Origin of the sequence: Gordonia lacunae (assembly GCF_002149015.1) — a bacterium.
In the GTDB taxonomy this organism is placed as follows: domain Bacteria; phylum Actinomycetota; class Actinomycetes; order Mycobacteriales; family Mycobacteriaceae; genus Gordonia; species Gordonia lacunae.
Genome location: NZ_NGFO01000004.1, coordinates 1 through 56,252 on the forward strand (window position 1 = coordinate 1; position 56,252 = coordinate 56,252).

55 protein-coding genes and 1 pseudogene are annotated in these 56,252 nt (G+C 68.3%); 20 read left to right on the forward strand and 36 right to left on the reverse strand.

Going from position 1 to position 56,252, the window contains the following annotated elements; all coding sequences use genetic code 11:
• Positions 1–390 precede the first annotated feature (390 nt).
• Entirely contained in the window at positions 391–1,302 is a 912-nt protein-coding gene (locus CA982_RS04460; protein WP_004022360.1) for a LysR family transcriptional regulator, read from the reverse strand.
• Between the two features lie 451 nt (positions 1,303–1,753).
• Between CA982_RS04460 and CA982_RS04465 the strand changes: the two genes are divergently transcribed.
• Positions 1,754–2,941, forward strand: a complete 1,188-nt coding sequence (locus CA982_RS04465) for a GGDEF domain-containing protein (protein WP_086534337.1) — start codon at positions 1,754–1,756, stop codon at positions 2,939–2,941.
• Here the strand turns inward: CA982_RS04465 and CA982_RS04470 are convergent.
• A complete protein-coding gene (locus CA982_RS04470; RefSeq protein ID WP_086534158.1) occupies positions 2,889–4,253 on the reverse strand; it encodes an FAD-binding oxidoreductase in 1,365 nt (454 codons plus the stop codon). The genes CA982_RS04465 and CA982_RS04470 overlap by 53 nt on opposite strands.
• Positions 4,254–4,338: 85 nt before the next feature.
• Here CA982_RS04470 and CA982_RS04475 point away from each other — a divergent pair, with 85 nt between their 5' ends.
• Together CA982_RS04475 and CA982_RS04480 are read left to right on the forward strand one after the other, a co-directional pair.
• On the forward strand, positions 4,339–4,764 hold the full coding sequence (locus CA982_RS04475; RefSeq protein WP_086534338.1) for a nitroreductase/quinone reductase family protein: 426 nt from the start codon (positions 4,339–4,341) through the stop codon (positions 4,762–4,764).
• A 62-nt stretch (positions 4,765–4,826) separates the two neighbouring features.
• Positions 4,827–5,843 carry a serine/threonine-protein kinase gene (locus tag CA982_RS04480; RefSeq protein ID WP_086534159.1) on the forward strand — a complete coding sequence of 339 codons (1,017 nt, stop codon included), beginning with the start codon at positions 4,827–4,829 and terminating at the stop codon, positions 5,841–5,843.
• 4 nt (positions 5,844–5,847) lie between these two features.
• On the opposite strand, the gene CA982_RS04485 is transcribed toward CA982_RS04480, so the two are convergent.
• Positions 5,848–6,981, reverse strand: a complete 1,134-nt coding sequence (locus tag CA982_RS04485) for an amidohydrolase family protein (RefSeq protein ID WP_086534339.1) — start codon at positions 6,979–6,981, stop codon at positions 5,848–5,850.
• A gap of 123 nt (positions 6,982–7,104) precedes the next feature.
• Here CA982_RS04485 and CA982_RS04490 point away from each other — a divergent pair.
• Positions 7,105–8,268 (forward strand): annotated as a pseudogene (locus CA982_RS04490) (FAD-binding oxidoreductase); the annotation flags it as partial.
• A 51-nt stretch (positions 8,269–8,319) separates the two neighbouring features.
• Here the strand turns inward: CA982_RS04490 and CA982_RS04495 are convergent.
• From CA982_RS04495 to dnaK, 7 genes are all read right to left on the reverse strand, one after another.
• Positions 8,320–9,396, reverse strand: coding sequence for a hypothetical protein (locus CA982_RS04495; RefSeq protein ID WP_086534161.1), 1,077 nt, complete (start codon positions 9,394–9,396; stop codon positions 8,320–8,322).
• Between the two features lie 98 nt (positions 9,397–9,494).
• Positions 9,495–10,598: a hypothetical protein gene (locus CA982_RS04500; RefSeq protein WP_086534162.1), complete on the reverse strand. Its 1,104-nt coding sequence runs from the start codon at positions 10,596–10,598 to the stop codon at positions 9,495–9,497.
• Positions 10,599–10,613: 15 nt separating this feature from the next.
• A complete protein-coding gene (locus CA982_RS04505; protein WP_086534163.1) occupies positions 10,614–11,081 on the reverse strand; it encodes an SRPBCC family protein in 468 nt (155 codons plus the stop codon).
• A gap of 123 nt (positions 11,082–11,204) precedes the next feature.
• Entirely contained in the window at positions 11,205–11,600 is a 396-nt protein-coding gene (locus CA982_RS04510; RefSeq protein ID WP_086534340.1) for a heat shock protein transcriptional repressor HspR, read from the reverse strand.
• Between the two features lie 3 nt (positions 11,601–11,603).
• Complete coding sequence (gene dnaJ, locus CA982_RS04515) at positions 11,604–12,806, reverse strand: molecular chaperone DnaJ (RefSeq protein WP_086534164.1); 1,203 nt, start codon at positions 12,804–12,806, stop codon at positions 11,604–11,606.
• A 108-nt stretch (positions 12,807–12,914) separates the two neighbouring features.
• Positions 12,915–13,547: a nucleotide exchange factor GrpE gene (gene grpE, locus CA982_RS04520; RefSeq protein WP_086534165.1), complete on the reverse strand. Its 633-nt coding sequence runs from the start codon at positions 13,545–13,547 to the stop codon at positions 12,915–12,917.
• Positions 13,544–15,388 (reverse strand): molecular chaperone DnaK, encoded by a 1,845-nt coding sequence (dnaK, locus tag CA982_RS04525; protein ID WP_086534166.1) that lies wholly within the window; start codon positions 15,386–15,388, stop codon positions 13,544–13,546. Before dnaK ends, grpE begins: the two co-directional genes overlap by 4 nt.
• 397 nt (positions 15,389–15,785) lie before the next feature.
• On the opposite strand from dnaK, the gene CA982_RS04530 reads away from it, so the two are divergent.
• Both CA982_RS04530 and CA982_RS04535 read left to right on the forward strand, forming a co-directional pair.
• Positions 15,786–16,901 (forward strand): DUF1214 domain-containing protein, encoded by a 1,116-nt coding sequence (locus CA982_RS04530; RefSeq protein WP_086534167.1) that lies wholly within the window; start codon positions 15,786–15,788, stop codon positions 16,899–16,901.
• On the forward strand, positions 16,898–18,145 hold the full coding sequence (locus CA982_RS04535; protein ID WP_086534168.1) for a sulfotransferase family protein: 1,248 nt from the start codon (positions 16,898–16,900) through the stop codon (positions 18,143–18,145). The genes CA982_RS04530 and CA982_RS04535 overlap by 4 nt, the downstream gene beginning before the upstream one ends.
• A 10-nt stretch (positions 18,146–18,155) precedes the next feature.
• Here the strand turns inward: CA982_RS04535 and CA982_RS04540 are convergent, their stop codons facing one another.
• The 5 genes from CA982_RS04540 to CA982_RS04560 are packed head-to-tail and all read right to left on the reverse strand — an operon-like array spanning position 18,156 to position 22,378.
• Positions 18,156–18,944, reverse strand: a complete 789-nt coding sequence (locus CA982_RS04540) for an ABC transporter permease (protein ID WP_086534169.1) — start codon at positions 18,942–18,944, stop codon at positions 18,156–18,158.
• On the reverse strand, positions 18,941–20,104 hold the full coding sequence (locus CA982_RS04545; RefSeq protein ID WP_086534170.1) for an ABC transporter substrate-binding protein: 1,164 nt from the start codon (positions 20,102–20,104) through the stop codon (positions 18,941–18,943). The genes CA982_RS04540 and CA982_RS04545 overlap by 4 nt, the downstream gene beginning before the upstream one ends.
• Complete coding sequence (locus CA982_RS04550; RefSeq protein ID WP_167383328.1) at positions 20,101–20,835, reverse strand: ABC transporter ATP-binding protein; 735 nt, start codon at positions 20,833–20,835, stop codon at positions 20,101–20,103. Before CA982_RS04550 ends, CA982_RS04545 begins: the two co-directional genes overlap by 4 nt.
• Positions 20,811–21,845: an acyl-CoA dehydrogenase family protein gene (locus tag CA982_RS04555; RefSeq protein WP_086534172.1), complete on the reverse strand. Its 1,035-nt coding sequence runs from the start codon at positions 21,843–21,845 to the stop codon at positions 20,811–20,813. The genes CA982_RS04550 and CA982_RS04555 overlap by 25 nt, the downstream gene beginning before the upstream one ends.
• A gap of 5 nt (positions 21,846–21,850) precedes the next feature.
• Positions 21,851–22,378, reverse strand: coding sequence for a DUF4242 domain-containing protein (locus tag CA982_RS04560; RefSeq protein WP_086534173.1), 528 nt, complete (start codon positions 22,376–22,378; stop codon positions 21,851–21,853).
• 101 nt (positions 22,379–22,479) lie between these two features.
• Between CA982_RS04560 and CA982_RS04565 the strand changes: the two genes are divergently transcribed.
• From CA982_RS04565 to CA982_RS04575, 3 genes are all read left to right on the forward strand, one after another.
• On the forward strand, positions 22,480–23,079 hold the full coding sequence (locus tag CA982_RS04565; protein ID WP_086534174.1) for a TetR/AcrR family transcriptional regulator: 600 nt from the start codon (positions 22,480–22,482) through the stop codon (positions 23,077–23,079).
• Between the two features lie 72 nt (positions 23,080–23,151).
• Positions 23,152–23,970, forward strand: a complete 819-nt coding sequence (locus CA982_RS04570) for a DUF1353 domain-containing protein (protein ID WP_086534341.1) — start codon at positions 23,152–23,154, stop codon at positions 23,968–23,970.
• A gap of 101 nt (positions 23,971–24,071) precedes the next feature.
• Positions 24,072–25,775, forward strand: a complete 1,704-nt coding sequence (locus tag CA982_RS04575) for an HNH endonuclease signature motif containing protein (RefSeq protein ID WP_086534175.1) — start codon at positions 24,072–24,074, stop codon at positions 25,773–25,775.
• A 70-nt stretch (positions 25,776–25,845) separates the two neighbouring features.
• Here the strand turns inward: CA982_RS04575 and lon are convergent, their stop codons facing one another.
• The 3 genes from lon to CA982_RS04590 form a co-directional block, all read right to left on the reverse strand.
• On the reverse strand, positions 25,846–28,188 hold the full coding sequence (gene lon, locus CA982_RS04580; protein WP_086534176.1) for an endopeptidase La: 2,343 nt from the start codon (positions 28,186–28,188) through the stop codon (positions 25,846–25,848).
• A gap of 64 nt (positions 28,189–28,252) precedes the next feature.
• Entirely contained in the window at positions 28,253–28,897 is a 645-nt protein-coding gene (locus CA982_RS04585) for a VOC family protein (protein ID WP_086534177.1), read from the reverse strand.
• Between the two features lie 61 nt (positions 28,898–28,958).
• Positions 28,959–29,141, reverse strand: a complete 183-nt coding sequence (locus CA982_RS04590) for a hypothetical protein (protein WP_086534178.1) — start codon at positions 29,139–29,141, stop codon at positions 28,959–28,961.
• Between the two features lie 196 nt (positions 29,142–29,337).
• Here CA982_RS04590 and CA982_RS04595 point away from each other — a divergent pair, with 196 nt between their 5' ends.
• Positions 29,338–29,757 (forward strand): DoxX family protein, encoded by a 420-nt coding sequence (locus CA982_RS04595; RefSeq protein WP_086534179.1) that lies wholly within the window; start codon positions 29,338–29,340, stop codon positions 29,755–29,757.
• Here the strand turns inward: CA982_RS04595 and CA982_RS04600 are convergent.
• From CA982_RS04600 to CA982_RS04610, 3 genes are read right to left on the reverse strand one after another with little or no spacing between them, the layout of a single operon-like run.
• Positions 29,754–31,226, reverse strand: a complete 1,473-nt coding sequence (locus CA982_RS04600) for a DHA2 family efflux MFS transporter permease subunit (protein WP_086534180.1) — start codon at positions 31,224–31,226, stop codon at positions 29,754–29,756. The genes CA982_RS04595 and CA982_RS04600 overlap by 4 nt on opposite strands.
• Complete coding sequence (locus CA982_RS04605; RefSeq protein ID WP_086534181.1) at positions 31,219–31,902, reverse strand: alpha/beta hydrolase; 684 nt, start codon at positions 31,900–31,902, stop codon at positions 31,219–31,221. The genes CA982_RS04600 and CA982_RS04605 overlap by 8 nt, the downstream gene beginning before the upstream one ends.
• A gap of 57 nt (positions 31,903–31,959) precedes the next feature.
• Complete coding sequence (locus tag CA982_RS04610) at positions 31,960–32,565, reverse strand: TetR/AcrR family transcriptional regulator (protein ID WP_086534182.1); 606 nt, start codon at positions 32,563–32,565, stop codon at positions 31,960–31,962.
• A gap of 98 nt (positions 32,566–32,663) precedes the next feature.
• Between CA982_RS04610 and CA982_RS04615 the strand changes: the two genes are divergently transcribed.
• On the forward strand, positions 32,664–33,569 hold the full coding sequence (locus tag CA982_RS04615) for an alpha/beta hydrolase family protein (protein WP_086534183.1): 906 nt from the start codon (positions 32,664–32,666) through the stop codon (positions 33,567–33,569).
• A 27-nt stretch (positions 33,570–33,596) separates the two neighbouring features.
• On the opposite strand, the gene CA982_RS04620 is transcribed toward CA982_RS04615, so the two are convergent.
• From CA982_RS04620 to CA982_RS04630, 3 genes are all read right to left on the reverse strand, one after another.
• Positions 33,597–33,998, reverse strand: coding sequence for an SRPBCC family protein (locus tag CA982_RS04620; protein WP_208617886.1), 402 nt, complete (start codon positions 33,996–33,998; stop codon positions 33,597–33,599).
• 71 nt (positions 33,999–34,069) lie between these two features.
• A complete protein-coding gene (locus tag CA982_RS04625) occupies positions 34,070–34,879 on the reverse strand; it encodes a CPBP family intramembrane glutamic endopeptidase (RefSeq protein WP_244176129.1) in 810 nt (269 codons plus the stop codon).
• A gap of 38 nt (positions 34,880–34,917) precedes the next feature.
• Positions 34,918–35,649, reverse strand: coding sequence for a GAF and ANTAR domain-containing protein (locus tag CA982_RS04630; protein ID WP_244176130.1), 732 nt, complete (start codon positions 35,647–35,649; stop codon positions 34,918–34,920).
• 175 nt (positions 35,650–35,824) lie between these two features.
• Here CA982_RS04630 and CA982_RS04635 point away from each other — a divergent pair, with 175 nt between their 5' ends.
• Positions 35,825–36,547 (forward strand): cutinase family protein, encoded by a 723-nt coding sequence (locus CA982_RS04635; RefSeq protein ID WP_086534185.1) that lies wholly within the window; start codon positions 35,825–35,827, stop codon positions 36,545–36,547.
• A 10-nt stretch (positions 36,548–36,557) separates the two neighbouring features.
• Here CA982_RS04635 and CA982_RS04640 read toward each other — a convergent pair whose 3' ends face one another.
• From CA982_RS04640 to CA982_RS04665, 6 genes are all read right to left on the reverse strand, one after another.
• Positions 36,558–36,842, reverse strand: a complete 285-nt coding sequence (locus tag CA982_RS04640) for a hypothetical protein (protein WP_086534186.1) — start codon at positions 36,840–36,842, stop codon at positions 36,558–36,560.
• A 168-nt stretch (positions 36,843–37,010) separates the two neighbouring features.
• Positions 37,011–38,396, reverse strand: coding sequence for a cytochrome P450 (locus CA982_RS04645; protein WP_086534187.1), 1,386 nt, complete (start codon positions 38,394–38,396; stop codon positions 37,011–37,013).
• Positions 38,397–38,583: 187 nt separating this feature from the next.
• Positions 38,584–38,922 (reverse strand): PRC-barrel domain-containing protein, encoded by a 339-nt coding sequence (locus CA982_RS04650; RefSeq protein ID WP_086534188.1) that lies wholly within the window; start codon positions 38,920–38,922, stop codon positions 38,584–38,586.
• On the reverse strand, positions 38,919–39,287 hold the full coding sequence (locus CA982_RS04655) for a hypothetical protein (RefSeq protein ID WP_086534189.1): 369 nt from the start codon (positions 39,285–39,287) through the stop codon (positions 38,919–38,921). The genes CA982_RS04650 and CA982_RS04655 overlap by 4 nt, the downstream gene beginning before the upstream one ends.
• Positions 39,284–40,513 carry an Nramp family divalent metal transporter gene (locus CA982_RS04660; RefSeq protein ID WP_086534190.1) on the reverse strand — a complete coding sequence of 410 codons (1,230 nt, stop codon included), beginning with the start codon at positions 40,511–40,513 and terminating at the stop codon, positions 39,284–39,286. Before CA982_RS04660 ends, CA982_RS04655 begins: the two co-directional genes overlap by 4 nt.
• Positions 40,514–40,517: 4 nt before the next feature.
• Entirely contained in the window at positions 40,518–41,015 is a 498-nt protein-coding gene (locus CA982_RS04665) for a hypothetical protein (protein ID WP_143412523.1), read from the reverse strand.
• A gap of 238 nt (positions 41,016–41,253) precedes the next feature.
• Between CA982_RS04665 and CA982_RS04670 the strand changes: the two genes are divergently transcribed.
• The 3 genes from CA982_RS04670 to CA982_RS04680 all read left to right on the forward strand — a co-directional run bounded on the left by CA982_RS04670 (position 41,254) and on the right by CA982_RS04680 (position 44,471).
• Positions 41,254–41,688, forward strand: coding sequence for an STAS domain-containing protein (locus CA982_RS04670; protein WP_086534192.1), 435 nt, complete (start codon positions 41,254–41,256; stop codon positions 41,686–41,688).
• Positions 41,689–41,782: 94 nt separating this feature from the next.
• On the forward strand, positions 41,783–43,675 hold the full coding sequence (locus CA982_RS04675; protein ID WP_086534193.1) for a CheR family methyltransferase: 1,893 nt from the start codon (positions 41,783–41,785) through the stop codon (positions 43,673–43,675).
• Positions 43,676–43,688: 13 nt separating this feature from the next.
• Entirely contained in the window at positions 43,689–44,471 is a 783-nt protein-coding gene (locus tag CA982_RS04680; RefSeq protein WP_086534194.1) for a hypothetical protein, read from the forward strand.
• Here CA982_RS04680 and CA982_RS04685 read toward each other — a convergent pair.
• Positions 44,462–45,466 carry a chemotaxis protein CheB gene (locus CA982_RS04685; RefSeq protein WP_086534195.1) on the reverse strand — a complete coding sequence of 335 codons (1,005 nt, stop codon included), beginning with the start codon at positions 45,464–45,466 and terminating at the stop codon, positions 44,462–44,464. The two genes, CA982_RS04680 and CA982_RS04685, sit on opposite strands and share 10 nt — an antisense overlap.
• Before the next feature lie 152 nt (positions 45,467–45,618).
• On the opposite strand from CA982_RS04685, the gene CA982_RS26660 reads away from it, so the two are divergent.
• On the forward strand, positions 45,619–45,774 hold the full coding sequence (locus tag CA982_RS26660) for a hypothetical protein (RefSeq protein WP_167383329.1): 156 nt from the start codon (positions 45,619–45,621) through the stop codon (positions 45,772–45,774).
• Between the two features lie 31 nt (positions 45,775–45,805).
• On the opposite strand, the gene CA982_RS04695 is transcribed toward CA982_RS26660, so the two are convergent.
• Positions 45,806–46,468 (reverse strand): TetR/AcrR family transcriptional regulator, encoded by a 663-nt coding sequence (locus CA982_RS04695; protein ID WP_414961147.1) that lies wholly within the window; start codon positions 46,466–46,468, stop codon positions 45,806–45,808.
• Positions 46,469–46,744: 276 nt separating this feature from the next.
• Between CA982_RS04695 and CA982_RS04700 the strand changes: the two genes are divergently transcribed.
• The 3 genes from CA982_RS04700 to CA982_RS04710 all read left to right on the forward strand — a co-directional run bounded on the left by CA982_RS04700 (position 46,745) and on the right by CA982_RS04710 (position 50,045).
• Complete coding sequence (locus CA982_RS04700) at positions 46,745–47,770, forward strand: alpha/beta fold hydrolase (protein WP_086534197.1); 1,026 nt, start codon at positions 46,745–46,747, stop codon at positions 47,768–47,770.
• A 64-nt stretch (positions 47,771–47,834) separates the two neighbouring features.
• Entirely contained in the window at positions 47,835–48,929 is a 1,095-nt protein-coding gene (locus CA982_RS04705; protein WP_086534198.1) for a Rieske 2Fe-2S domain-containing protein, read from the forward strand.
• Between the two features lie 30 nt (positions 48,930–48,959).
• Positions 48,960–50,045, forward strand: a complete 1,086-nt coding sequence (locus CA982_RS04710; RefSeq protein ID WP_086534199.1) for an NAD(P)H-dependent amine dehydrogenase family protein — start codon at positions 48,960–48,962, stop codon at positions 50,043–50,045.
• A 7-nt stretch (positions 50,046–50,052) separates the two neighbouring features.
• Here CA982_RS04710 and CA982_RS04715 read toward each other — a convergent pair whose 3' ends face one another.
• The 3 genes from CA982_RS04715 to CA982_RS04725 form a co-directional block, all read right to left on the reverse strand.
• Positions 50,053–50,985 (reverse strand): oxidoreductase, encoded by a 933-nt coding sequence (locus CA982_RS04715; protein WP_086534200.1) that lies wholly within the window; start codon positions 50,983–50,985, stop codon positions 50,053–50,055.
• Positions 50,986–51,139: 154 nt separating this feature from the next.
• Positions 51,140–52,498, reverse strand: coding sequence for a styrene monooxygenase/indole monooxygenase family protein (locus tag CA982_RS04720; RefSeq protein WP_086534201.1), 1,359 nt, complete (start codon positions 52,496–52,498; stop codon positions 51,140–51,142).
• 125 nt (positions 52,499–52,623) lie between these two features.
• Positions 52,624–53,184, reverse strand: coding sequence for a dihydrofolate reductase family protein (locus CA982_RS04725; RefSeq protein ID WP_086534202.1), 561 nt, complete (start codon positions 53,182–53,184; stop codon positions 52,624–52,626).
• Between the two features lie 140 nt (positions 53,185–53,324).
• On the opposite strand from CA982_RS04725, the gene CA982_RS04730 reads away from it, so the two are divergent.
• Positions 53,325–55,541, forward strand: a complete 2,217-nt coding sequence (locus tag CA982_RS04730) for an acyltransferase family protein (protein ID WP_086534203.1) — start codon at positions 53,325–53,327, stop codon at positions 55,539–55,541.
• A gap of 3 nt (positions 55,542–55,544) precedes the next feature.
• Here the strand turns inward: CA982_RS04730 and CA982_RS04735 are convergent, their stop codons facing one another.
• Positions 55,545–56,117: a SanA/YdcF family protein gene (locus CA982_RS04735; protein WP_086534204.1), complete on the reverse strand. Its 573-nt coding sequence runs from the start codon at positions 56,115–56,117 to the stop codon at positions 55,545–55,547.
• Positions 56,118–56,252 lie beyond the last annotated feature (135 nt).

Below are 56,252 nucleotides of genomic sequence, written 5' to 3' on the forward strand. Positions count from 1 at the left end.
AGCTTGCAGAGCGTCTCACCCCGCCCCCCTGAGGAGCGAGCTTGCGCGCGTCACCCCCCTGAGGAGCGAGCTTGCGCGCGTCACCCCCCTGAGGAGCGAGATTGCGAGCGTCACGAAGGGTTTCGCAGCGTCTGTCGCCAACCCTTCGTGGCTCGTCGCTTGCGCTCCTCACACCTCAGGGAGCGGAGACACGTGCGTCGCTTGCGCTCCTCACACCTCAGGGAGCGGAGACACGTGCGTCGCTTGCGCTCCTCACACCTCAGGGAGCGGAGACAAGTGCGTCGCTTGCGCTCCTCACACCTCAGGGAGCGGAGAACAGGTGAGTCGCCTGCGGTCGTTGCAACCTCCCCAGGGAGCGCAACCGTTCCGCGAGAACGGCATCCGTCTGTCTCAGAGCGAGTTCTCGGCAGCGGCGAGGATCTGGCGCCGCAGGGTCGACGACGTGTTGGGCAGCCACATGGCGCGGACGGGCGCGAACGGCGGGTCGGTGAACTCGACGATGCGGATGCGGTTGACGTAGATCCAGCCGGGTTCGTTGGTGACGAAGGCACACGCGTCGGGGTGTGCGATCACCGCGGTGTGCGGGGGCGTGCCCAGCAGCGTCGAGAGGATGATCCGCGGTTCGAACCCGGCGCGCCGGCACATACCGACGAGGATGTCGGTGTACTCGTACTCGTGCTCGGGACCCCACACCACGATCTCGTATCCGGCCAGGTCGGCCATGTCGACCCGGTCGTGCGCGGCGAGCGGATGGTCGGCACGCACCGCCAGGCGCAGTTCGTGCTGCGTCGCGATGGTCGTCGCCATGTCCGGCGGCGCCGCGACACCACGACCGAGAGCCATGTCGATCGCCCCGGACAACAGCTCGTCGCGGATGAGTTCGGCGAAGACCGGCCGCACGGTGATCGGCACCGATGGGTCGGCGAGGACCACCGGTTCGATGATGCGGAAGACCTCGGAGGAGGCCAGGTCCGGTGCGTGGCCGATGACGAAGGGGGCCGGCGACCCGGCGTCGACGCGCCGCACCTGCGTCGCGAGTTGCTCGCCGCCGGCCAGCAACGGAACCGCGCCGCGGTAGAGCGCTTCCCCGGCGGGGGTCGGCGTGAGGCTTCGACGCGACCGCGAGAAGAGCTCGACACCGAGGTGGCGCTCCAGCTCGCGAATGGCCGAGGAGAGCGCCTGCTGGCTGATGAACAGGTCATCCGCGGCGACCCGAAGGCTCGGCGCCTCCATCACGACGACGAACATTCGCAGCCGCCGAAGGTCGATATCGCGTAGTCCAGGGTCCCCAGGACCGTTCATCAACCATCTCCTGTCAGTTATCCCGATTGATGTGATTGTAGGTTGACCATCGAGACCATATGCTGAATTCTGCGAGGCCGGGTTCGCGCCGGCCACATCGCATTCGGACTACCTGCTGGGGTCCCTCCCGCGGAGGGGACGGGAGGACCCCAGCAGGAAGCGGCTGATCGGGCCCGATTGGCACGACCGTCTCAGCGCGCATCAGATCGACGGCGATTCTGCGATTCTTACATCTTTCGCTCCGTCGGGTCATATCGCCGAATTCGAGACGAAACGATCTTTAATCGTCCTCTAAACTCCGTAACGAGTGTTCGGCGACTTTTCGTCGCTGCACACGGGCGCGTGTACGCGCATCACGACCGGGAAAGAGGACGTCGCCATCGGGTACCTGGAACGTGAGGGGAACGAGGCGCGGCCTTCCGCACGTTTCCGGGCGCTTCGCCACGGTCCGGTGTCCGACGAGAACTCCGGCCATCGCGACCTCTACGACGACGCCGATCACGTCCTCAAACAGGTGCGGATGCGCGAGTGGCATGTTCGCTTCACCATTGCCGTGCTGGTCGCGGTCTGCGGGATGCTCGGGACCATCGCACTCTTCACCCCGAGCGGCACGCAGGGTTCCGTCCCCCGCTCGATCGCGCTCGGCATCGTCGTCGTGTCCACGATCCCGATGGCATTCGTCGTCAGCCGGGTACATCTCGGCGTGATCTGGTGGACCAAACAGTCCTCGGTCCGGGGATTCAACACCGCATTCGTCCTGTGGGCCGACGCTGTTCTCACCATCGCCCTGCTTGCCATCAGTGATGTCATCCTGGCCCAGTTCTGCGCAGCGATCTTTGCGGTGATCGGCTCTTATGTGGCCCATTTCGTGCGTAGCGCGGTCGCGTACGCGCACATGATCTACTCGAGTATTGCCGTGGGCGCTCTGGGAATCCTCTCGTGGTCCGAGGGAACTCCGCTGACGAATGTCCTGTTCACGACGCTCGCGCTGTTGGTCGTGACCAATGGGACGACGGCTCTCCATCGCAGCTATACATCCGATTTCCAGCGTTCGCTGAAACATCAGCTCATCATGGCGAATACCGATTCACTCACCGGGCTGTTGAATCGCCGTGGCTTCGTGTACGCGGCCACCACGATGCTCCGCCGTAACCCCGCAGTCCCGTTCGCACTGGTCACCGCCGATGTCGATCGGTTCAAGGGCATCAACGACGAGCACGGCCACGCGACCGGCGACGACGTCCTGCAGCGGGTCGCCGAGATACTCCAGGGCGCCACGGACGAACGCGCCGTCGTCGCGCGGCTCGGCGGCGACGAGTTCGCGATCGCGACGCTCGCGGACGAGGCCTCGGTAAGCGCTCTCGCCGAATGCATCCGCACGCAGGGCATCACGACCCGCGCCGGTGCGACGGCCTCGATCAGTCTGGGCATCGCCGTCGGTGTCACCCCGGGCGGCCACATGTCGTCCGACGACGCCGATGCGTTCATCCGGCACGAGTTCGAGGTCGCCGACGAGGCGCTGTTCGACGCCAAGGCCGCAGGGCGCGGCCGATACGTGGTCGCGGGCCGCTCGGCGTTCGGACCGACTACAGGAGCACGCCCGGGTTCAGCAGACCGTCGGGGTCGAGAGCCTGCTTGATCCGCGCCGTCAGTTCCATGACGTCCGAGCCCACCTGGTCGGGCAGCCAGCCCTTCTTCAGGCGACCCACCCCGTGCTCACCGGTGATGGTCCCGCCCAGCTCGATCGCGAGATCCATGATCTGCCCGAACGCGACCTGCGCGTGCTCCGCCTCGTCGGGGTCGGCGGGGTCGAAGACGATCAGCGGATGGGTGTTGCCGTCGCCGGCGTGGGCGATCACCGAGATCATGACCCGATTGCCGGCCGCGATCTCCGCGACGCCGTCGATGAGGGCGGGCAGGGACGGCAGGGGAACACCGACGTCCTCGAGCAACAACGACCCCAGCTTCTCCACGGCCGGGATCGCCGCGCGACGGGCCGCGGTGAACGCCTCGCCCTCGGTGGGGTCGTCGGTCGCGAAGACCTCCCCCGCCCCGTTGCTCTCGAATGCCTTCTGGATGAACTCGACCTCAGCCGCACCGGCGGCGCCCGGGGCGTCGGACTGGGCGACGAGAAGGGCACCGGCCTCCCGGTCGAGGCCCATCCGCATCAGGTCCTCGACAGCGTTGATGGCGACCGAGTCCATGAACTCCAGCATCGCCGGACGGATCTCGGCGGTGACCGCCAGGACGGCCCGACTGGCCTCGTGCACCGAACCGAACACCCCGACGACGGTGCTGGCCGGCCCCTGCGGCGGCAGCAGTCGGAGCGTCACCTCGGTGATGATCCCCAGGAGCCCCTCGCTGCCGACGAACAGTTTGGTCAGTGGCAGGCCCGCGGAGTCCTTGAGCTGCTTGCCGCCGACCCGGACCGCACGACCATCGGCGAGCACCACCTCCAGACCCAGGACGTAGTCCGTGGTGACGCCGTACTTCACGCAGCACAGCCCGCCGGCGTTGGTGGCGACGTTCCCGCCGATCGAGCAGATCTCGAACGACGACGGATCCGGCGGATACCAGAGCCCGTGCGCCGAGGCCGCCGCCTTCACCTCCGCGTTGAACAGGCCGGGCTGGACGACCGCGGTCCGCGTCGCCGGGTCGACCGCGATGTCGCGCATCTTCTCGGTGGAGAGCATGATCGCGCCGTCCACCGCCGTCGATCCACCGGACAGGCTGGTGCCGGCACCCCGCGTGATGATCGGGACACCGTTCGCCGCGCACCAGCGGACGGTGTTCTGCACCTGCTCGGTGGTCGTCGGCCGCACCAATGCCAGCGGAGTGCCCGCCGTCGGGTCGGCGGCGCGGTCCTGCCGGTATCCGGCGAGGATGTCGGCGTCGGTGACCACCATGCCGTCGGGGAGGGAATCGGCCAGCGAACTCGGGTCGGCACTCATCTGTTCAGAGTATTCGCCGGGCCGACGACCACGGTTTCAGTTTGATACATGGCCGGACGCGACCCCTACCGGGACAATGGGCGTCGTGAACGATTTCAATGCGACCGTCATCAACGAGTTCCGATCCAACAACGGGCATGTCGAAACCGCCGGCTTCGGCAAGAATCTCGTGCTGTTGCACACGCTGGGCGCCAAGTCCGCCGAGCCGCGGATCAGTCCGCTGTTCGCCCTTCCCGACGGGGACAGCTGGCTGGTCATCGGGTCCTTCGCGGGCTCACCGAAAGCCCCGGCCTGGGTGCACAATCTCCGTGCCCATCCCGACTCGGTCGCCGTGGAGGCACCGTCGGAGGACGGCGTCGAGCGTCTCGACGCCGCCGTGAGCGAAGTCGAGGGTGACGACTGGGAACCGGCGTGGCAGAAGTTCATCGAGGCCTCCGAGCAGTTCCTGAAGTACACCGAGACCGCGCAGGGACGACGGTTCCCGATCTTCCGCCTGACACCGAGTCGCTGACACCGGCTGGGTGACGGCGCCGGTTCCCGTCGTCGGTTCGTCGACGCATCTACGCTGACAGGGTGTTCGAGGTTGGCGAGAGCGTGGCCGGCTTCACCATCGACGACTTACTCGGTGGCGGGGCGAGCGCGGATGTGTTCCGGGTCCATCGCACCCGTGGCGACGACGACGCGCCTCCGTCGCCGGTGCCACCCGGGGACCGCGACCGGTGCGATGGGCCGGTCGCCCTGAAGGTCCTGCACCCGAACGCGTCCGATCACGCGCGGGTCCGCGAGCGCTTCGAGCGAGAGTTCGGAATCGCGTCGCTGTTGGACCACCCGCACATCGTGCGCATGCTCTCGCACGGCGAGATCACCTCACCGCGCGGCTCGCTCGGTCCGCGACACCTGCCGTCGATGTGGCTCACCATGCAGTACATCGGCGGACCCGCCGCGACCGCACTCGTCCCGGAGCGCGGCGACGAGCCGGACATGGGCACCATCCTGCGCGTGGCGACACAGATCGCCGACGCCCTCGATTACGCGCACGCCCAGGACATCCTGCACCGCGACGTCAAACCCGCGAACATCCTGCTCTCCCGCACCCCGCGTCCGGCGGGCATCGAGTCTCCCGGCGCCGATTCCGCCGGCACCAGCCCCGTCGACGCCTACCTCTCGGACTTCGGGATCGCCCAATTCCTCGACGACACGCGGCCGCTCGCCCGCAACGGTCGCGTCCAGGGCTCCATCGGTTATGCCTCGCCGGAACTCCTGCAGGCTCAAAAACTCACGCCGGCAACCGATTTCTACGCATTCGCCTGCACCCTCGTCGAACTCATCACCGGCACACCGCCGTATCCACGCAACACCGCCTTCGCGATCACTTACGCGCACCTCAACGACGACCCGCCGAAACTCACCCGGCGCCGCCCCTGGCTGCCGTCGGCGACGAACTCGATCTTCGCCAAGGCGCTGGCGAAGGATCCCGCGGACCGGTACCCCTCGTGCACGGCGCTGGTGGAGATCCTGACCCGCCTCATGCGCGACGTGCCCGTGCCGGAGCCGTCGCGGCGTTCGACGTGGTGGACTCGGACCCGCTGAGCGCTCAGCGCGTCGGACCGTCGATGGCGTACACGCGAACCGCTGTGTCGCGGAGCACCTTTCGCAAGGCCTCCGAGCCCCACTGGGAGACGCAGTCGACGAGCGCGCCCACGAGGACGTCGACGGCGGCGTTGGGCCGGTCGATCGGGTAGTTGGACCCGAACATGATGCGGTCGGACCCGAAGTGGGTGATGACATGCTCGACGAAGGGACCGATCATCTCGGCGAGGGTGGCCTGGCCGCCGATGTTGCCCCAGCGTTCGTGGCCGTAACCGAGAATCGGCATTGCCAGGCCGGATAGCTTGACCACCACGTTGCGGTAGGTCGCGAGGGTCGTCATCCGCTCCCGCCACAGCCGCCAGATGTCCGCGCGCGCAGCGGCTGTCGCGCCGGTGCGGACACCCACGGGACCGAAGACCCCGGCCGGTATGCCGAAGTGGTCGAGGATGATCGTCGTGTCGGGATACTCCCTGGCCAGCAGGATGACGTCGTAGAGCTGGTGTGAGTAGACCGAGGCCTCGAAGACGAGCTCGCGGCTCGCGAGTTCGGCGAACCCCTCCAGGAACGCCGTCGAGGACAGCAGATTGTCGGTGTCCCCGCCGTCGCGGACGCGCGGATCGGGATGCCGCGATGCGACGATGCGGATACCGCGGAACCGCGGGGAGGCCGCGAACTGCTCGTCGAGCATGTCCGCGAACGTGCGGGTGCGCGGGTCGCCGTGCGAGATGACGGCACCGAGACGTGGGGTACCGGCCTGGCCGAACGGCAGACTCTCCAGATAGCGCGTCTCCTCCACCGCGGTGCTGTCCACCGGGGGGCCGGTGGCGTCGGTGACCTCGCGGCGCCAATGCGACTCGACGTGGACCACGGTGTCGATCGGCACCCCCACGACGGTCGGGACCAGCGCCGCGTCGGTGGCGTACTGCCGCGGCTCGTAGGCCCGGGCAACGGTGCGCGGAGTCAGGATGTACTCCCGGTCGGCGCGCGACACCACGAGGGGGAACACCCGGTCGCCCAGGGTGGGGACGAACCCGTACAACCTCGACGCCCGCGTGGCCGCCCACGGGGTACGCCGCGGGTTCCAGTGCTGCACATGGGCATCAACGATGCCCGTGAGGACCCCTTCGAGGGACGTCATCCCCGTACCTTGCCACACCTCGTCACTGCCCGACATGGGATGCCGGATCCTGAATTGTGCCGTGTCGAAGGACTAGTGTGGGTCTCTTGAACCGGGTGGGGACACGAGTCGCGACGGAGGTGTGATCTTTTCGATATGGCGACACATTCGCGCCATGCGCTGCATCAGCTGCGGACGGCTGTCAATCGAGACCCCGACCGGTTCGTCACCAACGTCTACACCCGCATGTTCGCGATCGACCCCGACCTGCGCGACCTGTTCGGTGTGTCGATGGCCGCCCAGCGGGTCGCCTTCCATCGCGTCATCGATCATGTCCTCGAAGCGATCCCGGCCGAGTCCGGCCACGCCGAACTCGTGGAGTTCCTCGCGCAGCTCGGTCGCGACCATCGCAAGTTCGGGGTCGAACCCGAGCACTATCACGTGATGTACGCGGCGCTGATGGGCGAGTTCAGCAGCCTCATGGCCGGCTACTGGGACGCCGAGACCGAGCAGACCATCTCGCAGGCGATGATGCTGGTGACCGGGGTGATGCGAGGCGCGGCCGAGAGCGCGACCCACCCTGCGCGCTGGACCGCCGAAGTCGTCGAGAAGTACCGCATCACCCGCGACCTGGCGGTCGTCCGGCTTCTCGCGCATTCGCCGCTCACGTTCAACGCAGGCCAGTACCTCGAGGTGCACACCCCGCAGTGGCCCAAGCAGTGGCGCAATCTCTCGCCGGCCATCCCGCCCAACCCGGCGGGTGAGCTGGAGTTCCACGTCCGCGCGGTCCCCCGGGGCACGGTGAGCACCGCGATCGTGAGCGAGACCAGCGTCGGCGACGTGTGGACCCTCGCCCAGGGCCACGGCACGTTGCATGTCGACCGCGGCAGCAAGGTCCTGATGGTCGCCGGCGGCACCGGGCTCGCGCCGCTGCGGGCACTGCTGATCGAGATGTCCGCCCGCGTGGATTCGCCGGAGACGCACATCTTCTATGGGATGCGCTATCCGGGCGAACTGTATGACCTGACGGTGCTGCGCCGCATCGCGTCGACCAATCCGTGGCTGCGCGTCACCGCCGTGTCCCAGGAGCAGACCGATCCGTGGTGGATCAACGCGGTGGCGACGCCCGCCGAACTCGGTGTCGACCACGAGATCGGCACGCTGGCCGACGTGGTGGTCCGGTCGGGCGACTGGGAGGACCACCAGGTGCTGATCGCGGGCTCACCGCAGATGATCGAGAACACCCGGCGCACCCTCATCATCGCCGGCGTGCGGGCCAGCCGAATCCAGCACGACCCCGTGTTCTAGACCGCATCGGTCCAGGCCGGGGCCACCCGGATCGCTTCGAACGGTTGCGGCTCAGGGGACTTCGAGGCTCGGCTCACCGGCGGCCGGAGCCGTGACCGTTTCCGTCTCGGTCACGGTGTACGTCTCGGGAGCCGACTCGGTGACCGTCTCCGTCCGCGTGACGGGGCGGGGAGTTCGCGTGACCGTCGTCGTACGGACGCTGGTCTCGGTCTCGGTCTCGGTGACCGTCGCCTGCTCGGTCGAGGTGACCGCCGCCGGCGTCTCGGTCACCGTGACGGGCGCGGGCTCGGCGATGGTCGACTCGGCGGTGAGGATCAACGTGATCCCGACGGCGCCGAGGAAGACGGCGGCACCGATCGCAGCGCCGACGAACCACCATCGGCGACCGGTCGACGTCCGGGCGGCGACCGCGGGGCCGGCCGGCGCGACCACCGCGGCGTCGGCCGCGCCGAGCGCGGAGGCGAGCGACGGATTGTCCGCAACCGTCACCGGGCGCTGCGACGCGTACTCGAACGCCGGCGCGATCCCGGGGAGCTGGGCACCGGGCCCGACCACGATCACCGAGGTGACGTCGCGACCACGAGGCAGCCTGGTGACGGCCGTCGCGAGCTGCGACGCCGCGTCGGGGTCGGTCACCGAGGCGACCTGGCCCGGCGTGAAGTCCGCGGTGCCGAGGACCGCGCCGGACGCGGTGTCGACGGTGGCGAGGGTGGTGCCGGCCGCGGGCGCGGCGTTGCGGTCGAGGTCGACGACGGCCACCACCCCACCGCGCGGCGAATGGGTGCACGCGATCTCGGCGAGAGCAGCGGCGTACCCGGTGACGACGACCTTGCCCGACCAGGACGGCCCGGTGCCCGCGCCCGGCGCGAAGACGCGGGCCAGGTGGTCGCGGACGTCGGCGCGCGACGCCGAGATGCCGATCCGGTCGACCTCGACGGGGACCGAATCGACGAGTTCGACGATTGCGGCCTCGGCACCGGCGGCCGATGCATCGGGGAGATCTACGAGGTTGCTCGCCAGGATGTGTCCGTCCGCGTCCCGGACCACCGAACTGATCTGGTCGTCGACGACGGAGATACCCAGGACCACGAACCCTGGCATCGGACCGTTCCCCGGTACCTCGGACATGGTTCACCTCCCGTCGCCGACCTGCTGTGGCGTTCTGACCCGCAAGCCTAGCGGCTGGGGGGCGGACACCGTACACCCGGCTGTGCCCGGCGGACCGCTCAGATCGGTTCGGCGGGATGCTGGGTGTAGGCCGCGTCGCGGACCGCCTCGTCGGTTTCCAGGCCCGCGCCCAGTGCTCCGCCGACGGTGGCGAGTGAACAGGTCAGCCAGGCGACCTCCAGGTAATCGGTGAAGCCGGCCGGGTGGTCGAGCGTCGCACCGAAGACCTGCGGCACCACCAGGCAGAGCGCGCCGATCGCGGACAGGACGAACAGCGCCGCGTAGAAGGCGGCGACGCCGAGCACCACCGTGATCACGGTGACGATGTTGAACAGCGCCACCTGTTCTCGCGTCTGACGGGAACTCCCCCGTTCCCAGAGGTCGGCCCCGATGATCAGCGTCGCGGTGATGGCGATGATCGAGCCGAGCGCGACCCCGGTCAACCGGATCCCGCCGAAAGTGTCTGCGAGCAACCAGATGTCGGCGGTCACCAGCGCGAAGACCCCGGCCGCGATCGCCCCGGTGAGTGCGCGGCTGAGGCCGAGCGCCAGCCGCCACGGGCGGTTGGCGCGCACCATGCCGGTGAGCAGACGCAGGTTCCCGGTCAGCACACGTGCGGTGAAGGCGGTGCCCGCCTCGTCGACGTCGGTCCCGAGCTGCCGGACGCGATGGCGGAGCGCCGACCGCGCCGGCGACTTCTGGTGTTCGCGGAGGTCGTCGGCGTCGGCGCCGAGGAGTTGCCCGACGAGTCCGGTGATGATCCCGCGTGCCCGTTGCCGTACTCCGGTCGCGCCGAGTGCCGGCACCGAGAGGACCGCGACGCCGTGCACCGCGTTGGCATGCGCCACGACCGGGCGTTTGCCGACGTGCAGCGGCAGGTCGGTCAGACAGAGCACCAGATCCCATTCGTGTTCGAGCAGAAGGTCTCTGGTGGCGTCGACGATCTCGGCGTCACCGGCCGGTGGTTGGACGACGCCGGCCTCGAGGAGCTCGAGCTGCCAGCGGGCGCCGGGAAAGGTCGTCTGGATGTGGTCGGTCAGATCGGCCTCGACCAGCTTGCGGGCGAGACCGATGGCCTGGCCCGGCGCGGCGACGACACCGAGGACGACGACGGGTTCATCCGGGGAACCGGGCTCGGGTGTGTGACCGGCGGAGGAGTCCATCGGCGGTCGGCGCGTTCAGGCGAACCGGGCCGCGAGCGCCCGGAGGGTGCCTTCTATCCCCTTGCCGTTCTTCTTGTCGTAGCCGATGAGTTCCATGATCTTCGGTACCCGGAGCGTCGAGTAGTCGAAGGTCTCGGTGACGGCCGTGGTGGTCGGCGAGGTCGACTCGAGCTCCCATCGCCAGCGGTGGCCCATCGGATGCTGCCACTCGACGACCCGCCCGGGTTCGAAGTCGGTGACGGTCGAGGTGATCTTGTAGGGCACGCCGTACTGCTTCATCCCGACACTGAAACGCGCCCCGCGGGTCAGCGTCTCGGGACCGCTCACCGGGGTGTCGCGCACCGTGCCGGAGCCGTCGAGCTCGGGATGCCGATGGGGGTTCGACACGAGCGCGAAGACATCGGCGGCCGGGGCGTTCACGACGACCCGACGGGAGACCTTGTGCGGCCCGGAGTCGACGGTGGTGACGGGTTCAGAAGCCATGCGGTCAACGTTACGCACGTCCGCGGGCTCGCGTCGAAACCGCGTCCGGACACCACGACGCCGGGCCTGATCATGTGTCGGGCCCGGCGGCTGGTGGTGTGTGTCGGAGATATGGGTGGGTGGTCAGTCGGTGGTGCGCTTGCGTCGCGGCTGCCACACGACGAGGGCGTTGGTACGCGGCACGGGCACGAGTTCGCCGCCTCGCCGGGTCCGCGACGCCTGCACCTCGTCGGTGAGTTCGCGGACACGATGCTGGAGCGCCTCGACCTGATTGCTCAGGTCGATGATGCGCTTGATGCCCGCGAGGTTGACGCCCTCCTCCTGCGAGAGACGCTGGATCTCCCGCAGCAGTTCGACGTCGCGGGACGAGTAGCGGCGACCGCCGCCACTCGTCCGCTGTGGGGTGACCAGCCCCAGCCGGTCATAGGTCCGCAGGGTCTGCGCGTGCATTCCGGCGAGTTCGGCGGCCACCGAGATCAGAAACGTCGCGCCGTCGGCCTCGAAGTTCGCACCGGCCATCACTCATCGCCCCCAGTCCGCCCGCGGATCGAAACCGCTTGCCCGCTCGGCCTGGTCGTAGGCGCGCATCGCCTCGACCGCGGCCTCGTCGAGCTTGTTCGGAACCGCGACCTTCACGGTGACGAGCAGGTCGCCCGCTCCGCCGGAGCGCTTGGGCACCCCGCGACCGCGCACGCGCAGCGTGCGGCCGTCGGTGGTGTTCGGCGGGATCTTCACCCCGACCGATCCCTCCAATGTCGGAACCGAGACCGTCGCTCCGAGAACGAGTTCGGAGATCCGCACCGGCAGCTGCACCCGAAGGTCGTTGCCGCTGCGGGTGAAGTGCTTGTGCGGGGTCACGTGCACGACGACGTAGAGGTCGCCCGACGGGGCGCCACGTCGGCCGGCCTCGCCCTGTCCGGCGAGCCGGATGCGTTGTCCGTCCTCGACGCCGGCGGGTATCCGCACGTTGATGGTGCGCGCGCGGACCTTCACGCCGCTGCCGTCGCAGTCGGTGCACGGATCGTCGATCCGCGAACCGGTGCCCTGGCAGTCCTGGCAGGGCTCACTGAAACCGAATGCGCCCTGATTGCGGCTCACGAACCCGGAGCCGTTGCAGTTCGCACACACCCGCGGGCTCGTTCCGGGCTTGGCGCCCGAACCGTGGCAGGTGGTGCAGGGCGACGGGCTGGTCACCCGGAGAGGGACGGTCGTGCCGAGCGCGGCGTCGGAGAACGAGAGCGTCGTCTCGGTCTCGAGGTCCTTGCCACGACGCGGCCTGCTTGCCGTCGAAGTACGTTGCGTTCCGCCGCCGCGGTTGAACAGTCCGTCGAAGATGTCGCCGAAACCGCCTCCGCCGCCGCCGGTCTGCGCCCCGCCGAACAGGTCGCCGAGGTCGAAGTCGTTACCGCCGCCGGTGGTGTAGGTGTTTCCCCCACCGGGGAAGCCGCCCGGGAAGCCGTTGCCGCCGCCGCGGAATCGTCCGCCGGCGAACATGGCGCGCGTCTCGTCGTATTCCTTGCGCTTCTCGGCGTCGCCGAGCACGCTGTGGGCTTCGGACACCCGCTTGAAGCGCTCCTCGGCCGCGGTGTCACCCGGATTGGCATCCGGATGCAGCTCGCGCGCGAGCTTGCGATAGGCCTTCTTGATCTCTTCAGCCGAAGCGTCAGAAGCAACGCCCAGGTCCTTGTAGAAGTCGTGTTCTAACCACTCACGTTGTGGTGCCACCAGACGTCACCTCCTTTGAGTTCTGTTGTCTGGATGAATGTCTTGGGAAGAACCTGAGGTGCGAGGCTCGCGGTTCGCGCTCCTCGCACCTCAGGGTCGGCGGTCGTTCTATTGTGCACCGGGTGCGTCGCCCGCGGGAGCGGGATCGGTGACCGTCACCATCGCGGTGCGGATCACCTTCTCGCCCAGGCGGTAGCCGCATCGGTACACCGATCCGATCACCGGATGTGCCCCGGTGCCGTCGTGCTGCACGGCTTCGTGGAGTTCGGGATCGAACTCGTCACCCGCCGCACCGAAGGCCACGAGACCTTCGGCGGCCAGCACACCGGTCAGCTTGTCGGCGACCGAACGCAGCGGACCGCTGTCGAGGTCGCCGTGCTCGCGGGCACGGTCGAGGTCGTCGATGATCGGGAGCAGCTTGTCGATCAGGATCTGCTTGCCGTAGGCGACCGAGCCCTGCTTCTCCTCGGCGGCACGCCGCCGGAAGTTGGCGAACTGGGCTCGTTCGCGCTGCAGGTCGGCGGTCAGTTCGGCGACCCGGGCATCCGGTTCGCCGGCTGCCCCGTCCGCCTGCTGCTCGTCACTGGTCTGCTCGTCGACGACCGGTCCGGCATCGGCCGGGCCGGGGCCGGCGGCCGGCTCGTCGCGCACCTCACCCGTCTCCGGGTCGATGCGACGACGGTCGGTCACCGTCACCGGCTCCTCGCCGGACCCATTCGCCGAATGGGCTCCTGCGGTCACTTGTTCTCCTTCGAGTCGGCTTCGTCGACGACCTCGGCGTCGACGACGTCGGGATCGCTGTCGGCCGCGGCGGACTCACCGTTGGGGGACTCGGCAGCGGCGTTGGCGTAGATCGCCTGGCCGAGGGCCTGCGACTCCTCCGACAGCTTCTCGATCGCGGACTTGATCGCCGCGGTGTCGTTGCCCTTGAGCGCTTCCTGCGCTCCGGCGACGGCCGCTTCGACCTTCTCCTTCAGCTCCGCCGGAACCTTGTCCTCGTTCTCCTTGAGGAACTTCTCGGTCTGGTGGACCAGCGACTCCGCCTGGTTGCGGGTCTCGGCCTCCTCGCGGCGCTTGCGGTCCTCGTCGGCGTGAGCCTCCGCGTCCTTGATCATGCGGTCGATCTCGTCCTTGCTCAGGCCGGAACCGTCCTGGATGCGGATCGAGTTCTCCTTGCCGGTGCCCTTGTCCTTCGCGGTGACGTGCACGATGCCGTTGGCGTCGATGTCGAAGGTCACCTCGATCTGCGGGACACCCTGCGGTGCGGGAGCGATGCCGCCGAGCTCGAAGCTGCCGAGCAGCTTGTTGTGCGAGGCGATCTCACGCTCACCCTGATAGACCTGGATCTGCACCGACGGCTGGTTGTCCTCGGCCGTCGTGTAGGTCTCCGAACGCTTGGTCGGGATGGTGGTGTTGCGCTCGATCAGCTTGTGCATCACGCCACCCTTGGTCTCGATACCGAGGGAGAGCGGGGTGACGTCGAGCAGCAGCACGTCCTTGACCTCACCGCGGAGCACACCGGCCTGCAGTGCGGCGCCGACGGCGACGACCTCGTCCGGGTTGACGCCCTTGTTGGGCTCGCGTCCACCGGTCAGTTCCTTCACCAGGTCGGTGACGGCCGGCATACGGGTCGAACCACCGACGAGCACGACGTGGTCGATGTCGCCGACGGAGATGCCCGCATCCTTGATGACCGCCTGGAACGGTGCGCGGGTGCGCTCCAGCAGATCAGAGGTGATCTTCTGGAACTCGCTGCGCGAGAGCTGCTCGTCGAGGAACAGCGGGTTCTTGTCGGCGTCGACGGTGATGTAGGGCAGGTTGATCGAGGTGCTCTGCGAGCTCGAGAGTTCGATCTTGGCCTTCTCGGCGGCCTCACGGAGACGCTGCAGGGCCATCTTGTCCTTGGTCAGGTCGATGCCGTTCTGGCTCTTGAACTTCTCGACGAGCCAGTCGACGACGCGCTGATCCCAGTCGTCACCACCGAGGTGGTTGTCACCGGAGGTCGCACGGACCTCGACCACGCCGTCGCCGATCTCGAGCAGCGAGACGTCGAAGGTACCGCCACCGAGGTCGAAGACCAGGATGGTCTGTTCCTTCTCGCCCTTGTCGAGTCCGTAGGCCAGGGCGGCCGCGGTCGGCTCGTTGACGATCCGGAGCACGTTGAGGCCGGCGATCTGACCGGCTTCCTTGGTGGCCTGACGCTGCGCGTCGTTGAAGTACGCCGGGACGGTGATGACCGCGTCGGTCACGTCCTCACCCAGGTACGACTCGGCGTCGCGCTTGAGCTTCATGAGCGTGCGCGCGCTGATCTCCTGCGGGGTGTACTTCTTGTCGTCGATCTCGACGGTCCAGTCGCCTTCGCCCATGTGGCGCTTGACGGAGCGGATGGTGCGGTCGACGTTGGTGACCGCCTGGTTCTTTGCGGGCTGGCCGACCAGCACCTCGCCGTTACGCGCGAACGCGACCACCGAGGGGGTGGTCCGTGCGCCTTCGGCGTTGGCGATGACGGCGGCCTCGCCGCCTTCGAGCACGGCCACCACCGAGTTGGTGGTACCGAGGTCGATTCCAACAGCACGAGACATGTTTGGCTTCCTCCTAGTTTGTGGGTGTGCACCCGAGTCCTTGTCCCGAGGTCTCGAGACCGCGGGGATGTCGTGGTGAAACTCTGCGGGACCGGACTTCAGTGCGTCCGACTCATGTCCTACTGAAAAAGCGGGTCCGAGTCAAACCTACTTGAGTCTGGATCACTCAGGTTTCTCGAAGTGTGTAACGGGCCCCGTCGGCGGATTGTTCCCGGATCGTCGAAAAAACTTGAGCAGGGTTCACTCAGGTCCGACGGTGCAGGTAGACGGCCGGCGGTCCGCGGTGTACGCGGCCCGACTCTTGACACCGAGGGGAGCGCACGGCAGATTTCAACGGGAAGCATATGATTCCACTTGGGAGCCGGCGAACGGCGCCCGCCACATCCGAGGACAGCCGATGACGTCAGGGGATCCTCAGCGCGGCTCGAACGAACCGGCGAGACCGGAGGTCACGGCCTGGAACGCTGTCGTCGACGCCCTGCGCGCGGCCGGAGCCGAGCTCGAAGCCGACACCGCCGGTCTCGATCCGACCGAACAGGCCGACGGGTTCCGTGCCCTTCTCCGTGGGGTGGCGAATCAGTTGTCGCGCCTCGAGGTCGACCGCGAACGACCCGAACTCGTGCCCTTCAACGGCTGGCGTCACAAGTTCCTGATGGACAATCCCGATTTCGGGTACTGGGTCACCGAGGTGCGAGGTGACCGCGAGTACCGCATCCGCGGATCGCGCGGCGACGCATCCTATGTCTCGATCACCGTGTATCGCCGCACCGGCGGCCTCGCCTCGGAGGCGACGGCACGCATCGACAGTGAGTCGATCACCTTCGACGACGCAGGTGACTTCGAGATCGACCTCGGCGGAACGGATGCGGGAACCGGCAACCGGCTCGATCTCCCGGACGGATCCGCCGTCGTCTGGGTCCGGTTCTTCTACGACGATGTCGCACACGACGAACCGGGGTCATGCCGGATCGAACCGGTCGGGAGACCGGACGTACCCCCGCTGATCGACGCCGCGCGGTTCTGTTCGCAACTCGGGACGCTCGCCGCGACCACGTCCCTGCTCCCGACGATCTTCGAGATGTCCACCGCCGAGGACCGCGATCCACCGAACACGCTGCGCCACTGGTCGGAGATGGCCGGTGGCGCGGTGTTCACCGAACCGGGGATCCACTATGTCCGCGGCGGGTGGCGCCTCGGGCCGGACGAGGCCCTGGTCATCGAGGGCGAGGTCGTCGACTGCCGATACTGGAACATCCTGGCCTACAGCCGATTCCTCAACTCCCTGGACCACCGGTACCGGCCGGTGTCGTACACCGGAACGACCGCGAACGTCGTCGACGGCCGATACCGATTCGTCGTCGCCGCCGCGGACCCGGGCGGCGGGGCGAACTGGATCGACACCGAGGGACGAGATTTCGGGGTCGTCGTGATGCGCTTTGTCCAACCGACGACGACCCCGACGCTGCCGTCGGCACGCGTGATACGACTCGACCGACTGCGAGGCACTCGATGACCCGATGGGCACCCCCGCCCAGATCCGAGACGGCACAGGCCATCTACGCGGCCGCCGAAGCCGACCGCGTCGAGAATCCCGAGTCGTATCGTCTCGGGGCGGGCGAGGCCGACCGGATCGTCGAACGGGCCACTGCGAAACACGGAACCGACGGCCTGGGCGATCCCGCGAACTGGCGACCTGGGCTCGAACAGTTCCTCGACTCCGCGGCCGCCGACGGCCGGCTCAACGCCGTCGGCATCCGCAACGCGCAGGACGCCGTGACCGGCAAGTTGCGCGCGCGATCGATCGTCGCCGCGAAGCTTCGGACCGAACCCACCATCGCCGGCCGGGACCTCACGCCGCCGATCGTGATCATCGGTGGGTGGCGCACCGGGACGACGTTCTTGTTCCGTCTCCTGGCCCGAGATCCGCGGCTCCGCGCGCCTCGGCCGCTCGAGCTCTACGCACCATGGCGCGCCGCAAGTCTCGATCCCGCCGAGCGCGAGCGGGTCATCGAGGCCCAGGCCGCCGAACCGAATCCCCTGCACGTGCTCAACCCGTCGATGGCGGCGGTGCACGACTCCGGTCCGGCCCTCCCCGAGGAGTGCGTGCTCGGCATGGGAACGACCATGCGCAATTGGGGATTCGCCTCGACCATGCGCCTCGACGGCTACGCGGCGTGGCTCGCGACCCAGGACTTCGCCGCCGAGTACGACGCACATCGGACGATGTTGCAGATCCTCGACGACGGGTCGGCCCGTCGCTGGCTGCTCAAAGCGCCTGCCCACACACCCGAGCTCGCGCATCTGGCGTCGACGTATCCCGGTGTCTGCATCGTGCACCTGCACCGCGACATCGTGGAGACGGTGGCGTCCGGGGCGAGCCTGTTCGCGACCTATCGGTCGACCTACAGCGACGAGGTGGACGGCCACGATGTCGGACGATTCCAGGTCGAGCAATCCGAACTGTGGTTTCGGCGTGCACTGGACTTCCGGTCCTCGCCCGCGGCCGCGTCGGCGACCATCCTGGACCTGGACTACCGGGACCTGGTGGCGAGCCCCGCGACGACGATCGGCCGGGTCTACGCCGCGGCCGGGATCGATCCACCGGACGTCACCGCGCTGATCGCCGAGCACGACGCGGCGCAACCCCGCCATGGCAAGGGTCGACACCGGTACACCCCCGAGGAGTTCGGCATCGATCCCGACGCGCTCCGTGAACGGATGGCGTTCTACACCGACGCCGTGCCCGTCCAGCGATGACGACCCCGGCTCAGCGTCGTCGGGTGAGCACCAGCCGGGCACCGGCATCGAGGAGGAAGCCGAGGATGCCGATCACCACGATCAGGGCGGCCACCTGGTCGTAGGCGAGCTGATCGCGGGCGTTGAGGATCTGGTAGCCGAGACCGGAACGTACGCCGAGCATCTCGGCGGGCACCAGAACCACCCAGGCGATGCCGAGGGCCACGCGGATGCCGGTCTGCACGTTGCCGCGGATCGCCGGGACCACCACGGCCGTGAGGACTTCGGTCCGGGTGGCATGGAACGATCGCGCGACCTCGACGAGGCCGGGGTCGATCGACTTCACGCCGGCCGCCGTGTTGATGACGATCGGCCAGATCGCCGCGATGGCGATCAGGAAGATGACCGGTTCGTTGCCGATGCCGAACACCATCACCGCGACCGGAGCCCAGGACAGCGGCGAGATCATCCGCAGGAAGGCGACGATGGGGTTCGCGGCGCGCTCCGCGGTGAGGCTCAGGCCGATCAGCAGGCCGAGCGGAAAGCCGAGGACGACCGCGATCAGCAGGCCGATCAGCAAGCGCCACAGGCTCAATCCGATGTCGGGCAGGAGCACACCGCGGTCGAGGAGTTCCAGCATCGCCGGAAACACCTGTTGCGGGGCGAACTGGCGGGCGAGGGAGTCGGCTGCGGGGAGGACGGTCGTCGTGGCCCACCAGAGGGCGACCAGCACCGCGATGGCGATCAGCGGCGGGGCGATGACGGAACCGGATCGCCGGCGCGGGGCCGCCGCGGTCTCGTCCTGGGTCAGCAGCGTCATGGCGTCACCTGTTCGGTTCTCGTGAGTTCGGGCGGTAGTCCGAGAGCGGCCGCGCCACCGCGAGATCCGATGGCGTTGCGGATGAATCGGTCGTCGACGAGGTCGGCATGGACTGTCGCCGGGTCGAGGCGCCCGAGGAAGCGGCGATCGCCGTCGACGAGGGTGTTGTCCATCTCGGTGACGAGCCGCTCGGTGAAGCTCGCGAACGGGAAGGGCTGGAATCCGAGTCGCTGTGGTTGCCAGTCGACGTTGCGCACGGCGAAGTCGGCCGGGTCGTAGGTCAGCGCCTTGGCGATGGCCGGTTTCGGTTGTGGGAGATACCCGCCGGCGAGTTCCGTTGCGGCCCGCGGCCGGTCGAGGTCGATGTGGTGCTGGGCCGCGACCACGGAGTCGGCGAGGGATTGCACCGCGGCGGGGCGCTCGTCGATGGCCGACTGATGGACGAGGAGTGCGCAGCAGGCGTGCTGGCGCCACACGTCGCCGAGGAAGGTGTGGATGCGGCCGATGCCGCGCACCTGGGCCATCGCGTTGAACGGATCGGCCACGACATAACCGGCGATCGAACCGTTGGCCAGCGCCGGCACCATGTCCGAGGGGCTCATCACGATCAGTTCGACGGTCTTGTCACCTCGGGACGCCCCGGTACGGATGACCGGTCGCAGTCCGTGGGTCCGCAACATCCGCTGCAGGATGATGTTGTGGATCGACCACCACGCCGGGATCGCGACCTGCGCGCCGGCGAGCTGCTCGAGGTCGACGATGTCGGGCGCCACGGTCAGCGCCGACCCGTTGGTGTGATTCCAGCCCAACACCTGCACAGGGCTTTTCATCGCGTAGCGGAGTGCCACCGCCATCGGCATCAGGAGATGGACGACGTCGACCTTGCGTGTCACGAAGGCCTCGGCCAGGGAGGACCAGCTCCGGAACAGCACGGGCTTCGTCGAACTCACCGCGGCCGGTTCGTAGAGCCCGGCGGCGTGTGCGACGAGGAGCGGCGCCGCATCGGTGATCGGTAGATACCCAACGCGCAGCGCATCGGAGGCACCCGGTGGCGCTGCCGTGGCGGCCCGGCCCAGCCCGACGACACCGCCGATGCCGCCCGCGACCGTGAGCCCGCCGACCCCGGCCAGGAGGAGCCGGCGTGAGATGGGCGCGTTCACACCTGCTGCCCCACCTGGTGACCGAAGTGCGTCAGGATCTCGGCGCGCCGGTCGGGGTCGGCGCCGCCGAGACCGGAGTCGAGCTGCCACTCCCCGCCGATCCGACCCGCTGCGGACAGCAGGACGATCCGGTCGGCCAGTTCCAGCGCCTCGTCGACGTCGTGTGTCACGAGGACGACGGTGATCCCCAGTTCGGCGGCCAACTCGGCCAGCCAGTTCCGCAGTTCGCCGCGCACCGCGGGATCGAGTGCGCTGAAGGGTTCGTCGAGCAAGAGCAGCCGGGGCCGGATTGCGGCCGCCCGGATGATCGCCACCCGTTGCGCCTGCCCGCCCGACAACTGGTCAGGGTAGCGGCCGGTGAGGCCGTCGAGCCCGAACCGGCGCAACAGGCCCAGCGCGTGATCGTTCTCGAACGACGAACGGTGCGCGGCGAATCGGCGCCCGAACCGGATGTTCTCCTCGACGGTCAGCCACGGCATCAGCAGTGCACGTTGGAAGACGACCCCCGTGTTTGGTCGCTCCCCGCCGGACTCATCCCGCCACTCCAGGCTGCCGGCATCGAGGGTCTCGAGACCGGCGAGCACCCGCAACAGCGTGGTCTTTCCGCTGCCGCTACGCCCGAGGACGGCCACGAACTCTCCGTCGTCGACGGTGAGGTCGATGCCCGACAACACGGATGTGCCGCGAAAAGACTTGCGGCCACCGACTATTCGAACTGCGCGAGTTCCCACCGCAGTTGTCCTTCCGAGGGTGATTGGATGGGGATGAAAGCTGTTTCCCGGAACCGCCTGTTGGTGGCGCTCGCGGTCGCATAACCCGCACCGCCGCGGACGGTCGCCTCGAGCCGCGAGGCCGCGACCGCGGTTCGGGCGGCGTCGAGGCGCAGCCGGATCAGATCGGCCGGCGACGGTGTCGTCGGATCGGCGGCGAACATCGCGAGACGTGCACGTATCGAATCGAATTCGGCCGTCTGTTCGTCCAACTCGGGACGGAACACCTCGTTGACCCCGGTCAGCGACTCGACGGCACCGTCAAGTGCGGCACCGATGGCTCCGCTGCAGAATGCGGACTGCAACAGCAGGAACACCGGCCGTATCCCCCGGACGAACGCGGTCAGGTCATCGGAGATCACGCTGTCCGCGCCGATCGTCACGTCGACGAGCTCGAGGGACGTCGAGGCGGTGGATCCCAAACCGACCAGCTCTGGCGCGGAACGGATCTCGACGCCGGGCGCGTCCGCGTCGACGACCGCGACGAGGGTCCTGTCGCCGGTGCGCACCGGGAGAACGATCAGCGATTCGTCGTAGACGTTCGACGCCCAGCGAATCGGTCCGGTCGCCACCACACCCGCCCGGCCGCGACGCCCCGTGATGGGCACCTCGCCGAGACCGGCCACCTGTTTCAGACCCGCCGCCATGGCCGTGACACCGATCCGCTCGCCACTGAGAAGTGACGCCAGGTGCCTCTCCCGCAATGGCTCCGGCGATCGGGTGACGTACTCGATCGTCATCCGCTGCGCCCACAACGAGAATCCGGCCGACAGGCTCACCGCCGACACACGTTCGAGGACGTCGATCATCGACGCCAGCGAGCCGTCGACGACTCCCCGGCCCAGGAGGCCGGCCGCACCGGCCGCGGCGATGTCGAGTCGGGTGTCGGTGTGCCCGGCGTCGAGATCGCGGGCACGATCGGCCACGGACGCGACGACCTCGCCGAGCTCATCGGTCAGTGTCGGCGCCATACCGGTCAGCCCTGCAGACGGTGGAGGCGGTCCACCGGGGTCGACACGACCTCACGAGCGTGACGGACGGCCGCCTCGTCCGGGGCATCGTAGAAGCACAGGCACTTGTCGGTGTCCTCGCGGACATAGGTCCGCAGGAAGCTGACCTCGGGGACGTCGGCGTACTTCGGCGAGTTCGCCTTCTTGCGCGCCAGGTAGGTCTCCATGTCGATGGCTTCGGGGATGTCCCACTCGACGAGGTAGCCGGCGGTCGGGCGCGCCTTCTTCAGCTCGTCCAGGTCTGCGCCGACGAGCCGGACCTCGTCCGGGCCGGCGGCGACGATCCCCCGGAGGGCCTCGACCCCGTCGAGCCCCGCGGCCCGGCAGCCCTCGAACTCGGCGATCACGAACAACCGGGCAGCGCCCTCGGTCACCTGCGTCTCGATCAGTTCGCCGCCGGCGGTACGCAGGTGCGCGTCGAGTCCTTTGATGAGTTCCTCGACCTTGCCCGCATCGCTGTCGGCAGGTTCGAGTTCGTAGAGGAAGAGCGCCATGGGTGAGCCTTTCTGCGTCGGTGTGCCCGCTGGTGACCGCACCGACCCTGGCATAGACAGACCGGTCTGTCTATGGGCTCTCGTGGTCTACTCTTGGCGCTGTGAGCAACCCCGCACAGGCGAGCACCGGCCGCGCGACCTCCGCTGCCGGGCCCGGCAGCCCGGCCGATCGACTGCTCGCCACCGCCACCGAACTGTTTGCCGCACAGGGCATACGGTCGGTCGGCATCGATCTGATCCTGCGTGAGTCCGGCGTCGCCAAGGCGAGTCTGTACAACGCCTACGGTTCGAAAGACGGATTGGTCGTGGCCTACCTCGAGCGTTTGGATCAGGCTGATCAAAACCGGTGGTTCGAGGCGACGAAGGCCCTCTCCGATCCGCGTGAGCGCATCCTGACCTTCTTCGACCTCGCCATCGCCGGGGCCCCGACCCGCAACTTCCGCGGCTGTCAGTACGCCAATGCCGCCACCGAGTTCCCCGACACCGACCTGCCTCCCATCACGGCGCACCGCGCGTGGCTCCTCGACACCCTCGGTGACAACCTGCGCGCACTCGGCGTCTCGGAGCCCGACGCGACCGCGCGACAGATCCAGGTGGTCTACGACGGCGCGCTCTCGGGGTCGAAGATGGCCCGCTCCACCGCCCCCATCGAGACCGGCAAGCAGCTGGTGGAGGCCTTGCTCGACCGCACCACCGGGTGAGCCCGGCGTTCCGCACCCGTCCGGTGGACATCGAGGCTACGGTCGAGACATCCCGTCGACGCGGAGGTGGTGATGAGCTCACCGACACCGAACGATGCGCGATGGGTGCCATGGCGGGTGGCGCCGGCGTCGGGCTTCGTCGTCGACGACCCGACCGGACGCGGCGAGGTCGACATCGCGCAGATCGATGAACGACAGTTCGTCGTGCGCAACGCGTTCCGGTTCTCCCACCCTGACATCGAGGAGTACCTCGTCGAACAGCTGATCGATCGGGGCACGCCGGAGCCGCAGGCGCGCCGGGCCGTCGACGCCGCCCGCACGTTCGTCCCGCGCGAGGACAACCCGACCGACCTCGCCTCGATCCCCCGGTTCCTGCGCTGGTTCGAAAACCCCTACGGCAGACACTCACTGGCAGCGCTCATCCACGACGAGCTCATCACGGGCACCGCCAACTCCGGTGCGCTCGGGAGTGACACCCTGTCCGATCGCTTCTTTCGCGAGATGATGCGGACGTCCGGGGTCCCCTGGCTCAAACGGTGGATCATGTGGTCGGCGGTGGCGCTCCGCACACGCTGGGTCGCAGGCGGATGGCGGCGACTCAGTGTGGCGGTGTGGCTATTGCTGAGCGTCGCCGGAATCTCTGCGGCGATCGGTTCGACCGGAGCGTTGCTGTTCGGCTGGCCGTGGCCGACGTCGTCGCCTGCGGTCTCGCTTGTCTTCTCGCTCCTGATGATCTTTGTCGCCGCACCACTGTGGGGACGGCAGTGGGCCGCGAGTCTCGTTGCGGCCGTTGCCGCCTTGTGGCTCCTACCCGCGGCCATCGTGGCGTACTTCGCCTATGCGCTGTATCTGTTGTCAGAGAAGGTCGCCCGCATCGTCGGGCTCACGTAGCGCATCGGCGGAGCATTCTTGTCGGTGGTGTGGTTTAGCTTGGTGAGTATCAGTTGGACCGGTCAACCAGATCGGGCCGCATCGACTTCGGGGGAGTCACTGTGGGGGCATGGACCGATCTGCCGGGCGAGTTCCTCGCCGGGGTCGATCCTGCCCGCCCGGCCGACGCCGACACCGCCGCCCACATGCATCGTCTGGGGTCGATCCGGGCCGGGGAGTCGTATCTGGCGTGGTGCCGGTATCAGACGATCCTGGTGCTGTGCGACCGGTTCCTGACCCCGGTCGGCAACAGCTACGTGTCCGACGGCTTCGGGGACGTCGTCGCCCGGGTGGCCCGCGAAGCGGGCATCAGCCGTCACCGCGCGGCGACGCTGGTTGACGACGCCCTGTGTCTTCGTGGTCGGCTGCCGCGGGTGCTGGAGACATTGCGCGACGGCATCATCGCCCCGCACCAGATCCGCGAGATCATCGGCCGCACCCACCTGGTGTCCGATGATCACCTTCTCGATCCCGAGGACCTCGACAGCCGCCGGATCATCGAGGTGCTCGACGCATCCATCGCCGCCTTGCTGCGGAATCGGGTCGGGTCGTGGTCGACGTCAGGCTTGCGTGACATGATCGACCGGCTGGTCTTCGGCCACGACGCCGACGCGGTCCGCGAACGACGCCGCGAAGCGCTCGACACACGAGGCGTGTGGACCGAAAACCACGGCGACGGGACCGGTGAGATCACCGCGGTCATGGCCGCCGAGAACATTCGGGCCTGCGACGCCTCGGTGCGCGCGCTCGCGGCGTCGGTGTGCGACCGGGACGGACGCACCCGCAGCCAACGCAACTCTGATGCCATGTGCGCGTTGCTCACCCGAACAGCGTTCACGTGCGCGTGCGGACAATCCGACTGCACCGCACCACCCGTCGATCCTGCCAGTGCGGCGGCGACTGCCGAGATCGTGATCCACGTCGTGACCGACGCCGACACGTTGGCCGGTGGGTCGGGGCCCGGGTGGGTTGACGGACACGGGGTGATCTGCGATGAGCATGTGCGCGACCTCGCCGCACGGCACAATGCCACCCTGAGCCCGGTCACCCCGGTGCGCACACCACCCACGCATATCGTCGCCGGCGGTTCAGCCGTGACCGGCGAGGGCGGATACGACGACGACACCACCCGGACCGCGAACATCGCCGCGCCACAGCCGGGTACGGCCACCGTGGTGGTCTTTCCGGGCGCGCTGCCCGGTGATCCGTATCGGCCGAGCGCCGCATGTGCGGAGTTCGTGCGGGTTCGCGACGGTTACTGCACCGAACCGGGTTGCACGCGTTCGGCGTTCACCGCCGATGTCGACCATGTCGCCGAGTACGACCACGCCCGGCCGGCGCGCGGGGGTGCGACGTCGAGTGAGAACCTCAACGCCAAATGCCGTGCCGGTCATCTGCACAAGACGCACAGCGACTGGACCGATGTGCAGTACCGCGATGACGACGGCCGACTGGTCACCGAGTTTGCGACGCCGGAGGGGTTTGTCATCCCCGGCGAGGCCGAAACCCTCGAAGATCTGTTCCCCAACCTGCGTCGTATCCGATTCGAGCAAGCCGCGAAAGCCCCACCGAGTCCGAGAGTCATCGTGCCGGAGCGGCAAGGCCGACTACCACGCACGATCACCGAACGAACCGCCGCGAAACACGCGAAGCGGCGAGAAGAACGTGCCCGCAACAAGACACAGCGCGAAGCGGATCGACGCGCCCGGAGCGAGGCAGCCCACCATCAGCCGACAACCCACGACGACGACCCGCCGCCATTCTGACAACGCCAACACCCCGGCGGAACGTGGTCTTCCACGTACCCACCGGGGTGTTGGGGTCACAGAGCGCGGGTCAGGCCGCGCTCACCTGCGCGTCGACGGCGACTTCCAGCGCCTGCGCGACGATCTCGGCGACGTCGGTCATCGGCCGCACGTCGAGGGCGTCGAGCACCTCGGCCGGCACGTCGTCGAGGTCGGGCTCGTTGCGCTGCGGGATGAAGATGGTCTTCAACCCGTTGCGTTGCGCCGCAAGCAGTTTCTGCTTGACCCCGCCGATCGGCAGGACACGCCCGTTGAGCGTGACCTCGCCGGTCATCCCGACATCGCTGCGCACCTGACGTCCCGTCGCCATCGACACCAGCGCGGTGACCATGGTGACGCCGGCACTCGGACCGTCCTTTGGCACAGCTCCGGCCGGAACGTGCACGTGGATGGTCTTGTCGAGCGCCTTCGGGTCGACGCCGAGTTGCTCGGCATGCGCCCGCACGTACGACAGTGCGATCTGTGCCGACTCCTTCATCACGTCGCCGAGCTGCCCGGTCAGCTTCAGACCCGGCTCGCCCTCGGTGGCGTTCACCTCGATGAACAGGACATCGCCGCCCATGCCCGTGACCGCGAGACCTGTTGCGACACCGGGGACCGCCGTCCGCTCCGCCGATTCCGGCGTGAAGCGCGGACGCCCCAGGTAGTCCCGCAGGTCGGGCTCGTCGATGGTGACGGGCACCGTCGGGGTTTCCTCTTCTCCCGATTCGATCGCGAGGTTGGTCGCGGCCTTGCGCAGCGCCTTGGCGAGCAGCCGTTCGAACTGTCGCACACCGGGTTCGCGGGTGTAGTTGGCCGCGATCTCCCGCAGTGCCGCATCGGTGACGGTCACCTCGTCGGGGGTCAGCGCCGCACGCTCGGCCTGCCGGGGCAGCAGGTAGTCGCGGGCGATGGCGACCTTGTCGTCCTCGGTGTACCCGTCGAGCGTGACCAGCTCCATGCGGTCGAGCAGGGCCGACGGGATGTTCTCGATGACGTTGGCGGTCGCGAGGAACAGCACATCGGACAGGTCGAGGTCGAGATCGAGGTAGTGATCGCGGAAGGTGTGGTTCTGCGCGGGGTCGAGGACCTCGAGCAGCGCGGCGGCCGGGTCGCCCCGGTAGTCCGAGCCCACCTTGTCGATCTCGTCCAGCAGCACAACGGGATTCATCGATCCCGCCTCGCCGATGGCCCGTACGATCCGGCCGGGCAGCGCGCCGACGTAGGTACGCCGGTGACCGCGGATCTCCGACTCGTCCCGCACGCCGCCGAGAGCGACGCGCACGAACTTGCGGCCCAGCGCACGGGCGACGCTCTCACCGAGCGATGTCTTGCCGACACCGGGCGGACCGGCGAGCACCATCACGGCACCCGACCCGCGTCCGCCGACGACCTGCAGGCCGCGTTCGGCGCGACGGGCGCGCACCGCCAGGTATTCGACGATGCGGTCCTTCACGTCGTCGAGGCCGTGGTGATCGGCGTCGAGGATCTCGCGTGCGCCCTTGACGTCCGTGGAGTCCTCGGTGCTGGTGTTCCACGGCAGGTCGAGGACGGTGTCGAGCCAGGTGCGGATCCATCCGGTCTCCGGCGACTGGTCGCTGGCACGTTCGAGCTTGCCCACCTCGCGGAGCGCGGCCTCGCGCACCTTCTCGGGCAGGTCGGCTGCCTCGACGCGGCCGCGATAGTCGTCGGCGCCCTCGGGCTCGTCCTCGCCGAGCTCCTTGCGGATGGCGGCGAGCTGCTGACGCAGCAGGAATTCCTTCTGCTGCTTGTCCATGCCCGCGCGGACGTCCTCGGCGATCTTCTCGGTCACCTCGGACTCGGCCAGATGATCGCCCGTCCACTCGATGAGCAGGCGCAACCGCGCCGCAGTCACCGGCGTCTCGAGCAACTCACGCTTCTGCTCGTCGGACAGCCACGACGCATAGCCCGAGGTGTCCGCGAGATCCGACGGATCGGACATCTTGTTGACGGCGTCGATGAGCTGCCATGCCTCGCGGCGCTGCAGCATCGCCAGCACGAGCTTCTTGTACTCGCCGGCGAGTTCACGGTCGTCGTCGGTGACCTCGACGGCGTCGACCTCGGTCACCTCGACCCACAGCGCCGCACCGTGACCAGGCGTCCCGGTCCCGATCTGCGCGCGCTGCTCACCCTTGACGACGGCAGCGATGCCGCCGCCCGGGATACGGCCGACCTGCACGATCGACGCGATGACACCGTAGGTGGGATACCGGTCGTCCAGACGCGGCGCGACCAGCAGTTTTCCGGTCTCGCTCGCCCGGGCGGCGTCGACCGTGGCCTGCGCGGCATCGTCGAGCGGGATGGGCACGACCATGCCGGGCAGAACGACGACGTCGGGAACGAAGAGAACCGGCAGTGAATATGTCTGCGACATGAAACCTCCAGAGTTAAGTCTGACCGACTCAACCCAGGTGGCAGGAATCTTGTTCCCGAGCGATTTATGCCAGGAGCGAACGGGGTGTTGTGGCCGCCCACGCGAACCCGTCCGGATCGGTCAGCTCGCCGGCATCGCCGCCGATCACCAACCGATGGGAACCCGACCCGTCCGGCTGGACACCCGCATCCTTGGCCGCGCCCTTGCGGCCGTAGAGCGCCAGCTTGATCGAGTCGGCGTTGATCGAATCCGGGTCACTCTCGAACTCGACATACTTCCGGCCGAAGCTCTTGGCCACGGTGAATCCGCGACTCACATAGAACTCCTTGGTCGCCGCGACGTCGTCGACGCCGAGCAGCAGGACCAGATCGTCGACCTCCCGCGCCGGCGCGCCCGTCGGCTTCTTCGACGAACTGGCGACCTTCCAGATCGCGCCGTCGGGCGCCTGGACCACGCCGCCGTACCCCCAGAAGGACTTCTTGGCGGGTTTGAGCACCGTGGCGCCGGCCTCGATCGCCGGTTGCAGGAAGGAGTCGGCGACCGTCGGATCGGCGACCACGAGAGAGATCACGAAACCGCGGAAACCCGAGGTCGGCGAGTCTCCCGCGCGGAAGCGCAGTCGGTCGCCGAGCCCGAAGGCCTTGTCGTAGAACGCCTGTGCCGTAGCGATGTCCGGAACTTCGAGTGTGAGTGCGTTGATGTTCGTCATGCTTCGACGCTAGGACGCCGACCCGGCCGCACGCTTCTCGATTCCTGACCGGTCGCGAACCTCAGGTCAGATCGACCGCGGCGCGGGTGGCGAAGACGATGATCTGGGCGAGAACCAGGACGGTCACCGCGACGAGGAAGGCCGCGGTGGTGAGCACGACACCCGCCGCGCCGCGCAACGCACTCGGCACAGCCTGCGACCAGGACGGGGAGAGTCGGTGTGCGGGTGTGACATCGGGGGTCATGGGCGGTCCTCTGCATACAACGCTCGACCACACCGTTGTGGTCGCAATCACAACACTCAATCATAAGTAAGTACTTCTGTGCCAGAAAACGACGCCAAGACTCACGCCGGCGCGAACCCGGCGCCGTCGGCCGTCCGAATCCCCGCCCGCCACGAAGTGCGGTACAACCGAAGCCACGTCCATCCGAGGAGCCCGCATGTCGATCATCTCGCCGATCACCACTCGCCAGCCGCTGGGCCGGGCCATCGCCCGGATCGCGCTGGGAGCCGTCCTCGCGGTCGCCGGCGTCGGCCACCTCACCGTCCAGCGCGAGGAGTTCCAGGCGCAGGTCCCCGACTGGGTGCCGTTCAGCAAGGACTTCGTGGTGCTGGCCTCCGGCGGTGTCGAGATCGCACTGGGCGCCGCGCTGATCGCGCTGCCCCGCCACCGCAAGGTGGTGTCGTGGGTCGTGGCCGCGTTCTTCGTCGTCATCTTCCCCGGCAACATCAACCAGTACGTCGAGCACATCGACGCCTTCGGCCTCGACACCGACGAGAAGCGGCTCACGCGACTGTTCTTCCAGCCCGTCCTGGTGCTGTGGGCCATCGCCGCCGGCACCGGCGAACGCCGGGCCTAACCTGCGCGCGTCGCCGCATCCTGGCAGGCCGCGTCCATGCCGGCGCGCACCTGCGGCCGCACATCGGCGCTCGATCGGATCGTGCACGCCGCCACGATGCCGCCGACCGCGCAGCACGCCGCGCAGATGTACATCGCCGTCCGGAAGCCGTCGCCGAGCGGATCGCCCGGGCCGGCGTCGATCCCCGCCACGGCGGGCAGCACCGCCACCGCGAGCAACCCCGCAAGGCGAGCCACCGCATTGTTCACCCCCGACGCGGTGCCGGCGAGCGCGTCGTCGACGGCGGCGAGCGCCGCCGAGGTGAGCGGCGCGACGGTCACCGTCATCCCGAGTCCGAACAGCAGCACACCGGGCAGCACGGAGTCGACGTAGCCCGATCCGGGCTCCACCCGGGACATCAGCGCGAAACCGCCGGCCGCGATGAGCGGGCCGACCGTCATCGGCAGCCGTGGCCCGGTGCGCTGCGCCAGCTTGCCGACCACGGGCGACCCGAACAGCATGATGAACGTGCTCGGGAACATCGCCGCGCCGGCCTCGAACGCCGAGTAACCGAGACTCTGCTGCAGTTGCAGGGCCAGCAGAAACAGCGCGCCACCGAGCGCCGCGTAGACCAGGAGCGTCGTCAGGTTGGCGCCGGAGAACTGCGACGAGCGGAACAGTCCGAGCGGCAGCAGCGGCGCGGCAACCCGTGACTCGATCACCACGAAACCCGCGAGCGACACCACACCGACGATCCCGGCGGCGACCGTCTCGCCACTCCACCCGTTCGACGGCCCCTCGATCAGGGCGTAGATCACGCCCGCGAGGCCGACGGTCATCGCCAGCGCACCCGCCACATCCAGTCGGGCACCCGACGGCGCGCCCCGCGATTCGGGCACGTGCCGGATCGCGATCCACAGCGCGCCCAGCGCGAGCGGCACACTGAGCAGGAACGTCCACCGCCACGACGCCGCGTCGACGAGCCAGCCGCCGAGAAACGGTCCGAGGGCGGTGGTCGCGCCGGACATCCCGGCCCACAGTCCGACCGCGGCACCCCGATCGGATGGCCGGATCTCGGCGTTGATCAGCGCCAGGCTGCCCGGAACCACCGCGGCCGCGGCGACCCCCTGCACGATCCGCGCGGCGACGAGGAGTTCGACGGTCGGGGCCAGCCCGCACGCGACAGTCGCCACCGCGAACACCGCCAGACCACCGGCGAACACCAATCGACGGCCGTACCGGTCACCGGCGACGCCGCCGATCAGCAGGAGCGCACTCAGGGTCAGCAGGTACCCGTCGAGCACCCACTGCTGGCCGCGCAGCCCCGTGTCGAGGTCGAGCGCGATGGCGGGCAGCGCGACGTTGACGACGGTGCCGTCGATGAAGGCGACACCCGAACCGAGGACCGCGGCGACGATCAGCCACCGGCCCGCCGGTGACGCGGCCGGCACCCCGCGGGACTCGGTGTCGGCCGAGCTGGGGTCACTCATCGGTCGTCGTCCATCTGGGCCCTCCGTCTCGGGTCGTGTTCCTACCCAGAGTCGGGGCGCCTCGCTCGCGCGCAAGCACATCGGTGGCCAGGACCCCGGCGAGCCCGTCGAACTGGTGCCCGCCCGCCAGGTGACGATGCACCGTCGCCGACGGCAGGACCGCCGCGTTCAGGTCCAGGTGCTCGACGGGCACCACGTCATCGTCGACGCAGTGGTGGAGGGCGACGCCCTTCGAGGCTCGTCGCTCCGCTCCTCGCACCTCAGGGAGCGGGGTATCGGCGTCGGTGTCGGCGTCGGCGTCGGCGTCGGTGGCGGCGTCGGCGTCGGTGTCGGTGTCGGTGTCGGTGAACACGTACTGCGGAACATCCCAACCGCCGGGACCCCAATTCGGCATGGCCAGCAGCACAACATGTTCCGGCGCCGTCTGGTCGGCTCCGGCGAGGACATGCACCAGCACCGTCGCGCCGAAGGAGTGTGCGACGACGAGGTCGTCCGCCTCCATCCCGGCGAGATGCTCCCGGATCGGCGCCGCCCACGCCTCGAGCGACATGTCGTCGCCGGAGAACTCGGGCATGTCGAGCGTCGCGCCGAGCGCCGCGGACAGCGCGTCCGCGAGCGGTCCGTCCTCGACGTAGCCGCCGGCACCGTGGATGAAGAAGAGTCGGCGCTGCGTCATGGGCTCTCCTCGAAGTCGCGTTCCGTCATCACGGCTGACCTCGACGCGGGCCCGTTCTCATCGCCCCGCGTGCTCGTGCTCGTGCTCGTGCTCTGCCGACGATGCGCCCGAGCCGATCAGCAACAGACCGACCATCGCCCTGGCGTCGGCGTCGGTGTACCCGGGTCCGACGATGCACAGGTTGCCGATCGCGCGTAGGAAGGTCAGCGCGCAGATGTCCTCGCTGACCTCTCCCGTCGCCTGGGCCGGCTCGAGCAGCGAGGCGAATGCCGGCACGAGGGTGTCGAAGATGAGCGCGTGCAGATCGACCAGGCTCGGATCGTCGGAGCTGAGCGCGTCGCTCAAGCCGTGCTTGGTGACGAGGAAGTCGGTGAACGCCGACGTCCACCGGCACAGCGCCGCGCGCGGCGGGACCTGTTCGGCCAGCAGCTGTTCCGCCAGTGCCGCACACTCGTCGACCTGATGCCGGTACACCGCGGTGACCAGTTCCGCCCGGGTCGGGAAGTGCCGGTACACAGTGCCGACGCCGACCCTGGCGCGCGCGGCGATGTCGCGCACCGGGGCCTGCACGCCCGCGTCGACGAAGGCCGCGGCCGCCGCCTCGAGAAGGGCCACGCGACTCCGTTCGGCCTGCACTTGACGTGCGGTTCGTCCTGCGGACACCGTTCACCCCTTGCTCGCGGAACATTGTTCCGCTAGTTTGGCGGAACATCGTTCCGTCCAGGTTATCGCGTCCCGCTACCCGTCCCGAAGGAACTCTCATGTCCACGGAATCGCTCGCCCGTCAGATCGTCGCCGTCAAGCCCATCGTCGTCCCCACCTCGGACCGGCCGTTCCCGCTGACGGTGAAGGTCACCGCCCCGGTCACCGGCGAGCACCTCCCGGTCCTCGTGTTCTCCCACGGCAACGCCTGGTCGATGGACGGTTATGCACCGCTTGTCGATCGATGGGCCGCTTCGGGTTTCGTCGTCGTACAGCCGACGCACCTCGATTCCCGGCGATACGGGATCGGGTTCGACGACCCGCGGTTCGCATCCATCTGGAGTACGCGAGTGCATGACGCGCACGCGGTGATCGATCACCTCGACGAGATACTCGTCGCGGCCGGTGGGGACCTCCGCACTCGCGTCGACATCGGCCTGCTCGCCGCGGCCGGCCACTCGTGGGGCGGCCAGACCGTCGGCACGCTCCTCGGCGCGCGTGTGGTCGGGCCGGACGGAGACGTCGGCCCGGATCTCGCACATCCCGCCGTGCGAGCGGGCGCACTGATCGCGACGGCGGGAACCGGCGACAGCCTGAGCGAGTATGCGCGCGAACACCTGCCGTTCGTGCGGCCGGACTTCTCGAGGATGTCCACCCCGGCACTCGTCGTCGCCGGCGGCAAGGACGACTCGGCCCTGTCGACGCGTGGCCCGGAATGGCTGACCGACGCCTTCCACCTCTCCCCCGGCGCGACGGACTTGCTGTGGATTCCGGACGGCGAACACACTCTCGGCGGCATCGCCGGCGAGGCGGTACGCGAGACGACCGATGAGGACCCGGACCGGGTCGGCCTGGTCGCCGACGCCGTCGCCGCCTATCTGCTCGACGCACTCGGCAGCAGCTCGGCGGCGTGGGAAGCGTTGCGGCACACGGACTCCGCGGACTTCACACTGCAGCGAAAGTGACGCCGGCCGGGTCGGCCCGGCCGGACACTAGGCCGAACCGGCCGTCTCCAGCAGCGACTTCAGCTGTGCGAGATCCTTTTCCACCATCTCGGTGTCGCGGTCGAACTCGTCGTCGGACATGGCCAGCTGCCGGATGGTGAACACGACTTCGGCGCCCTCTGGATGCGCCAACACCCGAAGCGGATTGAGCACGGTGTCGCCGGTGGGGAGCACCACCTCGTGGTCGACGACGCCCAGCGCGTTGCGCGGGACGAAGCGGACGGTGACGGTGCCCATCGGCGATTCCACGAGCAACTCGTCACCCCGCCGGACCACCTCCGACTTCGCCAGCCCCGCGGCCCACCGCGGCAGGTTGTCGGGTTCGGCCGCGAAGTCGTAGACGGCGTCGGGTCGGGCGTTGATGACCACACTCACGTGCCGGCTGCGCATGTGGCCAACGTAGTCGCCGCGCCGGTGGTCACCAAGTGGCTTCGACACGGCTCCTCGACCGCAGTGCCGGCTCAACCACCAGTCGTCGCGTCCTCCTGCGCTCGGTGCGGTTCCATCGGCTCGATGTGGTGGCGGGCCAGGAACAGCACGATGCCGAGCACGACGTAGACCAGGATCGGCGCTATCGCACCGACGTACGTCTTCTGGTCGTCGAGGATCACGGTGCCGGTGGTGATCGAGAAGTCGAAGAGCCCGTGGATGACCGAGTTGAGGACATTGCCGCCGGACACCCGCCGGATCAGGTAGAAGAAGTACCCGGCCAGGCTCACCGCGATCGCCTGCGGGATGGCGCTCACGCCGTGGGTCATCGCATTGGTCAGGTGCACCGCGCCGAAGACGACGCTCGACCACAGCGCTACCTTGCCCTCGGCGAGACCGTGATCGCGCAGCGTGGTGACGCCGACACCGCGGAACATCGCCTCCTCACCCCAGCCGACGAACTGCGTTGCGATCAGCAGGGTCAGGATGAAGAGGAGGTCCTTCTGGGCCAGCGAGCCGTAGTCGATCCCGACCAGGATCGCCACGACGAAGACGGCGGGGACGACCCACACCCAGCGCCGGACGGGCCGATCATCGCGCAGCACCGGCTTCTGCCAGCCGAGCGCAACAACGACGATGATCGTGAACAACAGCGCCGCGCCGAGCGGGATGACCATGCCGAACACGACACCGGCCGTGGTGACCGGCTCGCTCTCGTCCGCAAGGCGCGCGATCGCCAGGCCGCCCAGCTGGATGATGGCCAGGTAGACGACGACGATCCCGGCGAAACCGGCATAGCCCAGACGACGACGGGCCGGGGGCCCCAGGTTATCGAGGTTCACCTCGAGAACCTACCAACCCCGGCCGCGGTCGCGCCGGGTCAGGACGGCGACCCGTTCCCTGCTTCAGCGGGCTCGGCCAGCTCGCGCTCGATGAGCTTTTCGGCGACCTTCGCCAGCGGCGTGTTGGTGTCCTGGGACAGCCGCCGGAGCAGCGCGAACGCGGCGACCGCGTCGATGCGGAAGCGGTACATGATCATGCCCTTGGCCTGGCCGATGACGTCCCGGCTCGCCAGGGCGCTCTGGAAGTGCTGTTGCTGGCGGGCCGCCCGCAGAGCCAAGGCGGCATGGGTCGCGAACAGGAGACCGACCTCGAGAGACTCGTCCCCGAACACGTCAGTCTCTTCGGAGAAGACATTGAGCGCGCCGATGGTTCCCTTGTCGGTGAACAACTTGAACGACAGACTCGAACGAAGTGGCGTCTCCTCGAGGACCCGTGCGGAGAACGCGGGAAAACGATCGTCGCTGCCGATGTCATTCACGAGCACCGTGTGGTGATCCCACGCAGCCTGCAGGCACGGCCCCTCACCGGTTTCCTTCTGAATACGGTCGGCCTCGTTCATCAGCGGGTCGGTCGGCGCGAGGGTGTCGAAGTTCTTCTTCTGGTCGACGAGCAGGACGCCCGCGTACTGGGCCCCGGGGACATACTCGACGGCTCCGGCGGTGATGGAGTCCAGGACCTGGCCGGTGGTGTCCTGGGTGGACTCGGGCACCGCGTGCATCTGCCGGGCCAGCTCGGCGATCTTGAAATGAACATCTGTTACCACTGGCACTCAACCTCGATTCGATGTGCCGGGGGGGAAAATCGTCCGGCGAACCTCGTGATCGTACAGAATCTTGCACGTGCTCAACCCGGTTGTTCGTGCCGAACGGGCTCTCGGATGGCTCCGGATTGCCTCGTTCTTTGGGACGATGAGCCCCTTATCCCGGGCGACCGTGATCTCTACCATGGGCCTGGTGATCAAACGGTTGAGTGTCTCCGTCCTCTGTGTCATCGCTGCGATCACGGGAGCGGTGGCCGTCGGCACACCGACCGCCCAGGCCGCGCCATCGTGCTCCGACGTCGAGGTGGTGTTCGCACGCGGCACCGTCGAGACGGCTCCGCCGCTGGGTCTCACCGGACTCTCGTTCGTCGAGGCCGTCCGCTCGCAGCTGCCGGGTAAGTCGGTCAGCGCCTACGGGGTTCCCTACCCCGCGAGCGACCAGTTCAACAACCGCCTGAAATTCGCCCAGACGGTGGCCGATGGGGTCCGCACCACCCAGAACCGCATCAAGTCCCTGGCCGCGAAGTGCCCGGGCACCAAGGTCGTGCTGGGCGGCTACTCCCAGGGCGCCGTCGTCGCGGGATACTCCGTCCACGCCGGCCTGGACCTGCCCGCGCGGTACGCGGCCTACGACCGGTTCGTGCCGCCGCCGCTGCCGGCGAACATGGCCCGCAACGTCGCCGCGATCGTGCTCTACGGCGCCCCGTCGGACCGCTTCATCGACGACATCGGCGCTCCGCCGGTCAAGGTCGCCGCGCCGTACCGCAGCCGCACCGTCCGCTACTGCATCGCCGGTGACACCATCTGCGACGGCGCCCCGGTCGGCGGTCCCAACGCCCTGCACGTGCTCTACTCGGTGAACGGCATGACGCTCGAGGGCGCCCGGTACGCGGCCCGGCGCGTCTAGGCTCCCGGCGTCAGAAGTCCGGTGCCGGCACGACCTTCGCGAAGGTCCGGCCGGCGTCGGACTTCGTCGCTTCGTAGACGAGAGCGAGTTCGGCGCGCTCGAAGTTGCGGAACCACTCGTCCCAACTGATGTGCTCGAGGCACTCATCGGCCGTCCGGCCGGAGAAGTCGATGCGGAGCACTCCCGTTCCGCCGACGCTCCGGACGTCGCGTATGCGCGCCGGAACACCCTGGTGCGTGGTCACCCACTCCCGGATCTCGTCGTGATCACGCGTCGTCTTGCAATGAGACCCCATCGGTCGTCTCCCTCGTGCCGCACCGAAACCCACCATTGGGCGCCACGGTCCGTGGACCGCCCTGTCCTGGTCTCGGCGTCCGGGGGTCGACGTCACCGCTGATCGGTTCGGTGTTCTTACCCATCAAGCCCTTTCGTCAATCCTGCGACGTCCGGCCGCCCCGAGAGGTCACCTAGCGGCGCGAAGCCCGATGGTGAGGTCGAAGTGGTCCAGGGAGTGCGGCATCTCGGTCTGCCCGGCCCGCACGCGAGGCGAGAGCACGTTGTCGTCGAGATCGACGTCACGACCGATCGCCGCCAGCACCGCCGTGGCGAACATCAGCACGACATTACGACCGGGACATTCGCCCGGGCCGTCGCTGAAGGGGACGACGCCGGCGAGTCCCTGTGCTCGTCCGTCGGTCCAGACCTCCGGGGTGAACCGCTGCGCGAAGTCCATGGCGTCGTCGTCGCGCTGGAAGAACTCCCCGATCACGATCGTGGTCGTCCCCTCGGCGACGAGGCCACCGTCCCATCGGACGTCGCGGCTCGCCTCGCGCAGGATGGCCAGCGTGGTCGGCCACAGTCGCAGTGATTCCAGCACGGTCGCGCGTAGCGTCGGCAGGACACGCGCCGCCGTGGACTCGACGCCCGCGGTCTCCGTCCGCGCCGCGGCCGCGGTCGCGGGGTGGGCGGCCAGCAATGCCAACGCCCGATGAACGGCCACCGCGACCGCGTCGAACGCGAACAGCCAGTGCGGGATCTGACCGGTCGGGTCGAGGGAACCAGGTCGGTCCACCGCGTCTCGGACGATTCCGGCCAGCGAGTCCTCGGGGGCTGCGGCCACCAGGTGATCCAGACGTCGCCGGAAGTTCCCGTAGGTCGCGGACCGACGCGGAAAAGCAGGCCCCCAGTTGGCGTCTCGTCGTAGCACCGTCAGCAGGTCGGTCAGGGCCTCGTCGTTCCGAGCGGCATCCCCGAAGACGAAGCGGCGCACCATGCGCCAGTGGGCGACCGCGTAGGCGTCCCACGTCAGGTGGCCGTCGGTGAGGGTCGGAAGCAGTTCCGCGACCTCGGATTCGATGATCTCCCCGCATCGCCGGTGGAGGGAGTGCACGTCCGCCGAGGTCTGCAGGGCCAGCTCGTTCAGTTCCCGCCGCGCCTGACGGTGCCGGTTGTCCGAGATCAGCACGCCGGTCGGCTGGAAGCGCGAGAGTGCCGCGACCTTCTCCGTCGACGCCGGGGTGAACGGGTCCGGCGTGCCGTGCAGCGTCGCCGTCACCGCCGGGGGTCGTAGCGCAAGCACCATCGGTCGCGGGAAGGTGAGGGCCAGGGCATCGGCGTCGTGTCGCGCCCGCAGCCCGTTCAGTATCCGGGCCGCGCGGCCGTGGGTGTCGAGCCGGCCGCCGAGACGGACCATTGTCTTACGCCGCGCGACAACACCTTCGGCGACCATCGGGACCAGCACCCCGCCCAGGACGCGCGCGGTGTCGAGGAGCCCCGCTCGTGCCAGACGCGGCGTCGCGGTCACCGCGCCGGGGCTCTTCTGCACGTCTTCTCCGGGTCCCCGTGACATCTCCGACGACACTCCTCACCGTTGGGTTCACGCCGGGCGTTTCCGTGGGCCCGACTGCCCACGGCCTACCCGTCGACCGTGCGCCCCAAACCGTCAACCGTGCGCCCCAAACCGTCGACCGTGCGTCCGATGTCGTCCACTGTGCGTGCCACACCGTCGACTGTGCGCGCATGGCCGTCGGGGGGCGTCACGACGACCCATCGCCGTGTGCCGTGTCGAGCGAGGCGTCCAGACGACGGAAACCGTCCCGGACGCGCACCGCCCCGTCCTCGACGGCGGTCACATCCGCCCACGGGATGAGCACGGTGCCGCGATGCAGCCATGCGAAGAACCGGTTGAGCAGCCACGGCCGCGACACACCCTGACGTTCGTATCCGAGAAAGGACACCCGGTTCCGGCGGTTGACGAGCAACCCGACGAGCCGGAGTTGGTCGTCGACCACCTCGAAGCGGAGGTCGATCACCTGACCCAGGCGATCGCCGCCGGAATCGTGGACGGCGCAGCTCAACAGGTCGCTGGCGATCATCGTCCGCCGCTTCCGGGGATACGCCCGACGATGTGGTCGCGCACCCATCGTTCCGGCCACGCGAGTTCCAGATCCTCCTGCCGGTCGTCGATCACGACCCGCACATCGATGCTGCGGACGCGGTCGATCGAGATCCGGTCGAGCTCGCTCACGTGCGGACCGCCGCCGATGAGTCGATAGAACAGCGCGCGCCCGGTGAGAAGGGCGGACACCCGCGGCGGACCGTTGTCGGGCATCTCGATCTCGACGTCGTCGACGACGCCGAGCGGTACGCCATCGCGGTCGTGGATCTGTCTGTCCAGCAGGTGAAGTCGTAGGTCGATCGTCGTGCGACGGGACAGCCCGCGGTCGTCGTCCGTGCTCATCGCCCCGCCCCCGTCACGATCAGCAACGGTATCGCCGCCACCGAGGCGACCACGATGATGCCCAGATAGATGGTGCCGAAGAAGTTCATCACTCGTCCGTTCACGTTGTCCCCCATGTATTCCCGATCATTCGCCACGACGAGGATCGGCAGATAGGTCAACGGCAGGGCGACCGCGGAGAACACGACCGAGTACTCGGTGACCATGATCGGATCGACACCGGTCAGCAGGATCAGCACCCCGCCGAGGAGGAACACGATGATCACGAGATGAAACCGTGCCGCCTGGCGCGGCTTCTTGGCCGCACCCCAGGGCCATCCGGCGTACTGGGCGATCGTGTACCCGGTGGACAGCGCCGTTTCGAGCGCGGCGCCGGTCGTCGCCGCGACGAGTCCGATGATCACGAACGCCAGCGCCAGCTGCCCGCCGGCCTGCACGACGGGCAACACGACCTGTGACAGCGATTCCACCGAGATGTCGGCGGGCAACAGATACAGCGCCGCGACGCCGGCGATGGCGACCGAGCCCAGGCCCCCGAGCGGGAAGCCGATCAGCACATTCCACCGCTCTCGCGCGAGATCCTTACGGCGCCAACCCTCTTCGATGCCACCAGAGGAGAAGAAGAACACCTCGTACGGCGTCATCGCCGCCCCGAACAGTGCGATGGCGTAGTACCAGTAGGTCGGTATCGACTCCTGCGACGGGACCGACGGCGCGGTGATCTGATCCCAGACCTCGCCCCAGGGCGGTTGCAGCAGGAAGAAGACCACGCCGAACACGGCCAGGCACAGGCCGAGCAGACCGGTCACGTTCTCCATGACCTTGAAGTTGGCCCGCCACACGATGATCCAGACCCCGAATGCGGCGACGGGCACCCACAGCAGCGGCGCGACCCCGCTCGCGAGCTGCAGCGCGAGGGCGATGCCGCCGATCTCGGCGGTGAGGGTGAGACCGGTGACGAACAGCGAGGCGACCAGGTTCGCGGCACCCATCCGGGGACCGAGCCGCTCCCGGATGATCTCGAACGTGCTGCGTCCGCTCACCGCGGCGACCCGTCCGGACATCTCCGCGAACAGACAGATCCCGATGACACCGACGACGACGACCCACACCAGCCCGAATCCGAATCTGGACCCCACGACCGCGTTGGTGACGATGTCACCGATGTCGAGGAAGCCGCCGATGGCGGTCAGGATGCCGAGGGCGACGCCGATGACGTTCTTCACCGGCTCATCCCCTCGCTCCGGCCGCCGACCGCGGGTCGTCGACGATCTGTTGCAGGCGCTCGTCGACCTTCGTCAGCGCGTCGAGCGACTCCGACACCCGCGGGTCCTGCCGGTCGAGCAGCGTCACCGACCGTGCGGCGACGAGCACCCGGGTGGCCTGTGCCATGGCATCCTCGACCCCGGCCCGCATCGGTTCGTCGGCGGCGTCGTCAATGTCGAGGTTGACGACAGCTCCGTAGGCGGACAGGGACTGCTCGATCAGGTCGTCGAAGAGGACGCGGACGTAGTGGCGCGGAGCGCGGTCCTCGGCCCACGAGCGCAGCCCCTCATGTCCGGAGGCGACCGCGCTCACCACATCCCCGGACGAGTGGGAGAGTTCGGCCGTCACGCCGCCGGGCTGCCGGGCACATCCGGCGACGACGAGGACGAGGAGCAGACACAGTGCGAGCAGCGTCGCACGAACTGCTCGCAACCCTGTTCTCGACCATCGTGTTCCGGTCACACCCCAGTCCTCGGTCCGTGGCTCGCCGAGCCGTCTCTCCGAGCCGGGTTCCCCGAACGGCGGCCGGCAAAACTCGGGCCTCCCGTGCACCGTTGCACATCGGTGGACCTCCTCCACCGAACCGTTGAACGGCGGTCGACGTGAACGTACGGTGGTCTACAGCGGTTCAGTCCCAGCTGCCGCGGGCCGGTTGACGCGATCGCACGACCGGCTCGCCCCTCGGAGACAGAACGAGCGGATGGACGAGAGCATGGGCCAGTACAGCGACACGTCGCACCCCACCGGAGTCGGAGCACGGCCGGCCGGTACCGGAACATCACGCACGACAGCCCACATCAGCACGGCCCACACCACAACGACGTCGTCGTGCGTACAGCGATTCTCCGGTGATGTGGATCTGAACACCGTGGCGGACTTCGATGCCGCTCTCACCCGGACTGTCGCGCGGCACAACGCGACCGTGATCTTCGACCTGACCGGCGTCGACTTCCTCGGAGCCTGCGGGCTCGAGACCCTTGCCCGGGTGTGTACCGACGCCACCCGCGCCGGGGTGCGCGTCGTACTCGTCTGTGAGCCCGCGCTGGCGCGGCTCGTCCGGATGTGTGACATCCCGGTGGCCATCCGCTCCTCGATCGACGAGGCCTACGGAATCGGGGATCCGCAGGCCCGGTGAGGTCGCACCGCGCCGGTCACCGGCCCGATGCGCGCCCCACACCACTAGGGTGCAGGGTGACAGCCAGGCCCGCGCGAGGAGAGGTACGGAGCAGATGTCGGTGGAGAACGGTCCGGCGCAGAACGGCGAGGACTTCGAAACCCTGCTGCGGTATCTGCGCGACGCCCGCGGCTTCGATTTCACCGGCTACAAACGGACGTCTCTCCGGCGACGGGTCACGCACCGGATGGAGCAGGTGGGGTTCGACAACTTCGCCGACTACCTCGATCATCTGCAGGCGAGCTCCGACGAGTTCAGCGCACTGTTCAACACCATCCTCATCAACGTGACGTCGTTCTTCCGGGATGAGGAAGCCTGGGAGAGCCTGCGCAGCACCGTGATTCCGCAACTCCTCGCCCAGCGCGGACCCGACGACCCGGTGCGGGTCTGGAGCGCAGGCTGCGCCTCGGGCCAGGAAGCGTACTCGCTGGCGATGCTGCTGGCCGAGGGTGTCGGTGCCGAGAGTTTCCGTCAGCGCGTCAAGATCTACGCCACCGACGTCGACGAGGACGCCCTCACCGAGGCAAGGCAGGCTTCATACGATGCGCGCGCGGTCGAGAGCATCCCGCCCGACCTGCTCGCGACCTACTTCGAGAAGGAGGGCTCGCGATACGTCTTCACCAAGGACCTACGGCGGGCGGTGATCTTCGGTCGTAACGATCTCGTCCAGGACGCTCCGATCTCCCGGATCGACCTGCTCGTGTGCCGCAACACCCTCATGTACTTCAACGCCGAGACGCAGCGTCGAGTACTCGGTCGGCTGCACTTCGCGTTGGCGCCCCAGGGCATCCTGTTCCTCGGGCACGCCGAGATGCTGCTGAGTCACAGCGACCGATTCGCGCCGTTCGATCTGAAGAACAGGTTGTTCCGCAAGGTCGCCGGATACCGGGGAGCCATCGGCGGCACACCCATCGAAGGTGATCCGCTGCCGGGTCCGGAGAACAACGGTTTGTCGTCGCTGCGCGAACTGGCGTTCCGGCACTCCCCGGTCGCACAGATCGTGATCACCGGCGACGACACCGTGGCGATGGTGAACCAGCAGGCGGAGTTGATGTTCGGGCTCTCCGGCCGCGACATCGGCCGACTCCTGCGCGATCTCGAGGTCTCCTACCGTCCGGTCGAACTGCGGGGCTACATCGAACAGGCCAAGATCGAACGACGATCGTCGAGAATCCGGGACATCGAGTGGTCCAACCAGGGCGGGCAGTCGATCTGGCTGGAGGTCCACATCAATCCGCTCGTGGACGGCGACAACGGTCTGCTCGGGGTGGCCATCGCGTTCTTCGACATCAGTGCCACCCGTGCGCTTCTCGACAAACTCGAAGATGCCAACCGGCAGCTCGAGACAGCCTACGAGGAACTCCAGTCCACCAACGAAGAACTCGAGACCACCAACGAGGAACTGCAGTCGACAGTCGAAGAGTTGGAGACCACGAACGAGGAACTCCAGTCCACCAACGAGGAACTGGAGACGATGAACGAGGAGCTCCAGTCCACCAACGACGAACTCCAGGTCATCAACGCGGCTCTCGGTGAACGGACCGTCGAGCTGAGCGACACCCGGGAGTTCTTCGACTCGATCGTCAACTCCGCGGAGATCGGCATCATCGTCGTCGATCGGGACATGCGCATCACGGTCTGGAATCGCGCATCCGAGGAGATGTGGGGGGTGTCGGCCGCGGAGGCGGCGGGCCAGCCCCTGCTGGGTCTCGACATCGGCTTGCCGACCGCCGACCTGCGACCGATGGTCGGTGGCGCCTTCGTCGACCCGGCGTACACCGGCTCGCGTGAGTTCGACGCCATCAACCGCCGGGGACGCTCGGTGCGTATCCGGGTGCGCTGCAGTCCGTTCCGGTCACGAAGTCGCGAGATCCGGGGCGCCATGCTCGTCGTCGAACCCGTCGAACCCGTCGAACCCAACGACGCCGACGAGGCAGCCTCCCCATGACCACGAGGACACGATGAGTACCGACGATCTCTCCGTGCGCGCGCTACGCCGCGACGCGGCCACCGTGCTCGCGGTGTCGGGCGTCCTCGACTCCAGGACCTACCTGACCGTTCGCGACGCGATCGTCAAGGCGGCGACCGATGCGCCGGACTGCCTCGTCGTCGACGTCCGAGCTCTGGATGTACCCACGGCGTCGGCGTGGTCGGTGCTGACCAGTGCGGCCTGGCTGATCCGCGACTGGCCGAACGTGCCGGTGGCCGTCGTCGCCGACCCGGCGCGGCTGGATCATCTGGTGCGGTCCGGGATCACCCGCTATGTCCCCGCCTATCGGTCGCTGGACGCCGCGCTCGACCACGTCACCGAACGGCGCGACATCCGCGTCACCCACCGCGCGCGCACCGTGATCCCGCGACACGGACCGGCACCACTCGACGCCGCGCGTGGGGCCGTCGTGCGCGCCGTCGAGGACTGGAACCCCGACTTCGTCCGGCTCGCGCGCCTGCTGACCACCATCCTGGTCGGCAACGTGCTGAGACACACCCACGCCGATCCCGACATCCGCGTCGAGGTGCACGGAACCGGCCGCCTGGTCGTGGCGGTCAGCGATGACAGCCCCACCGTCCCGGTGCGCGTCGAGGACACCCACGGTGACACACCGATCGCGTCCGGACTCGCGGTTCTCGCGCTGCTGAGCCGGCATTGGGGTTACACGCCCACCGGCAACGGGAAGACCGTCTGGGCGGTGGTCGGGGCGGAGGAGGTCGCTCGGTTCGACGAACCCGACCGTCAGGGTTGAACCGCTTCGGCCGCATCGCCTTCCGTGAACGGCGGAGACCAGAGTCGGGTCCGGAGGACGTCGGCGGCGTGGCGGGCCTCGGCGGAGGTTCGCTGATACCGCTTCTGCAGGACGCCCGGGGACACCTTGGCCGCAAGGCTCTCCGCCAGCTCGGCTTTCTCCTGGAGACTCCGGATGGCCATCCCGAGGGCGGAATCGATCTCCGCCGACTGGGCCTGCAGCAATGCGTCCGCAGACCACGCGTGCCCGATGCGGCAGCGGAAGCTGTGCTCGTCGATCTGCATCAGGCCGCCGTGACAATCCGGGCACACGAAATTGGTGGGTGGTCCCAGGTCTTCCGAGTCCGACGGCTTCGCGAAGGCGTGCCCCATCGCGATCCGGTTCTCTGTCTCCAGCATTCTGTCCGGCTCCATGGTGATCTCCGTCAGTTGCCGACCGCTGAGCTCGGTCAACACCTTCGCCGCATCCGCGGCGGTCACGATGTGGTCAGGTTCGGCGCGGCTGATCGCGTTCGTCGGCATCGCCGGGAAGGCCGCGTCGGCGGGATCCTGCACCACGGTCACACCTCCGCGCTCACGGATGGCGACCAGGCCGTTGACCCCGTCGTCCAGCGCGCCCGACAGCAACACGCCGGTCCCGTACGGGCCCGCGTGGAGGGCCAGCGAGCGGAACAGGGCATTGATCGAGGGTCGATGCCGATTCTCGGTGGGGCCGTCGGTGACCGCCAGACGGTCGTCGTTCAGGAGGAGGTGGCGGTCCGGGACACCCACGTAGATGGTCCCCGGACGCAGTTCCATGTCGTTCTCGGCGGCCACCGCCGGGAGCGGGCCGGCGCGATCGAGAATGCGCGGCAACGCACTCGACACACCGACCGGCATGTGCAGCACAACCAGGACTGCCTGCGAAAAGTCCGCGGGCAGGGACGACACCAGGACAGACAGCGCCTCGACGCCGCCTGCGGATGCGCCGATGGCCACCACGCGTTGTTGTGTCATGTCCGAGCCTTACCCCGCGTCTCGGGTCGGCAATCTCCGTCGGGCGCCGTGGACCCGTGATCGACCGTGCGTCGGATGCCAGGATACGCCGGATCAGGGGTTTCGCCGGATCGAACTCCGGGAATCCCGGACTGCGAACGAAGGAGTTGACGATGACATCTGACAGTTCGCCCACCGGAGTGAACGACCCCGATGACCAGCACGATCCGGACGCCGACCCGGAGATGCTCACGACGAACGCGTCGCAGCCGGATCAGGCGGAGGGCGCGGACGACGCCGAGGAAACCGGCGACGACTCCGGCGACTGAAGGTTCCGGTCCGTCGCGTCCCCAGTACCGCCTAGCCCGCGAGAAGCGCGACGATGGCCTTGGCCAGTCCTCGACGTGCCAGTTGCTGGTCCTGGAAGCTGCCCAGCTGCTTCTCCGACACCAGGCCGCGCATGGCGCCGGGCAGGAACGCCGCGACTTCACGAACCCGCTCCGGATCGATGTCGAGGTCGGCGAAAGCACGCTGACACGAGTCGATCCAGGACGGTCCCCAGGAGGCGAATTCGGCGGCGGTCTTGGGGAACAGACGACGCAGCTCGTCCGGGTCCCGCGGCAGCGCCGCCCTCAGGGTTTCGATCGCCCGCGACTCGGGCGCGGTCAGTCCGTCGTACATGAGGTCGACGATGGCCGCGACCCGCTCCGCCAGCGGCGCTTCGGGTTTCACGCTCACCGGCAGGTCGCCGCGATGCTCCGCGGTCCGGTGCAGCACGGCCGCCCACAGGCCGTCGATGTCGTCGAACTGGTACTTGATGGCGCCCCACGTCGCGCCGATGTCCTTCGCGATCCGGTTGCCCGACACCGACGCGGGATCGCCCGTTGCCAGCGAGACGAGAGCGGCGTCGAGCATCGCGTCGCGCGTCGCCTGGCCGCGCTTGTTCACCCGCCTCGGGACGCCCGGAGTCCCGCCGGCGTCCGCGGACCGGGTGTCGGAGGCGCGGGAGTCACCGGAGGCCATGGCTGCCGATCGTAGTCGGTGCCGTTCCCGGCCACGACGCTCCGCCGACGCCCTGACCGGCGGGATGTTTGACGATCGTTCGTTCGGCTACCCGTCCGATCACCCGATGGCGACGAAGAGCGGACGACCATCAGACGAGCAGGCATCCGGCCGGTTCGAGACAACCCGACATATGGCACAAACCGTGTTTCCGAAACCCAAGGAACACACCGCATGGATTTGTATCATCAAGGTCTCCTGTGACACCTGTCACGAGGCGGGGGCGAGGAGGACGACATGATTTCCACCGGTGTACTGGGTTCGGCCCGACACACGCTGGCCGGTTTCTCGCCGGCCGAGGCACGTCGGCGGCTACGCAACAGGGTGTACGTGGACGCCCTCTTCAACAGCCGCGAACCCGAACGGACCTCCTGGGCGGTCACCGACGACGGCGCACGGCTGCGCGTCGTGCACCACGGCCCGGCGAACGCACCCGTTCTGATCCTCGTGCACGGCTGGTCGTGCTGCGTCGAGTACTGGAATCCACAGGTCAACGCGCTCGCCGAGCGCTACCACGTGATCGCCTACGATCAGCGCGGTCATGGCGAGAGCACCTGGGGCCACCGGAAATTCGATGCCGACGTCCTGGCCGACGATCTGTCCGCCGTGGTCTCCCAGACGGTCCCCGACACTTCCAAGGCGGTCTTCGTCGGCCACAGCATGGGCGGCATCACCCTGCAGGCATGGGCGCACCGGCACCGCGACCAGGCCGAGTCACGCGCCGCGGCCATGATTCTCGCCAACACCACCTGGGGCGGAATCGCGACGGAGAGCCGCGTGCTGCCGCTCGTGAACGGTCCGATCAAGGCACCGCTCTGGCTCCTGCAGATGGCGTTGTCGGTGCCGATCCCGTTTCCCGGCGACCGTCTCACCCGGAGCCTCATCCGCCACCGCGTGTTGAACGGCCGGTCGGCGACCATCGACCACGCCGCGTTCGTCCTCGCGATGACCCGCTCGTGCACACCGAGCTCGCGCGCCAAGGCCGCGGTCGCGCTCCTCCAACTGGCGATGGGACCCACCGGCGCGGAGGCGATCTCGGTACCGACGACCGTGATCGGCGGTCGGCACGACCTCCTCCTCCCCCATGCGATGACCCAACGCATCGCGCATGCACTGTCCATCCGCGGCCAGCTCGACCGCCTCGTCGTCCTCGACACCGGGCACGCGTCGAACATCGAGGCCGCCGACGACTTCACGGCCGAGATCCATCGGGTGATGGATGCGGCGTCGCCGACTCCCGAACTGGTCGAAACCGCCAGCTGACCTGGCACGACACTTTTCATAGAACCCTCTTGCATTCTGGGTCCGGGGGACCTACCGTTGCCGCATGGCGAGAACGCCCCTGTCGATGACACCCACTGGCTGGTTTCAGGTCGCCTGGTGCTCCGAGATCGCTGTCGGAGCCGTCCACACGATGAAGTACTTCGGCCGCGAGATGGTCGCCTGGCGATCCCGCTCCGGTGCGGTCTCCGTCTTCGATGCCTACTGCGAACACCTCGGCGCCCATCTCGGGCACGGCGGCCACGTCGACGGCGAGAACCTGGTGTGTCCGTTCCACGGCTGGGAGTGGAACCGCGAGGGGCGCAACGTGTGCATCCCGTACGAGAAACACCCCAACCGGGGACGCCGCATCCGCAGCTACCCCGTCCTCGAACGCAACGAGGCAGTCTGGATCTGGCACGACACCGACGGTCGCCCACCATATTTCGATGTTCCCGACATCTTCGGCGACTTCGGCGACGACAGCACCGCGGCCGACTACTATCCGCCGGTCCCCGCGGCCACCCTGTTCCGGCCGGGACTCGAGATCCATCCGCAGTACATCATGGAGAACGGCGTCGACTTCGCCCACTTCACGTTCGTCCACAAGACCCCGTTCATGCCGGAGTTCACGAGGCACGACTTCGACGGCCCGGTGTCCCACGTCGACTTCACGATCGCCTTCGACGAGGGCGCGACGCTCGAGAACGCCACCAGCGGAGTCGAATCCATCAATGCCGGATTGGGCTGTTCGGTCACGAAGAGCTGGGGCATGGTCGACAATCGCACGATGCCGGCGGTCACCCCGGTCGACGAGCACACCTCCGACGTCCGGTTCACCGTGTGGATCGGCCGCAAACCGGGCGAGGAGACCGGCGAGATCACCCGCTACGGCACCGTCATGGCCGATCTCGTCATCGAGCAGTTCGCCGCTGACATCGACATCTGGGCACACCAGCGCTACTCCGACCCGCCCGCCCTGTCCCGCAAAGAGTTCGAAGGCTTCACCGCCCTTCGGAAGTGGGCGCGCCAGTTCTATCCCGACGGCGGGCCCGACGGCGCCGACCCGTCCGCACCGAGCGGCGCCGTGCCCTCGCCGGAGGAGTTCGTCCGCATCCGCCGATCCGAGCTCGACGCGCTGCGCGCCGCCGCGCAGCCCTGACCGGAACTGCTTCCGCCGAAAGGATCTGTCATGACCGCCTCCCCACGTATCCGCGTCTTCCAAGTCGCCACCGGAAACCTCGGCACCGAGATGATCGGACGCATCCAGTCGCATCCGGACCTCGAACTGGTCGGCCTGCACTGCTATACGCCCGACAAGATCGGCCGGGATGCCGGTGAGATCGTCGGCATCGATCCGGTCGGGGTGACCGCGACCGGCACGGTCGAGGAGATCATCGCCGCCCGTCCGGATGTCCTCACGTTCCACGGCGTCTTCCCCGACGAGGATCTCTACGTCAGAGTTCTCGAGGCCGGGATCAACGTCGTCACCACCGCGGACTGGATCACCGGGTTCCACCGCGACACCAACCATCCGCACCAGTCCGGGCGCAAGGTCAGCGAGGTCATCGCCGAGGCCTGCGAGCGCGGTGGCGCCACCTTCTACGGCACCGGCATGAATCCCGGTCTGGCACAGATCCTCGGGATCGTGCACACCGCCGACGTGGCCGACATCGAGAACGTCACGGTGATCGAATCCGTCGACGTCTCCTGCCACCATTCCGTCGACACGTGGAAGGCGGTCGGATACGGCCTGCCCGTCGACGACCCGAGTATCCCCGACTCGCTGTACAAGTACACCGCGGTGTTCGCAGACTCGGTCTACCTGATGGCCGACGCCTTCGATCTCGAACTCGACGAGGTGACCTTCTCCTACGAGCTGGGCGCCTGCACCAAGGACGTCGACCTCGGCTGGTATCAGCTCCCGCAGGGCTCACTCGGCGGCAGCTACATCAAGTACCAGGGCATGGTCGACGGCGTGGCGCGCGTCGAATCGCATCTCGAATGGCAGATGACACCGCACACCGATCCGTCGTGGAACATCCAGGCCTGCTACATCACCCAGGTGACCGGCGACCCGAACATCTACTCCAAGCACATGATCTTCCCGCGCAAGGGTTTCGACCTCTCCAATCCGGAGAACTTCGCGTCCATCGGCATGACCGTCACCGGACTCCCGGCCCTCAACTCGATCACGTCGGTCGTCGCGGCGGCACCGGGAATCGTGACGAGCGCCGATCTCCCCTTGCGCTCGTTCGCGGGACGGTTCGCGATCTGACACGAAGTCAACCGAGGTCGATGGTCACCCCGGTGAGTTCGGCACCGACGTCCCACAACCGCGCGGCGACGTCGCCGTCCTTCGCCTTCACCGACGGCTCCACCAGCACGGGTGGGCCGGCGAGTCCGAGGCTGCCGACCGGACCGTAGTATTCGCCACCCTCCGCCTTCGGATCGGTGGCCGCACGAAGGACGGGCAGGGCGCCGTCGGGCGGATCCATGATGAACCGGTCGGTGAGCCAGCGCAGCGACGGCGCGTGGTAGGCCCACTGGAGGAACCGGCTCTGCTCGCGCATCACCCCGGTCCGGGTGCCCCCGGGGTGGGCCGCCAGCGAGATCGCCGACACCTCAGCGCTTCTCATCCGGCGGTCGAGTTCCATCGCGAACAGCATCTGGGCGAGCTTGGCGCGCGAGTACGCACCCGCACTGCTGAAGGTCCGGTCCATCGGCAGGTCGTCGAAGTCGATGGCCCCCGCGCGGTGAGCATGACTCCCCACGGTGACCACGCGCGCCGACTCCGCGGCCAGCAGGCGATCGGCCAGCAGACCGGTCAGCGCGTAGTGGCCCAGATAGTTTGTGCCGAAATCCATCTCGAATCCGTCGGGCGTCAGTTCGCGACGCGCCCGCATCACCCCGGCATTGTTGACCAGCATGTCGATCCGTGGATGATGCCGCCGGATCTCAGCGGCGGCGGCACGGACGGAATCCAGACTCGCGAGGTCGAGATCGACGATCTCCAGCTCCGCCCCGGGGACCTTGCCGACGATGTCGTCGCGGGCCTCCACCGAGGTCTGGGGATTGCGGCAGGCGAGCACGACACGCGCGCCCAGCGTCGCCAACCCGAGCGCGATCTCGCGTCCGATCCCCGAATTCGCGCCGGTCACCACCGCGACCCGTCCGGTCTGCGGCGGCGCGTCGGCCAACGTCCACCCCGACTTCACATCTGCCCCCTCCGGCGCCGACTCGAACGACGATGTCGTTCGTATCACACCACGGGTGTCGCTTTCGGGCGGGGCGTCCGATTCGAGTGCACCTGAACGACCGCACCCCGCCGTCCGAGAGCCGGGCGGCGAGGTGCGGGAGGCGGTGAGCGGGTCAGGCGCTCACGGCCGCCGGGGTGGCGCTGCTGAACTGTCCGGCCGGCGCGAAGCGGGCGAGGACCTCGTCGTGCGGCTCTCCGGCCACCGCAGCGATGAAGCCCTCCACGTCCTCGCGGGTCCGCAGACCGAGCAGCGGATTCGGTTCGGAGAGCAGACCGAACAGGGCCGACGCGATGGCGGGACTGACGGCGGCAGCCGGAAACGACAACTCCAGGTGGGTCGCATAGTCGGGATCGCCCAGGTAGAGCCGGGTGACCTCGACCGCGGCCCGTCCGCGCCGTTCCCAGTGCTTCTCGAACTCCGCTGACAGCCACTCGGCGGTGAACTCGCCCTCGTGGTCCCGAGCGGCCTTCACGAGTTCGGCGACCTGGATCAGCGAGTTCTGCGCACCCTGTCCCGCCACCGGGTCGACGGCGATCGCGGTGTCACCGATCGCCGCGACCGGATGCCCGCCCGCCGTGGTGGCGACGGCCTGCCGCACGGTCGGGGTGACCGCGCCCTTGAGCCACGACACCGGATCGGACTCGATGACCTGCAGTCGATCGATGACCGGCGCATCCTCCGGGAAGAACTCGGCGAAGATGCCGGCGATCGTCTGCCGGGCCGAGACCGCGTCGTGGACGTCGTCGATCCGGGCCGCCCACGCCCCGTCGGGCTTGGCGAAGACGATGAACGACCACGTCGGTCCGGCGTCCTTGTGCAGGAACGGACCGACGAAGATCTCGCCGTTCTGCGCGTCCAGATTGAACAGCGAGTGGTCGCCGCCCGCGCTGCTGCGGTAGGCGAAGGACTCGGGGCCGTGGTCGACGCCGGTGAGGGTGACCTGCAGCAGACGACGCTGGGGTTCCCGGTAATGCGTGCGCGACTCGTCGACCGGGAAGAGCGTCGACAGGCCGCCCTTGCCGGTGGCGACCAGGGTGATGTCGGCGTCGGCGGCGATCGCGTCGAGACGGTCGAGGCCGATCTGTCCGACCTCGAATCGGCCGCCGCGGTCCAGGAATCGGGCAAGACGGTCGTCGGCGCGCAGGCGGAGGTCGACCGCCTGGGCGACGTAGCCGTAATCCGGGTTGAACTCGAGGACCGCCGCGCGCTCGTCGCCGCTGCCCGAGTACAGGCGCGCGCTGATGCCGGTCGTGTTGCTGACCTCGTACAGGTCCTCGATGATCTCGGCATCCCACTCGCGGGACTTGCCGAACAGGACGCCGACACCGGTCGGCGGCACCTTGTCGCGCAACGACTCGCGGTCCCGGTCGCTGTAGAGCGTGACGTCGAACCCGGCGTCGACGAAGCCGAGTGCCGCACTGGTCCCGGCCAGCCCGGCCCCGATGATCGCAACCGATCGTCGTGCTGTCATGTAAGAATCTCCCCTGGTTGTCGGCGTGGAATGGCTGCTCGACAGGGTGCCGGGGCGAGTGCTGTGACTGAAGGGTTAGACGCACCGAGAACGAATGGCGTGCGTCGTAGTGGTCGGGCGGGGCGCTACGCGTCGTCGCGCACGCGGAGGTAGCGCTCGTAGATCACCTGGCCGCCGTAGATCCGGGTCTCGGCGAGCTCGAGCCGAATCGGGTCGGTGACCGGGGGCAGCAACGGTGTACCGCCACCGACGACGACCGGATACCGAAAGATGCGGAATTCATCGACGAACCCGAGTTCGATTGCCTGCCAGGCCAAGTCGGCACCACCGATCTCCACGTCGGCGTCCGTCGAGTCCAGTACCGCGGACAGCTCGTCAGCCAGGGAGCCCTGCGCCAGCCGAGCGTTGCCCTCGACTGTCGTGAGGGTGCGGCTGAAGACCACCTTGGGCAGCGCCGACCAGATGTCGGCGAACGCGGCATCCGCCTCGTTCTCGCGCATCCGCGGGTCCGGCTCCCACACCAGCATCGTCTCGTAGAGCCGACGGCCGCAGACGAAGGCACCGAGCTCGCCGACCCGCTCGGTGTGGAACGCGAACAGATCGTCGGCGGGGACCGACCAGTTGAAGTTGCCGTCACGGTCGGAGATGAAGCCGTCCACCGAGACGCCCATCGACAAGAGCAGCATGCGAGGGATGGTACGACGCCATCCCGACGCCCACAGCGACTCCGAGCCGACGGGTGAAACCTACGAGTCTGCTGTGAGGTCCGCCGACACCCCACTCGTGCCAGGATGCGCTCAGGTGCGGGCAAGTACCATCGCCCTCTGTGCGTACGCCCCTGACCGCCGCGACACCTGTCGCGACCCCGAACGAGGACGCCGCGACCGGCAACACCTCCGGGTACCGGCTGGACCTGGACGGGCTACGCGGTATCGCGATCGCGCTCGTGGCGATCTTCCACGTCTGGTTCGGCCGGGTGTCCGGCGGCGTCGACGTCTTTCTCACCCTGTCGGGCTACTTCTTCGTCGCCTCCCTGCTCAAACACGTTCTCGCGACGCAGCCCGCGACGAGTTCCTGGGGCGCGGCGATCAATCCGTGGCCGCGGTTCTCCCGGCTCCTGCGCCGATTGCTCCCCGCCCTGCTGCTGGTGCTCGCGGTCACCGCCGGACTGATCGCGCTGATCATGCCGACGACCCGATGGGGACCGCTCGGCGCCGAACTGCAGGCCAGCGCGCTGTACTACCAGAACTGGCACCTCGCGTTCGAGTCGCAGGACTACGCGGCCGCCGACTCCGCCAACAGCCCGATGCAGCATCTCTGGTCGATGTCGATGCAGGGCCAGTTCTTCGTCCTCACCCTCGTGTGCGCGCTGGCGCTGGGCGCGGTGCTGCGCGCCCTGGGCCGACGGTTCGCGTTCTTCGCCGACCCCAAGGTGGTCCGTGGTGTCGTCGGGATCGCGCTGGGCGTCGTCGCCCTGGGCTCGTTCGCGTGGGCCAACCACCGCCACGGGATCAACCAGCCGTTCACCTACTACGACACCGTCGCCCGTCTGTGGGAGCCGCTCGTGGGTGGCCTGCTCGCGGTGTGGATGCCGCGGATCGCGCTGTCGCGACGGGTGCGCGACCTCATCGGCGTCGTCGCCCTCGGCCTCATCATCACGTGCGGGTGGTGGATCGCCGGCGTCCAGGAGTACCCCGCGGCCTGGGCCCTCGTGCCGGTCGGTGCGACGCTGCTCCTCATCTGGGTCGGCTCGTCACAGACCGCACCGGTCGATCCGGCAACGACCGCCGGCCAGACCACCATCCGTTCCGGGATCAGCCGCGGCCTCGCCCATCCGCGACTCGTGTGGCTCGGCTCGATCGCGTATGCGCTGTACCTGTGGCACTGGCCGCTGCTTATCTTCTACCTGGCGTGGCGCTATCAGGACGACGTCTCGTGGTTCGAGGGCACCGCCATCCTGGCCGTGTCGGTCCTGCTGGCCTGGCTGACGACCAAGTACGTCGAGGCGCCGCTGCGTGCGGGGAAGCCGAAGCCGAAGCGGTCCCCGGCGACGGCCGGGGTCGACGACGGGGCACCGCGGCCCGCCCTCCGGAACACCCGCGGGTACCGGCGCGCGCTCGTCGCGGTACTGGTCGTCATCGGTGTCGCGGCCGGTGCCGCAGCGGTGACCTGGCAGCGCGACGCCGCCAACGCCACCCTCGACACCCAGAACCTCGACCCGCGGCTCTACCCCGGTGCACGCGCGTTCCTCGACGGTGCGCCCGTGCCGAACGTGACCGCGCAACCGAGCCCCGACGTCGTCGACATGGACTGGCCGATCACCTCCTACGACTCGATCATCAGCGGGTGGAAAGACCCGTCGATCAAGGTCGGGTACTACGGCGACGTCGACGCCACCCGGACGATCGCTCTCGTCGGCGGCTCGCACGCCGAACAGTGGATCACCGCGCTCGACGCCATCGGCAAACGCCACAACTTCCGCGTGACCACCTACCTCAAGGTCGGTTGCGCCCTCACCACCGAGCACGTCTTCACCTGGTTCGGCCAGAAGTACTACCAGTGCAACGACTGGTCACGTCGCGTCATGGAGCGGCTCGCCGTCGACAAACCGGACGTGGTGTTCACCAACAGCACACGCCCCGTCGAGTCCGGCGACGGCGACTACGTCCCCAAGGACTACGAGGAGATCTTCGCCCAGTTCCGCGACCGCGGGCAGCGCGTCGTCGCGGTCCGCGACAATCCCTGGGCGACCGGACAACTCAAGCCACCGGAGTGCCTCGCCAGCGGCCGCAAACCCGAGGTGTGCGGCGTTCCCCGCGCCCAGGCGATGGCACCGGCCGACCCCGCGGCCGCGCTCGCCGGCGAGTTCCCCAACATGAGCTTCCTCGACTACACCGACGCCATGTGCGACGACCAGTACTGTCCCGCGGTGGTCGGGAACATCTTGGTGTGGCACGACTTCCACCACCTCTCGGCAACCTTCGTCCGTAGCCTCATCCCCGCCGTCGACGCCGATCTCCAGCGGTCGCTTCACTGGTGGTGAGGGTCAACCGACCGCGGTCAGCAGCGCCCGCGGCCCGGCGAACACCGTCTCGCGGATGTGGTTGCGGACCAGAGTCCACGCGGGACAATCACAACGGGCCGCGACACCGCGGGCGTCGACACCCTGGTCCCGGCACAGCGCGATGGCGCGGCGGAGGTGGAAACCCTGCGTCACGATCACCACGTCGTGGACGCCGAACACCTCCCGGGCCCGCCGGCAGCTCGCCGCGGTGTCGAGACCGGCCGGGTCGTCGGCGATCACCCGCGACGCCACCCCGCGCTCCTCGAGATAGCGTCGCATCACTGCCGGTTCGTTCCCGGCCTCCGCGGAGCCGTTGCCCGAGTTGATGATCCGGTCGACACCACCGGACCGGTAGAGCTCCAGCGCGGTGTCGAGGCGACCACGTACGTAATCGCCGGGCGACCCGTCGTCGTAGACGAGCGAACCGAGCACCAGCAGCGTCGGCCGGGACGCGGGCGCCGCCGCGTCGTCGACCCTGCCCACCGACGCGATGTACATCCAGGTGACGGCCAGGGTGATCCACAATTCGACCAGCACCAGCAGTACCGGCAGCACCAGACGAGCACCTGACCTCACCCCTACAACGTAGGGTGCGCGTCGGGGAACATGACCATTCCAGCCCGGGCCCGGCGGTCACCCCGTGATACTTGGAAGACTCGGTCGCGTTCAGCCTGTGCGCACCACTCCGCG

What these genes read in the sequence shown, in the direction of transcription:
- CA982_RS04585 (WP_086534177.1), bottom strand. Translation starts at nt 28,897, where the DNA reads ATGACGAACATCAACGCACTCACACTCGAAGTTCCGGACATCGCTACG.
- CA982_RS04705 (WP_086534198.1), top strand. Translation starts at nt 47,835, where the DNA reads ATGGCGAGAACGCCCCTGTCGATGACACCCACTGGCTGGTTTCAGGTC.
- CA982_RS04615 (WP_086534183.1), top strand. Translation starts at nt 32,664, where the DNA reads ATGTCCACGGAATCGCTCGCCCGTCAGATCGTCGCCGTCAAGCCCATC.
- CA982_RS04505 (WP_086534163.1), bottom strand. Translation starts at nt 11,081, where the DNA reads ATGGCTTCTGAACCCGTCACCACCGTCGACTCCGGGCCGCACAAGGTC.
- CA982_RS04605 (WP_086534181.1), bottom strand. Translation starts at nt 31,902, where the DNA reads ATGACGCAGCGCCGACTCTTCTTCATCCACGGTGCCGGCGGCTACGTC.
- CA982_RS04600 (WP_086534180.1), bottom strand. Translation starts at nt 31,226, where the DNA reads ATGAGTGACCCCAGCTCGGCCGACACCGAGTCCCGCGGGGTGCCGGCC.
- CA982_RS04695 (WP_414961147.1), bottom strand. Translation starts at nt 46,468, where the DNA reads ATGGCCTCCGGTGACTCCCGCGCCTCCGACACCCGGTCCGCGGACGCC.
- CA982_RS04570 (WP_086534341.1), top strand. Translation starts at nt 23,152, where the DNA reads ATGAGCTCACCGACACCGAACGATGCGCGATGGGTGCCATGGCGGGTG.
- CA982_RS26660 (WP_167383329.1), top strand. Translation starts at nt 45,619, where the DNA reads ATGACATCTGACAGTTCGCCCACCGGAGTGAACGACCCCGATGACCAG.
- CA982_RS04460 (WP_004022360.1), bottom strand. Translation starts at nt 1,302, where the DNA reads ATGAACGGTCCTGGGGACCCTGGACTACGCGATATCGACCTTCGGCGG.
- CA982_RS04700 (WP_086534197.1), top strand. Translation starts at nt 46,745, where the DNA reads ATGATTTCCACCGGTGTACTGGGTTCGGCCCGACACACGCTGGCCGGT.
- CA982_RS04500 (WP_086534162.1), bottom strand. Translation starts at nt 10,598, where the DNA reads ATGGACTCCTCCGCCGGTCACACACCCGAGCCCGGTTCCCCGGATGAA.
- CA982_RS04655 (WP_086534189.1), bottom strand. Translation starts at nt 39,287, where the DNA reads ATGAGCACGGACGACGACCGCGGGCTGTCCCGTCGCACGACGATCGAC.
- CA982_RS04635 (WP_086534185.1), top strand. Translation starts at nt 35,825, where the DNA reads ATGGGCCTGGTGATCAAACGGTTGAGTGTCTCCGTCCTCTGTGTCATC.
- CA982_RS04710 (WP_086534199.1), top strand. Translation starts at nt 48,960, where the DNA reads ATGACCGCCTCCCCACGTATCCGCGTCTTCCAAGTCGCCACCGGAAAC.
- CA982_RS04560 (WP_086534173.1), bottom strand. Translation starts at nt 22,378, where the DNA reads ATGGCGCTCTTCCTCTACGAACTCGAACCTGCCGACAGCGATGCGGGC.
- CA982_RS04620 (WP_208617886.1), bottom strand. Translation starts at nt 33,998, where the DNA reads ATGCGCAGCCGGCACGTGAGTGTGGTCATCAACGCCCGACCCGACGCC.
- lon (WP_086534176.1), bottom strand. Translation starts at nt 28,188, where the DNA reads ATGTCGCAGACATATTCACTGCCGGTTCTCTTCGTTCCCGACGTCGTC.
- CA982_RS04540 (WP_086534169.1), bottom strand. Translation starts at nt 18,944, where the DNA reads ATGACGCTGCTGACCCAGGACGAGACCGCGGCGGCCCCGCGCCGGCGA.
- CA982_RS04680 (WP_086534194.1), top strand. Translation starts at nt 43,689, where the DNA reads ATGAGTACCGACGATCTCTCCGTGCGCGCGCTACGCCGCGACGCGGCC.
- dnaK (WP_086534166.1), bottom strand. Translation starts at nt 15,388, where the DNA reads ATGTCTCGTGCTGTTGGAATCGACCTCGGTACCACCAACTCGGTGGTG.
- CA982_RS04720 (WP_086534201.1), bottom strand. Translation starts at nt 52,498, where the DNA reads ATGACAGCACGACGATCGGTTGCGATCATCGGGGCCGGGCTGGCCGGG.
- CA982_RS04510 (WP_086534340.1), bottom strand. Translation starts at nt 11,600, where the DNA reads ATGGCCGGTGCGAACTTCGAGGCCGACGGCGCGACGTTTCTGATCTCG.
- CA982_RS04675 (WP_086534193.1), top strand. Translation starts at nt 41,783, where the DNA reads ATGTCGGTGGAGAACGGTCCGGCGCAGAACGGCGAGGACTTCGAAACC.
- CA982_RS04725 (WP_086534202.1), bottom strand. Translation starts at nt 53,184, where the DNA reads ATGCTGCTCTTGTCGATGGGCGTCTCGGTGGACGGCTTCATCTCCGAC.
- CA982_RS04685 (WP_086534195.1), bottom strand. Translation starts at nt 45,466, where the DNA reads ATGACACAACAACGCGTGGTGGCCATCGGCGCATCCGCAGGCGGCGTC.
- CA982_RS04640 (WP_086534186.1), bottom strand. Translation starts at nt 36,842, where the DNA reads ATGGGGTCTCATTGCAAGACGACGCGTGATCACGACGAGATCCGGGAG.
- CA982_RS04670 (WP_086534192.1), top strand. Translation starts at nt 41,254, where the DNA reads ATGGACGAGAGCATGGGCCAGTACAGCGACACGTCGCACCCCACCGGA.
- CA982_RS04555 (WP_086534172.1), bottom strand. Translation starts at nt 21,845, where the DNA reads ATGGCGCCGACACTGACCGATGAGCTCGGCGAGGTCGTCGCGTCCGTG.
- CA982_RS04595 (WP_086534179.1), top strand. Translation starts at nt 29,338, where the DNA reads ATGTCGATCATCTCGCCGATCACCACTCGCCAGCCGCTGGGCCGGGCC.
- CA982_RS04470 (WP_086534158.1), bottom strand. Translation starts at nt 4,253, where the DNA reads ATGAGTGCCGACCCGAGTTCGCTGGCCGATTCCCTCCCCGACGGCATG.
- CA982_RS04650 (WP_086534188.1), bottom strand. Translation starts at nt 38,922, where the DNA reads ATGATCGCCAGCGACCTGTTGAGCTGCGCCGTCCACGATTCCGGCGGC.
- CA982_RS04645 (WP_086534187.1), bottom strand. Translation starts at nt 38,396, where the DNA reads ATGTCACGGGGACCCGGAGAAGACGTGCAGAAGAGCCCCGGCGCGGTG.
- CA982_RS04495 (WP_086534161.1), bottom strand. Translation starts at nt 9,396, where the DNA reads ATGTCCGAGGTACCGGGGAACGGTCCGATGCCAGGGTTCGTGGTCCTG.
- CA982_RS04530 (WP_086534167.1), top strand. Translation starts at nt 15,786, where the DNA reads ATGACGTCAGGGGATCCTCAGCGCGGCTCGAACGAACCGGCGAGACCG.
- CA982_RS04535 (WP_086534168.1), top strand. Translation starts at nt 16,898, where the DNA reads ATGACCCGATGGGCACCCCCGCCCAGATCCGAGACGGCACAGGCCATC.
- CA982_RS04590 (WP_086534178.1), bottom strand. Translation starts at nt 29,141, where the DNA reads ATGACCCCCGATGTCACACCCGCACACCGACTCTCCCCGTCCTGGTCG.
- CA982_RS04485 (WP_086534339.1), bottom strand. Translation starts at nt 6,981, where the DNA reads ATGACGTCCCTCGAAGGGGTCCTCACGGGCATCGTTGATGCCCATGTG.